Here is a 46,377-nt window from a genome sequence, read left to right as displayed (position 1 = left end):
AAAATGGTGCGTTACGCCTTCGCTAACGTACTGGACTGACACAGCTAAAATTGTGCAATAGATTTTACGGTTAGAATGGGCGCACGCCGTGCGCCCCTACAATTCTAATTCACCATTTTAGGTGGGTCAGCCCACTACTGGACTGACACAGCTAAAATTGTGGAATAGATTTGACGTTTAAACCGGGCGCAAGCCTTGCGCCCCTACAATTCTAATCCACCAAATAAGGTGTGTCACGCCACTACAAATGTGGATGATTGGAGCATTTATCAACAGCCGTAACCCATCAAATCTGTGAAAAACGGTGCGTTACGCTTCGCTAACGCACCCTACAAATTTGAGTGATTGGATCATTTATCAACAGTCTTCTTCGGCTTCCGGTTCACAAATCGGGACTGAATCCTCATCCGTGGGTTTAGGTGAGGGTTGACTAGGTTCTTTTGTTTCCGATTTGGAGTTTTCGGGATTGGACGGTTCTGATGACGGTGGGTTTTCCTGATTCGTATCCTCTTGATTTCTACGCTGAGTGGCTTTGCGAACTAATTTATTTAACTCTTGACGCCAATAGCGTTGTTCTGGAAAATCGCTGTCTGCGGCATAAATGATCACATCAACATAGCGCCCTTCATTATAGGCTTGCTGAATTCTATCAAATTTAGCTTTCGCTTCTGACCATTCTTGTTGCATGGTCTCAATTTGCTGTTGAGCATCCTCAAACGCCTGACTATCGGGAACAACGGATTGAGCTAATGCGATCGCTCTGTCTAAATTACCTTTTTGATACTCTTCTGTTGCTTTTGTCAATATCTCTGCCCCATTATCTTTGGGCTGATCAGGGGATTTTTTCGGCGTTGGGGTTGGGGTTGGTTCTGGGCTAGGACTGGGTTTTGACTCCACTGGAGTGGGACTGGGTTGAGTTTCTTTGGGGGTAGGACTTTCAGGTTGTTCCGCAATAGTATCAACAGAGGAACAATCGATATACTGATCAAAAACCCACCCTTGTCGCGGTGAACGAATTTCTACCCAATTCCCTTGCTTGGTTCCCGTTAAGGTTAACTTGGTACCTTTATTAACTGTGCCAACAACCGTGGCGTTGGGGTTTGATCGCACGTTCAAGCCTTGAGCCGTTACTGTACAAGTCCCTCGTGCCATTCCACCGGACAACCCCTGACGAATGCCATACGCCATCCCTGCGGCTGCCATAGCCACAGCTAAACCCACACCAATGATTAATGGGGCGCGGTTCGGTTCAGATGTAGGTTCGGGTTCAGGAGGGGGCGGCGGAGTAGGAGGAGTCGGTCTTCGAGGGGGTGCGGCTGGGGAAACTGCCAGGGTGCCTTGTTGGGAGAGGGGAGTCGATTGGGGTGTTGGTTGAGACGGCGAAACAGGTTGACCGTGAGTAGAGGAGGCAGCGATGAGCGATCGCACGGCTTGTAACGCTTCTCCAGCTGACTGGTAACGATCTTTGAAATGGTAACGCACCATGCGGGTCAAAACATGTTTTAGCCCTGGACTCACAGGGGCAAGATGCTGCCAGATTAGTTCACCTGTATTTAAATCTTCCTGCAATTCAGCAGGCATACGACCCGTAATTGCCTGGATAGCAATAATGCCTAAAGCGTAAATATCGCTAGTGGGACGCGGTTGACCCAAAGCCTGTTCACTGGACATATAACCCGGAGTTCCCACAGCAACCGTATTACTCATCTGCCCTTGAGGATTTGCCAGTTGAGTCCGGATTTGCTTGACCGCCCCAAAGTCTAATAAAACCAGCTTCTTATCTAAATTACGTCGAATTAAGTTATCCGGCTTAATATCCCGGTGAATGACACCGTGATTATGAACAAAGTCTAAAACCTCTAAGAGTTCTTGTAGCAGGTCAACCACTCGCGTCTGCTCCCAAGGTTGACCTGATATTAACTCTTGGCTCAGGGGATGCCCTTCAATATACTCCTGAACCAGATAAAATTCCTGGTCTTCTTCAAAGTAGGCAAGCAGACGCGGGATCTGGTCGTGATTGCCCAGCACCTCTAGGGTTTCCGCTTCGCTGTTGAATAGGCGTCGGGCGGTTTCTAAGAAATTGGGGTCACGATTTGCAGGTTGAAGGTGTTTGACCACACAAATCGGGTTACCGGGACGCCGGGTATCTTGTGCCAGGTAGGTGCGACCAAATCCTCCTGCACCGAGGACTTGGTTGACTTGGTAACGACCATCCAGTAGCTTGCCTAACATAAGTAGTGATGCGCCTCAACGTTCACATGTTAATAGTTACATACAGCGACGGGATATGTGTGCCAGGATTGTGCCAATTTTCAGAGGAGGCAGGTGGCAGGTGGCAGGTGGCAGAAGGCAGGAGGCAGAAGGCAGAAGGCAGAAGGCAGCAACAGTAGTGGCTTGGCAAGGTTAAAACAGTGGTCAAGTATTTTCTCACACCCTTATGAGAGTAGCAATCCAGAAAAATTTTACCCACAACTTTAAGCTTGCCAGCCCAGTAGGGTGGGCATTGCCCACCAGCCTTAATGAGCGTGACATTCATTCTAACCGTTGTAGCAACAGCTATATATCTATGCATTGAATACATAATCCTTACTCTCCGATGAGTTAAAGATTCTTATCATGAAACAGTAGCCGCCTAGATATGGGGGATAGCCGCGAATTAATATGAACACTGTCGATTATCTCCGGATTAGCCTAATTGACCGCTGTAACTTCCGCTGTCACTACTGTATGCCGGAAGGGTCAGAACTTGACTATATCCTGCAACAGGAACTCCTCACCCATGAGGAACTGCTGAGGCTATTGAAAGAAGTTTTTATCCCGGTAGGGTTTAAAAAGTTTCGCCTGACAGGTGGGGAACCGCTACTGCGTCCAGGGGTAGTGGACTTGGTCAGAGAAATTGCCGCCCTGGATCAAACTGAAGATTTAGCGATGACGACGAATGCCTTTTTACTCGCAGGCATGGCACAAGACTTGTATGATGCGGGATTACGGCGGATTAATATTAGCTTGGATTCTCTCAATCCTGACACCTTTGACCAAATTATCGGGAATCGGGGGCGATCGCGCTGGCAACAAACCTGGGATGGAATTCAGGCGGCACATCGGGTGGGGTTTGATCCCTTGAAGTTGAATATCGTCGTGATTCCAGGGGTGAATGATGCAGAAGTGCTGGATTTAGCTGCCCTTACCCTGGATCGCCAGTGGCACATTCGCTTTATTGAATTTATGCCGATTGGCAATCCTGAATTATTCAATAATCGCGCCTGGATTCCTTCTGAGGAACTCCGCCAGCAAATCCGCGATCGCTGGGGGTTAGTTGAGTCGAATGTGCGCGGGAATGGACCGGCTGATGTATTCCAGATTCCCCATGCCTTGGGGACTCTCGGCTTTATCAGTCAGATGTCCGAATGTTTTTGCGATCGCTGTAACCGGATGCGCCTCTCCGCCGATGGCTGGTTGCGTCCCTGTTTACTCAATGAAACGGGTCAGATTGACTTAAAAAGCGCTCTCCGTAGCGGCGTTGATCTTGCCGAATTAAGAGCGCGAGTGCAGCAGTTACTCGCGATTAAACCAGATATCAACTTTAAACAGCGAGAGTCTGGTACTGATGGTTACTACACTCGCACCATGTCCCAAATTGGTGGATAGTCATTTGTCATTCGTCCTTTGTCCTTTGTTTTTTCCAAATACTCAATAGGACAAAAGTTGTTTGACTCTAAGCAGTGATTCAATGACGAATAACCTATAACCAATGACTAATGACCAATCTACGCTTTCCGTGAATAGAACTCAACCACCAGCAGTTCGTTGATTTGCAGGGCAACCCACTCACGCTCAATCACGCCATTGACCTTTCCGGTGAGTGTTTTCTTATCAAACTCTAAATGGCTGGGTAGATTGGCTAATCCGGGGTATTCCAGATTTTGTTCCACCAAACGCCGAGAGCGATCCTGATCTTTAACCCCAATCACATCACCGGGACGGCACTGGTAACTAGCGATATTTACTTCTCGACCATTGACCATCACATGACCATGATTTACCAGTTGACGCGCACCCGGAATCGTACCTGCCATGCCTAACCGAAACACGGTGTTATCCAATCGCATTTCTAGCAGTTCTAGCAAGGCTTGACCCGTGGAACCCGTTGCCCGACGTGCTTTGCGAACATAGCGAAGCAATTGCTTTTCGGTGACTCCGTAGTTGTAGCGGAGTTTCTGTTTTTCTTCTAGCCGAATCGCATATTCTGACCGCTTCCGGCGAGCTTGACCATGTTGACCGGGCGGATATGAACGACGGGCGGATTTGCGAGTCAAACCGGGCAGATCGCCTAGACGACGGACAACCCGCAGACGCGGACCTCGATATCGCGACATATAACTTCCTTGTGTACCTGACTAATTTTTTACCCAAATACTTTATAGTACAACTGACATAAGACGAATGACAAATGACGCATGACAAAGGACAAAGGACTATCCCCATACTCGATGCCTTACAAGCCTGTGCTGGACGCCCCCACGCGCCATTCTATGCCCCGGGTCACAAACGGGGAAAGGGTCTATCGGATCGACTGGCAAACCTCTGGGGAAAATCAGTCTTTGAGCATGATCTCCCCGAATTACCAGATTTTGATAACTTATTTGCTCCTTCCGGAGGGATTCAGGAAGCGCAGGAGTTAGCGGCGGCGGCATTTGGTGCGGATAAAACCTGGTTTCTGGTGAATGGCTCAACCTGTGGCGTAATCGCGGCAATTGTAGCCACTTGCGGTATGGGAGATAAGATCATTTTGCCTCGCAATAGTCATCAATCCGCGATCGCCGGTTTGGTTCTTTCCGGTGCAAGTCCGATTTTTATTACTCCAGACTATGACCCATCTGGTGATTTGGCGCACAGTATTACTCCAGACGCCGTTAGCCAAGCCCTCAAGCAACATCCGGATGCTAAGGCAGTGATGCTACTGTATCCGACCTATCATGGCGTGTGTGGGGATATTCAGGCGATCGCCCAACGGGTACATGACTATAATATTCCGTTACTGGTTGATGAAGCCCACGGAGCGCACCTTCGGTTTCATCCTGATTTGCCTGCCAGCGCCATGTCAGCGGGGGCGGATTTAAGCATACAGTCCACCCATAAAGTTTTGGCAGCGATGACCCAAGCCTCAATGCTGCACATTCAAGGTCATCGCCTTGATCCGGAACGATTGAGTCAAGCCTTACAACTTGTCCAATCCACCAGTCCCAGCGCCCTCCTCTTAGCCTCTCTGGACGCCGCCCGACAACAAATGATGTTGTATGGGGAAATGCTGATTAGCCGCACTCTAGGACTGGCTGAGGCGGCGAGAGAACAGATTCAGCACATTCGGGGAGTATCAGTGTTAAATGCGACAAACACTCCCGGCTGTTTGATTCTAGATCCCACTCGGCTGACGGTGAATGTGACAGGATTAGGATTAACTGGGTTTGCAGCCGATGACATTTTCTGTGATCAGTTGGGTGTCATTCCTGAGTTGCCAACATTCCAACATCTAACGTTTATCCTGAGTTTAGGAAACACGGCAGAGGATATTCAGCAGCTAGTCCAAGCCTTTGCCCATTTGAACCAGCCCGATTCTCGTCCTGATACTTTCCCTAGGCAGAATTTATGCCAACCGGAGATGACGCCAGGGTTAATCCAGGAACCGTCAATGTCCCCTCGTGACGCCTTTTTTGCCTCGAAAGCACAATTACCTTTAGACCAAAGCGTCGGTCATATTAGTGCTGAATGGGTTTGTCCCTATCCGCCGGGGATTCCCGTTTTAATGCCGGGAGAAGCGATCGCATCGACTACGGTGGAATACCTGCGACAAGTTCAGCAGTTTGGCGGCTATATTACTGGGTGTAGCGATCCTGGCTTAGATTGTGTCAACGTTGTCAAAAGTAAGGACTAATGACCTAAGGACGAACAGAATGTCTTCTCCCCTGTGGCACTATACCACTCCCGGTATTCCCGATGATTTATTTGAGCGCTTGCCCGGTATTCCCCTCAGTAAGCGAGAAGTACGGTTACTGATTATTTCCGCATTGCGCCTAGAACCCCATTCTTTGCTCTGGGATATCGGTGCCGGGACAGGTACGATTGCTGTAGAAACCGGATTACTCTCGCCTCACGGTAAAATTGTGGCGGTAGAACGGGATGATGAGGTAGCGAACCTGATTCAACGCAACTGCGATCGCTTCGGTGTAGAGAATGTTGAAGTTATCGAAGGATCGGCACCAGAATGTCTCCCGAATCTACCAGGAAAACCCCATAGAGCCTGTATTGAGGGAGGACGCCCGATTAAAGAAATTCTGAAGGAAGTCTGGCATTACTTAGAACCCCAAGGTCGCATTGTTGCCACAGCGACTAATTTAGAGAGTCTTTATACCCTATCCGAAGGATTGGCTGAATTACAAGCCCGTAACATTGAGGTGGTGCAATCCTCAATCAATCGCTTGGAAACCCGAGGCACTCATCAAATATTCGCAGCGGTTAATCCCATGTTTATTCTCAGTGGGGAGAAGATTGACTAACGGCGAATGCTACCAGATTGTTAACCTTTATGTAATAGTTTCATCCAGACAGTTAATTCGGACTGTCTTGTGTCAACCAAAGTTCTATGCCCTGGTCTCGGATTTTTAGTGGAATTGTAGCGATTACCCTAGCGATGGGGATGATTGTGGCTGGAGGATGGTATTTTACCCTCGGTCTCTGTGTCATCGTCTATTTGGGTCAATTGGAATATTTTCAACTGGTTCAGGCAAAAGGAATTGCGCCTGCGGCGAAAACGACGTTAGTTGTGAGTCAACTTTTATTGGTGACAGCCGCCCTTAACTCTAACTTGACAGATGCCGCCTTTCCCATCGCCGGAACCCTGATTTGTTTTTATCTGCTCTTTCAACCCAAAATGGCAACGATTGCGGATATCGCGGCTTCGATTTTGGGATTACTCTATGGCGGTTATCTGCCTAGCTACTGGATACGATTGCGTGTTGGCTTAGATGGAGGGGTTTCATTGCCCTCGAATGCTACCGCTAGCCTCAATAGTTTCTCATTTCACGGTTCTTGGCTTCAGCCTTGGACTAACTTAACGGTTCTGTCTCAAGGCTTAACCGTGACTCTACTGGCGTTTGCCTGTATTTGGGCAGCCGATATTGGGGCGTATAGTTTTGGCAAGTTTTTTGGTCGCACTCCCTTGTCCAATATTAGTCCGAAAAAGACAGTAGAAGGGGCAATTTTTGGAATTTGCGGGAGTGGGGCGGTAGCGATGCTGGGGGCTTGGTATCTGCAATGGTCAACCTGGCAACTGAGTGGATTTGTTTTTGGTACCTTAATTGGGGTGGCTAGCCTGTTGGGAGACTTAACCGAGTCCATGATGAAACGAGATGCTGGTGTCAAAGATTCAGGACAATTAATTCCGGGTCACGGGGGTATTTTAGACCGCACCGATAGCTACGTTTTTACTGCTCCCTTAGTGTACTATTTCATTACCCTGTTGCTGCCTCTTTTACCCCCTTTTGGTTAGGGGTTGTTGAATAAGTGCTGTGGTGAGGGTAGGGAACAGGGAACAGGGAACAGGACACAGCGTCCCCCCAGTAATTTGACCCTTGGGCGGGTTTTGTTGATACGTTATCAGCTAAGGAGCTGACCCTAGTAACTCGTACCCGCCCCAATACCAGAAAATGAATTAATTCGGCAATCAGTTATCCTCGGAAACTTGATCAAGTTGGCTGAGAGTATAATGGGCAATTGCTAAACTTAAGCGCACCTGCTCAATGGGGGATAATTGAGACCATGCGACTGAGCCAACAGTGCCAAAGTCTTGATCGCCCCGCATGGCGTAAGCCCATGGACGGGCAAACACAAATAAATCATCTTCACTCCAGTTCGGCAATAATGGTTTAACACATAAAACCAGCTGATCGGCAAGGGATATATCCATGGATAACGCCTGTTGAGCTTGGGTGGCGATCGCGTCCAACCAAGACACCGGAACGCCAGAAAATCGCTCAGCTAGCGATCGCTTTAGAGCCGAACCCGAGGAATCTTCAAACTCTATGGATCTCCAGCACTGGTGCAAGCGATCAAATAGGGTTTGTGATCCTGAGGTAATTTCTGCCTCTGTTTGACAAGCATCCAGAGAAAATCCCGCTTCCAGATCTGCCAAATAGTCTTGGGCTTCAGGGTCAGCGGGATTCCAGGGATAACAATCGTCGTCGGGTTGCCAGAGTGCTTCTAGGAGTTCTCCTTGGGCTTGACTCAAAGCATCCTGATAATTTTGGTATGGTTTATGTTGACTGGTCATAATACCCCTTATGTGAGCTTCGGTGTAGATGAAAATTGATAGGAATAGCTACATCAGCACTCTAGAAGGTTCCGTAATCGTTTCAAAAATAAAGGTTGATGCCAAGAATTGGCAAAACTCTAGAACCGTTGAATTGACCTGTGTGCCTCTCGACTCGAGTGCCTCGGATTCTAAGATTTGTTAAGTTTTCGGATTAAATGTTTTCAATAATAAACTCCAGGGTTTGACTGTGAGTACTGCCAAATTTTAGCTGGCTACCCGACTCCAATGGCACTTCCTGATGGTGGATTTTCTTCCACCCATCTGCTCGTAAAATATGAGTGCCGTTGCGAGAAAAATCACGCAGGAAGTAAGTCGGGATTTGTCCGGGATGAGTGAAGGTATCGCGACAGATAATTTCTGCATGTTTATAGCTCACCCACATTTCTTCATCCAAAACCAAATCATTCTCCTGCCCGCGCCCCACCCGCATCAGCGCACCGCGAATTCGCCAAACTTTACCCATCGAGTTTAAGGAGCGTAAGCAAGCGGTGGGCGTTTGTTCGCCATTCCAGTTGCTCGGCATCGGCGGCAGCTCAGTAATCCCTTCGTCTAAGGGAGCAATTAACTGTCCTTGAAACTCCGGATGCATATATAGCACAGGCAACGTCCAAGCGGGTTGGTTGAACTTGTACAGCGTGAGTAATTGTTGTCTGGCAACGGCAACAGCTTGATCAATGGGCATCCGAGTCGCTAGGGCTTGGGCAAGACTTTGGATAAAACTCAAGGCTTCGTGATCCGCGATTGAGTCGCGCATACCTAAAACGGCAGGGACACCATGTTGAATTAACACCTCCGCTAAACTACTCCGGGGGATGGTTTGCCCTTCTACCTGATCCGGTTGAGCGCCCCAGCAGGTATTGAATACCGCTAACGTGACCTGATTCCGAACCAAGACTTGAGCCAATTCCGTACCGTTAATTGGCGCATCCGGACTGAGAAATAATAAACCCCCATCGGGAGCGGGTTCACCATGACCCGCATAAAAAAGGATATTGTAACCTCCCGTGTCTAAGGCGGCAATTAAGTCAGCAGGTGTTGGCTGTAACAACTTTTCCACGAAGCAAGGGACGGCTGTGGGGTTGAACTTTTGACCAGAGTAGAAAACATTTTCCAGAACGGCTGCCTCTTGTTCAAGCTGTAAGCGAGCCGCTGAGTGATCACCTCCGGAACGGTGGACATCTTGTCCAAATACGAGCAAGATATTCAGGGCTTGATCATGGCGGATCAGCGGTTTGAGAGAGTCAACATTACTCGTCGTGCGGCTAAACAGCAGTTGAGTAGACAGAGAAATCGCGGGTTTGCCTGCCATTTCTTGCATAATTTCCCAGGGAAGGGGAATCAAGTCAGGATGTCGAATTTCCAAGCGCACGCGCAGGGATTTATTTTGCCCTCGCGCAATCCCCCGACTTTCAGCCAATGTGGTTTGAATGGAACCCGCAAACAGCCAATTCCACAAGTCTATGCCTAACTGCTGCATCAGCCGTCCCCCGTAGCTAGTCGTCTGTGGTGTAGCGTTTTCGCTTTGGGGCGATAGGGTTGGTGTTGGTGTCGGTGTCAAATCATGAGGCAGGGGCAATAAGGGGGGCAAATTCCCGGTGGAAAACATTTGTTGCCACGCCAACCAAGTCTGAGTCAAACTGGGAGACCACATCGAGTCATGATGAACATAACCCCCCGGATAAGGAGCTTCAATCACCCACACAGCAAAGTTATCTGCCCCAGCCGTTGACAGACGTGCGATCGCTAAACTGAGGCAAGGAGTTTCGATATCAGACATTCAACGCCCAGATATAGAGCAACATGATCAGTTTTCAATAAGTTATAGACCAAATTGGAATTAATCCGACTCGACTTTTGTCCCCTGTCCTCTACGATCCCTATTCTAGGTCTTAGGGTCAGTTCAAACTCAGACAACACAGGAGAGTCGCCAGGAGTTGGGGATTAGCCGAGTTGATCCTTATACAATATGGTACACGGATCACGATGTTGAACACCCACGCGCTTTCAGCCGTGGCTCTGTCAATAGTCTGGTCTAATCGTTGCTCTGATGACTCTGCCTGGGACGTCGCCAAGTAGGATTTTGGAGTAGGGTGTAGGGGAGCGGGATTGACAGATAGCTCGCGATCGCGCCCTGAACTTTGCCGCCACCAATGCCTTTCAAGCTGCCTCCACCTTTGCCGAAGCCGAATTGTATGAATCTCAAAGAATTTATCATTTATCTGGGTCAAAATCCTTCGTTCTCTGATTCCGATTCTAACCTTTTCTGCTGAATCTGAAACCGTTTAAGCCGAGCTTCTAAATCAGCATAAATACCTTTGACTTCTTCTAGATCGCTAGGGAGTAAATGGTTAGACAAAACTTGGAATACCTGTTCTAAATCTACATCGTAATTGAGTAAAAGTAAGAGAATATCATTTTCATAAATACTCACTCGGTCGAACTTACCTTGTCGATAAAGAGAAGGCAACGCATAAAACTTGAGAATAACTAACCCTTCCACATCGACACAACGAATCCGGAGATCGCCAAACTGTCTAACTGTGGCAAATTGCTGACTAATCTGAGCAAACAGTTGATTCTGCGTTAATAAAATATCGACAATTAACTGCTGAAACCTTCCTCTAATAAAATCTTTGTTTTCTTCAGCAATAGCAACCTCAGGTAACGCTTCTAACTCAGAACGGGAGAGAATTAAATCAATATCTTGGGTGTTTCGTCCCTCCACATAACTTAATAATGCTACTCCCCCAACTAACAAATAGTTTATGTTTCGCTCAAACAAAGTATTGAATAAGTTGTCGATTATCTGATCAAAGTTCTCTAAATTAGACATTGGTTGATGCCAGTTTTTTAGGTCGAATAAAATTCCATTTCTGACGATTTCGCTGATTGCTACTGTCATAATATACAAGCATTTTACATTTTATACTATCATGATTAGGACTTACAATTGGGAGCCTGTTAGGGAAAGTCCGTAGGGGTACAATATGTTGTGCAACATGTTCCCTACAAATATGTCGTGTTCCTAGGGAGAACTCAGGGAAGGCGTTAAAGCCTCAGATTCAGGCGGCGTTGCACATATACCCTTTTGTTCTAATGTGGGGTTGAAATTTAATTCAAAATTTGAGCGAATATTGACAACTTTGATCCAACCCCTCTCTCCTGGCTGCACCTGAGGATAAATGTTGCTGCGCCGTTTGGCGTCCGCTAGGCTAGGGGATGCTGGGGTAGAGTCGGCAGACTGTTTAATACCTGTCTGTATCGATTGCGTCTCGGCGTTTTCCGTCTCCGTCGAACACACTCTCAATTTGAGCCAATCCTCTTCCCCGGAATCGGACGATTGACGCAGCACCTGCAAGACAGTCCCTCTGGGAACTAACCGAATAGGTGAGAGATTTTCCTCAGGTGGCTTGAGTCGGAGTAGCAGCGGCATCTCTTGTCCTTCAGAATTAGTAATGGTTGAGCGAGTCACTCGCATCAGCGCCAAGTTCTCCAAAGATGAAACCGTTTCCGGCGTTGGCGTTGGACTAGCTGTTGGCGATGGCGTCACCGATACGGATACGGGGGCATCAGAATTAGCACTCTGCCTAACCAATGCTGGAAGCCAACGCCGGGGCAATAATACGTAAGCCAGTCCTGCACCCACGACCAAAAGAAAAACAATGGCTAACATCAATCCCCAAGGACGCCGTTTGGGTCGGCTCAGTTGTTGAGTTTTCATTGTGGACGGCACAATCGCGGTTGCTGTTGGCGTGTCCGAGGGCGTTTGCGATGGTGTCAGTCCGGGTAAAGATTCTAGCTGAGGCGGGGCAAGTTCTGTCGGTGCTGTTTCTGCTGATGCCATTACCTGACAGTAGACCAGCGCCAGGGTAACATTATCGTGACCATTTTGCCGATTGGCAATTTCGATGAGATGTTCAGCGACAGTTTGGACATCACGCTGTTTGTCTAAAATAGGCAGAATTTCGGTTTGCCAGTATTGTTCCACGCGGTCATGATCACTGAGACCATCGGAACAGAGAAGAAATACACTATCTTCGTCGAGGATAAATCGCTGGGTGGTGGGGTGTAATGTGGTAGACGATGCCATCCCCAACGCCTGGATTAATGAGCCAGAGGTCGGCTGTTGCACAGCAAAACGGTAAAAGGTGTAACCCAATCGCACTTCACGGGAGGCTAGATCATCATCTTGGGTAATTTGATGACACCCGTGGCGCGTCACCCAGTAAACCCGACTGTCTCCGACATGGGTGATATAGATTTCATGGGCGCTGGTTTGAGCCATGACTAGGGTTGTACCCATCCGCTGGCGTTCAGCCCGATGTTCGCTATCATTCTGCTGGCTAATAGCGTCATTCGCGGCACAGGCAGCTTGTTCGAGTTGTAGGGTTATCGTCGTGGGGTTCCAGTGGTCACGATCAAAATTGAGGCGTTCCACTTGCTCTCGCAAAACCTTGATCGCTAACCCGGAAGCAACTTCACCCCCTTCATGTCCACCAATCCCGTCACAGACGATGGCTAAGGCATTGTCCTCAGTTGAGTGAGTCCAGAGTTGTCCAATGGGGGGATAACAAGCATCTTCATTGTGGCGACGCACCGGACCTGCATCCGTACTGGTAAAAATCTGATAATGACGCGATTGCCCTTGCCCACAGTCTTTGATTCCCTGATCAAGCAGTCCCACCAGTTGTTCGGCGTTGCGAATTTTTCCTTGGGTCAATTGATTACAGAGTTGCCCGCAAAATGTTTTGATTACCGAGGATGTGTCTGGTATAAGTTGTGACCAGCACTGACCCAGTTGTTTAAGCGTCGCGGGTTCAGCTATTTGGAGTTGCAGTAGATGCAGAATAGAGCCTTCTGGACGCAGCCAATCGAGATTGACTAAACTGGTTGCCACTCCTTCACGGCTTAAGGGTTGCCACAAGTTGGCGATTTGCCACAACCAGTTGAGTTGACGTATTGCCGATGCCTCTTTCCAGACGTTTCTCAGGGGAGGAAAGAGTTGTGCTTGAAGTTCAGCCACATCAGTTTCCTGAATCGGCGCATCTTCCAATAGCCAGATGTCTGAACCGTGGCGTCCTTCACCCCCTGTCAGTCGCCCGAAAACTTGGGGAATATGTAAGCGATAGGGAGACAGTCTCAAATAGGGCAACAACTCCTCCGGAATGTCTTGAGGGGTATCCGGTGGCGTTGCTGGTTTCGTATCCAGGACAATCCGTTCCTGAACCAACACATAGCGGTTAGCGATTATCGATTCGGGCTGATATGCCTCTATCCCCGATCCCAATACCCACAAATACCGTCTTTGCAAGGGCGTGCGACAGTTTTGACAGAAGGTATTGACAGGGGGATTGGCAGCCTGACAGCGGTAGTTAGGGCAGTGAAGGGTTGCTGCAGGATTGTCCATGGAAACACTCTTGGCTATATCTAGCTAGTGGTAATTTGGTGATTATGGGAGACGTCGTACTGCTGCGATCGCAATGCATATCCAGTATGGGATCACTGAAAGCCAGCCTACTGATTACAAATTCTAGCGTCTGATTTGAGCAGCCGTTCATTCATTTGAGGTACGAATGGTTTCAATAGACTCTGACTCTTGATTGAGTTGGCGATTCGTCAACTCAAGGCTACTGAGCCGGAACAGACGGGGCCACAGCCATAAAAAGTAAAACCACCACACCAAAATCGGTGTAGTCACGAGCAGAGTTATCCAAGGCGTTTTGGCTAAAACCCAACTCCCCGCGATTATGACAGCTCCCGTCAGCAGAATCGACCACGGCTGACACCACCACGGTTTATAATTCCAAGGATTCAAAGGATCTTTGACAGACAACAGTTGCCTCTGGGGAAAACAGTAACTTTATTTATAATACTTTTTTTCGGCACAGTACCAACAGACATGCCCAAGCCAGATTATACCACCTCCGATGATCACTCCTTTGAGGAGCTGAACTCCCCTGCAACTGTTGAAATTAAACAGCTTATGGAGCAAATTGAGAACTCCCATGACCTGTTGTACAAAATGATCAACTTGGAAATGTGGGCATTAGCCGAAACGATGGATGAGTTTATTCCAGGGTTTTGGAGTCGTTTTTTGGAAAATCGCCGTTTAACCCTCAAACAATTCCTACAAAACAATTCTCACTCTAGAAAGAGGTAAATCACCCCATAGATTTTCTAGGATCAAACTAGACAGGCAAAGTACAAGGAGCTTTTTATGAATAAGCCAGAACGCCCAGATACCCATGATACGCTCAATCCCGGTGATAAAGTCTCGCCAGAGGAGCAAACCCTGGAACAAAAATCTGAGAAAGTCGCGGTTGACGCTCCTGATGTTACTGGTGATCACATTGAAGTCCCCACCTACTTTACCGTGAAAGACGAAAACGGCGAAGAAAAAGCCTTACACCATGTTGAGGACGCTGAAGAAATTTCCGATGTGATTCGCCAAGCACGCACCGATGAACAAGGCAATCGCACTTGGCGTTAGAGTGGGACTTAGGAGTCCTGCGACACAACCTGCGGCAATCCCATGCTATAGTTCATTACCCGACACTCCAGGTTGTAACTAATTTCACCCTTTTGCAGGAGCGATCGCATGTAATGCTCTAAATCTGAGCCGATGCGGCGAAGATTGTATTCGGTTAAATCTTCTCCGCTATAGGCTTCTACGAAATCATCAAACTTACGATAGATTTTTTGCAGGGCATCTTCACTCCAATTGAATTCGTTATCCGGGTCAACGTCTAGGGTTAAAACGTTGTTACTCTCCACTAATTCACTATTTTGCACCTCGGCAGCGTAGATGCGAATGTGACGAGTTGTCGATTTAAGCAGCATGGAAACCCTCCTAGTCTGGGCTATATTTTACCTTAATAATTGTAAATCTTTGTAAATACACTGCCCCCATTATTCCTTAAAGCCAGAATATTGGCGTAATATGCCCCATTGGTGTCAACCTGAAGGGGTGACAAGCTCGCTGATAAGATAGGCAGGGTGTGGGGTGTGGGGTGTGGGGGGGAGCGAGCAATTTTGGCTCACTAGGTATTATCTTGTGTCCTAGAGCGCTGGACGGTAAATTATAACAGTCAGTCTTAGCGACATAATCCATAGCTTAACCCAATATGCACGATTCGATGGATGATATCGCCAAACAAGCTCACCAAGGCAGTGTGGCGGCGATAATTCAAATTCTGAATCAACAGTTAGCCGATGATCGCGTCAGAACCCGAGCGGTTTTTGCTGATGGCGTGTTGCACCTGTTGTGTGAAGCACCTGTCGCCGAACCCCTGGAGCGCTCTGTTCTCGTCAACCACATCCAAAAAATCCTGGAAGATATTGCGCCGCGTAACATTCGCCGGGTAAACATCAACAGTCGTATTGTGCAGGAGCAACAACTGCTATGGTTAGAAGAAATCAGCCGTAATCCAGACCATCTTTTATGGTCTCAAGAAATCGTGCTGAGTAAGCCTAACCTGCTTCAGCAATGGATCAAGGCATCCAAATCTCCTAAAGCTGAACCAAAGAAGAAAACTCAGCTTCCCCAGGTATCCTCCCGCAAACTTAAGGAAAACCCTCGTTTCCAGCGCCGTTTTGTCGGTGGTATTAGCGTGCTTGTGCTCCTACTTTTAGCAGGTTGGTTGGTTTACGATCGCTTAATTCCCACGTTAAACGCTAGCACCACTCCTCAAGAACCAACCTCTCCCCCCACACCTGTCTCACCTTCAACAACCACACCCTCAACAACCGCAACACCTTCAGATCCCTTTACCGAAGCGGTTCGGATCGCCATTGAAGCTGATGCTGAGGGGAAAACGGCGAATACAGCCGCTCAGTGGTTAGATATCGCGGCGAGGTGGGAGAAAGCATCAACTCTGATGAGTAGCGTTAACCCGGATCATCCCCGTTATGAAACCGCTAGAGATCGGGTTATCCTTTATCGCCAAAACAGTCAACTGGCTCAACAGCAGGCAAAACAGAGACAATCTCAGTAGGGGTTTGGTGACCAAACCCCTACTCTGTTGGTATATCGTTCGTCAAAACGGGAATACTAAGTACGACCATCTATATTTGACTCAGTTGTACTCGCAGCAACTGTTGCAAAAATCCATCCTTTGACGGATGTCTGGAGACTAATCCGAAAATTAATCCCTAAGCCTTGTAGCACTTGGGGAAAGCAGGTGAAACGTCGGATATGTCTTCACTAAAACTGTTGTCGCCGTTCTCACCTAGGAGCATAGAGGTTTAACTCATGCATTATCCGCGTTTATCCAGTCCATTGGGACAACAGATTATTTCAATGATCATTGCTAGTCCCAATCCACAAAGATTATTGGCGAGTATTGCCCAGGTATTAGGTGAGGCGTTTCAGGTCGATTGTTGCTTAATTACAGCGTTTTCCCCAGAAACCGCAATCCCCCAATTGGGATTATGGCATGCCGAGGGCGGCTCACAGCTACAACCTCAACCGCAAAACCTAAGGCAATACCTCTGGTTGACTGGAACGGGAGAACCTTTGGCAATTCGGGATATTCAGGAGTCTGATCCGGAGTTGGTAGATCAAGGGTGTTGGGATTGGCTACCTGCTAGGGCGGTGTTGAGGCTTTATACCTGGTGTCAATCCAGGGTCAATGGGATGATCGTGTTAGGGCGATCGCAGCCTTATGATTGGACCATACAGGAAAAACAACGGTTAAGTGAGGTGGCTGAATCTGTAGCCGTTGCCATCGCTCACGTTCAGCTTAAACAGCAGGTCGATCAGTCTAAACGATACCAGATGCTGCTTTCCCCATTGAGTCAGTTTATCCAGAGCGATCGCAATCTCGATGAAACAATGGCACAAGTGGTTGCCAGTACCACTCAAGCACTTCAGGCAGATCGGGGTTGGCTACTGGTGTTGAATGATAATAACGATTTACAACAACCGCATCAAAATGTCAAGGCAAAGCCATCCATTGAAGTTAAAGTTGTCGCTGAATGGTGTACTCCTAGGCTGGATCAATCAGTTCAGCTAAACTCCCAACGATTACTCAATCAATCCTTCGGGTTATCCGAGTCTTACTTATGCCAAACGGCTTGGAAACAAACACCTGAACCGCTGGCGATCGCAGATTGGGCAAATACTCCAATCGGAACTCCAGAAATCTCCCTATTTGAACAGGCGATTAGCCATGGGGTGTTAATGGTTCCGCTGTGTCACGCCTTTAGCAATGGTTCTCAACACCTGAAACGGTTAGGATTTTTGGTTGTCCAACAGGATCAGCCGCGTTTATGGCAAGCGGATGACATTGAGTGGATCAGATGGGTAGCAACGCAACTGAGTGAGTTGATTGACCAGCATCAAAACCAACAGCCAGAACCCTCCCGCCTTCACCATCACTCGGTTCAGCCGTCTCCCTGTTTAACCGTTCCCGCCCAGTTACATCAAAGCATCCGCCAGCAGGTGGATCAGCTTCAGGAATTAAATCAGCTTAAAGAAGAATTCATTAGTACCATGAATCATGAGCTGAGAACACCGTTAACGGCGATGAGTCTGGCAATTCGCATGTTGCGCCAACCCAAACTCCCCGCCAAGCGTCGGCAAAAATATTTGGACATTTTAGAGCAACAGTGTAATCAAGAAATCGATCTGATCAACGATTTACTCAGTTTACAGCAACTCGAATCCAATCCCGCGTATATCCAGAAGCGATCTATTAACGTAATCCTGCTGATCCAGACATTAGCCCAGGATTTTGAGGAGAAATGGGCATCGAAGTCATTGACATTGAACCTAGATTGCTCCTTAAAATCACTGATGATTCACTCTGATCCAGAGAGTTTACATCGTATCCTGTTGGAATTGTTAACCAATGCGGGTAAATATGCCCACCCCGATACAACCGTTTCTCTCAAGGTAGAGTATCACGTTCATGCTGCGATCAATCGGTTGGTGTTAACCTTAACCAACATCGGTGACGGTATATTACCCACTGATATTAACTATATTTTTGAGAAATTTCGGCGCGGTCAAGGGATTACCAAACAAGCGGTTCCTGGAACGGGATTAGGACTAGCGTTAGTGAAGTGTTTAGTCAATCATCTCAATGGCGCAATTGAGGTGGCGAGTCAGCCGTTAGACAATTCACATCAGGCGATGGTTTCCTTTACCGTAACTCTACCCGATGAAGTGAATCAGCAGTATTGAGAGGGAGCATGTCAGGGACAGCACAAAATGTTCAAGTAGAGACGTTGCATGCAACGTCTCTACAACTATCAATTATGGTTGACCAATTGTTTAATTGAGGAGGAAATATGGTAGAGCAAGTTTTAGAGGAACGTTACGCTATCAAGCAACAGCTTGGTAAAAATGCCGGACGACGAACCTTACTGGCGCAAGACTTACAAACCCAGGAGTTAGTTGCCATCAAACTCCTCAGCTTTGGTGTCGATTTTCAATGGGACGATCTCAAACTGTTTCAGCGAGAAGCCGAAACTTTACAGTCACTCTCCCATTCGGCAATTCCGGCTTACTTAGACCATTTTGAATTCCAGACACCTAAAACTAAAGGGTTTGCCCTGGTACCAATGGGTAAAGGATTTGCGTTGGTGCAAAGCTACATACCAGCTCAATCCTTGGAACAATGCTTAAAAGCTGGACGAAGGTTTAGCGAAGAAGACGTCAAGCAACTAGCTCAAGTACTGCTGGAAATTTTGCGCTATTTGCATGAGCAACAGCCGCCAGTAATTCACCGGGATATCAAGCCCAGTAATATTTTATTGACCAACCGCTCCGGCAACAGTGTGGGTCAGATTTATTTAGTTGATTTTGGCTCAGTACAGACCTTAGCTGCCAAAAAAGGCAGTACGATCACTGTAGTTGGCACCTATGGATATATGCCACCTGAACAATTTGGCGGACGCACTGTTCCAGCTTCTGATCTGTACAGTTTGGGGGCAACATTAATTTATTTAGTAACAGGTAAGCATCCAGCGGAGTTGCCGCAAGATAATTTGCGAATTCAGTTTGAGTCAGGGGTCAATCTGAGTTCAGAGTTGATTGATTGGCTCAAGTGGATGACACAGCCGAGTCTCAATCGCCGTCTGGCTTCTGCTGTCGAGGCGCTGACAGCTTTAGAACATCCTGATCAGAGAACTGATATTTCTGTGGTGAAACAAAAACCGTTTGGCAGTAGAATTCAACTGGAAAAATCAGGAGAAAATACAGATGTTTTTATTCCTCCCCCCAAGAGATTGACGAGTAGAATTCCAAACACCATAATTATGCCCAATAATTATTCTATTTATTTGTCTTATTTGACTTTAATACTAGCAATCTCGTTGTTCTTATATTTTTGTGTATTCAAGAATATGCCCCTCAATGTGTTTGTGCAAACTATTTGGTTTCCTGTCGTTATGTTTCTATTCATAATACATTCAATATTTTATAGTTTTGTACTATGCCAAAAAATTTTCAGAGTCATTCGAGTGCATCTGGAGCAACAAAAGATTTACTGGACTTACGAGTGGTTTTGGCTAAAACTTCAGACTGATCCAATTTTGAAAAAGGATATAAAACGACTGATCTATAACCCGGGTTATTTTCAGACGAATAAGCCAGGACGCAAAAGTTATACAGCGTTCATTCCACCTAAGATTACAATTGTGGCACAAGAGAAACATGAATTTCCTGTCTATCACCTCAGTGATCCAGAAATGGAGTGGTTAGCACACGAACTCAGTGAATGGTTGGGTATGCCAATTACTAAAGGCTAAAATTCGCCAGAGACTGCCAAACCCTTCACCAACGCCGCTCCTGGCGCTCCCTGCCTGATTGGGACACAACAAAGTTTAAGTTGACACCAATGGACATATCGTGCGCCTACAGGGTTTGTGCGTCAATCGGAAGTTAGCTAACGCCGCCTATTCCGCCATAAAACCTTAAAGTATTAAGGAGGAGAGCTATAGTGTCTCACTCCTGTTCCCTCATTCCTACAATGCGAAAACCAGAATGCTGACCAAGGCTACGCCCAAGCCACCCCGTTGGCAACGACGAAAGTATTCCCCCCTCGCCCGCCAGATTGACATTTTTCGGTCGGCGGCGAAGTTTATGTTCTATTTATGGTGGGACAAAACCATTGCCAATGATACGCCCAATCACCGCAACCGCCGCGCCCAGTGGCTGGTGGGGGCGTTGCTGGATTTAGGTCCTACATTTATTAAAATTGGGCAAGCCCTCTCAACTCGGGCTGATTTACTGCCCTTAGAGTACATCGAGGCATTAGCGCATTTACAGGATCGGGTGCCGGCATTTAGTGGCGCCGAAGCGATCGCGGTGATTGAAGTCGAACTGGGTCAATCTATTCATGCATTATATCGGGAGTTTGACCCCTTTCCTCTAGCCGCAGCAAGCTTGGGTCAAGTTCACAAAGCACGGCTGCATACCGGAGAAGATGTGGTGGTGAAGGTGCAGCGTCCAGGGATTGAGCGACTGTTTAATTTAGATTTTAAAATCATACACGAATTAGTGCGATTTGCTAATCGGTATTTGCCTTGGGTAAGGAAGTATAAACTTGAGGCAATTTATCGCGAATTTTTTGATTTACTCTATCAAGAAGTAGACTATATCCAAGAAGGGAAAAATGCTGATCGGTTTCGGGAAAACTTTACTAATTATCCGGGAATTATGGTGCCGACGGTTTATTGGCGTTACACGACGAAGAAGGTACTCACGTTAGAATATTTACCCGGTATCAAGATTGACGATCGCCAAAGCCTAGAAGCCTGTGAAATCAACACCAATGAGATAATTCAACGGGGAATTTGTTGTTATCTGAAACAGTTATTGGAAGACGGCTTTTTTCAGACAGACCCGCATCCGGGAAATATGGCAGTTGATCAGGACGGCAGTATTATTTTCTATGATTTTGGCACGATGGCGGAGGTTAAATCCATTGCCAGAGACCAAATGATTAAGACCTTTTTTGCTGTTCTGCGAAAAGATACTGATGAGGTAGTGAATACCTTAACCTATATGGGGTTACTCGAACGACAACCGGATATGACCCCAGTTAAACGCTTAGTCGGGTTTATTTTAGAACGGTTTCGGGAAAAGCCCATCGATGTGCGGGAATTTGAGGCATTGGGAAATGAGTTGTATGTGATGTTTGAGCAACAACCCTTTCGTTTACCCGCGCAAATGACATTTATTTTAAAATCGTTAACCACGTTGGATGGGATTGCCCGGGCTTTAAATCCAGATTATAACTTATTAGCCGCCAGTCAACCCTTTGTCAAAAATTTAACCGTTTCCAAAGGGCGGGGAGATGTGGTGAAAGAACTGGCAAGGCAAGCCAGAGATTTTATTAAATATCGGTTAAATAAGCCGAGTTCTACAGAATTGTTAATTCGCCGCTTAGAAGCCCGAATCGAGCAAGGAGAACTACAAGTCAGGGTGCGTTCCCTGGAGAGCGATCGCGCTTTAAAACGGATTCATTTGGCGATTAAGAGTTTAATTTATGCCTGTTTGACTGGGTTTGCATTATTGGCGGGAACGGTATTATTATTAGTGCCGCATACAGGGTGGGCAATTGCCGCATTTACGTTGTCGGGATTTTGGTTTGTCATTTTGTTGTATTCGTTGGTTCAGTTGGCGGTGAAGGAAAAATTAGAGAAAATGACCCGTCGGTAGGGGTGATATTATGTTCAAGTTTCACACTGTAATGTATAAATACCACTAAGCGTGTAATTGTCCTGTTAACATAACATGTTATCACAAACGATTATCGCTGCGATCGCAGCCGATTCCCAGGGCTGCACAGTACAGCTTATGGGTGATTACCACTATCGCCCGTGGGGGAATGCCCCCGCGAATGAGAGTCAGGATGGCTTGATCCATCTCTTCATCATCTCTCTTATAAGTAGTCGGACAAAAGAAAACGGCACTGTACTAAGTTTTGTAAACAAGCCTCAAACCCTTACAAAGGACGAATGACAAATGACGAATCACGAAGCCCTGAATTAAAATACGATAAAGTAAAATAAACTTTTTTCTAAAAAAACAAATGGTTAAGCTGTTTTTGCGGTTTTGGCGGTGGCTAGTGCGTCTGATTCAGCCAATCTTACCACCCTGCCTTAAACGGAGAAGACATCAACGAATGAAACTTCAACGTCTCAGTGATGCAGACTATCAGCAGCTATTTGAGCAACTGCTAACTGGAGTGAGTCAGGGATGGAACCCAGAACAGGTATCGCAGCATTTGGGACATCGGATCAAGGATTGCTATTTTAGGGGGTGGCTGCTGGAGTATGGGCAGCAGTTGCGGCAATTGCCAGAGGCGGATCATCGGTTAGCTTTGCAGTTACTACAGTTGAGTCGATTGGGGTGTGGGGAATTGGGGGAAATTGCCGCAGATATTGGCAGGGATTTATTGGCGAAACCTACGGGGAAAAAGGAGGAAGACGAGGGGAAAAGCGAAAATACAGAAACTGATGAAGCAGACGTATGGTTGAATCGAGGGAATCAGCAAGTTGCAGGTAAGGATTTTATCAGCGCTATCACATCCTTTGATAAAGCCACTGAAATCCAACCCGATAACCCCAAAGCTTGGTACAACCAGGGGAAGGCATTGGTGAAGTTAGGGGAAAATGAGAAAGCGCTGGCATATTTTGATAAAGCTATTGAAATCCAACCCGATAATCACGAAGCTTGGCAACATCGGGGGAATGTATTGGCAAAATTAGGGGAAAATGAAAAAGCGCTGGTATCTTTTGAGCAAGCCATTGAAATCCAACCCAATGACCACAAATATTGGTACAATCGGGGGAATGTATTGGCGAAATTAGAGGAATATGAACAGGCGATCGCAAATTATGACCAAGCGATTCAAATCAAACCCGACTTTTACCAAGCTTGGACGAATCGGGGTAATGCGCTGTCAGATTTAGGAGAAAAGGAAGAGGCGATCGCGAATTATCAGCAAGCGATTCAAATAAAATCTGACTTTCATGACGCTTGGAACAATCGGGGAGTGGCGCTAGCCGAGTTAAGGGAATATGAACAGGCGATCGCGAATTATCAGCAAGCGATTCAAATCAAATCTGACTTCCACGACGCTTGGCATAACCGGGGTGTGGCGCTGTTTCGGTTAGGAGAGTATGAACAGGCGATCGCATCGTTTGACCAAGCGATTCAAATTAAACCCGATTTGCACGCCTCTTGGATAAACCGAGGAATTGTCCTTGGAAATTCCTGGAACTATAACCCCGAAGCGGCGGCTGTTGTACCGTTACAATGTCCCCATGTCTCCCCAATCGTGTCTAATCCCATTGAGACTCAATGCGGTTATCAAGGGGAATTGTTATCGTATCAGCAAGGCTTAAACTATTGTCCCCAAAACACTCACCCCGAAGGTTGGGGACGATTACATCAAGCAATAGGAAATGCCCACTATCAGGAGGGAAAGTATCAGCAAAATTACCAAGACTATTGGCAGAAAGCCGTCACTGAATATCACCAAGCCTTGATTACCCTTACCCCAGACACCTATCCTGAATGGCATTTAGAGGTTCTACAAAACCTAATTCGTATCTTATGGGGTTTAAACCAAGACACAGCCGCCCAGGAATGGCAGAACCGGGGATTAACCGTATTTCAGACTCTATTAACTAAAAAATCCCCGTTCCAGAAAGGAAAACTTATGGCTAAGTTTATCCGTTTTTCAAAAGATGCGGGTAGATGTTTGAATCCTAGGACATCGGTCAAGAAACCGGGTTTCTTTGGGTGAAAGGTTGATAGGAGAGTTATCATCCTCACGAGAAACCAGGTTTCTAGGAATACTTGACCGACGCTATAGCAATCCTCAATAGGTTGCGGTACAATCAAAAAAGAGAAAAAAGCTTTGAAACTCTTTCCCATTGCCCATTCCCTATTCCCCATTCCCGAAAATCATCAAATTTTTGGACACGACTCAAATAGGATTGCTATATAGAGACGTTATTGGTGTCATTGCCATTGAAACAGGGGCGGGTTTAGTTACTGATGGGTGAAGTCAAAAAGGATAGTAGTAAAACCCGCCCCTACATACTACTCGGTTCGGGCAGGTTTAGTTGAATCTGGGTAAACCGTTACTCACCTGAAACGATACTTGCGAAACCCACCCCTACAGACGAACCCTGACCCATTCTTTCTAGTTTGACTGATGGAGAACCTCACTAGCTGATATTCCCTCACCCTGAGACCCAAAATACCACAGGGCGGCAGCAGCTTCCGCTTGTGTGACTGGCTTTTGCGGTTGAAAGAGAGTGGTATACCCAAAAACGCGACGGATAATCGATTGTTCCCCATTCTGAAAATCTGCCAAAACTGCCCGCAACGCCTTCGGGTCAATCTTACCTGCATCTTGGAATCCCCAGGTTTGCTGTACGGCATCTAGAGAGGCTTGTGGTAACCCCTGACGAATATCTAACGGGACTTTCCATAAAACAAGACTTTCCCGTGTTAGGGGTGCATCGGGGCGGAAAAGCACATCGGTAGAATTACCACTCAAAGGACTAGGAATTAACCCCGCTTCAGCTAATCCCTGAATTGCCCCAAAATCTGGGTCAGTTGGTGGTACATCTTGGAACGTGGGTTGAGTGGTTTCTGAGGCTAAACGGATTTGTTTTCCGGGACTGTTCTCATAAATCCGATTATTCGTTTCAATCAGCCAACGGGCATACTGACGGCGGGTGATGATTTTGTTGGCGGCAAATTGTGTACCACTATCCTCTGATTTATGGTTAGCGCTAGAAGCGTCAGGCGTGAGAACACCTAAGGCGGCTAAGTCTTCCACATACTGACGCAATCCGGGTGGAACGTTATCGAAATCAGTGAAGTTCTGCTCTTTGCCAGATGCTGAATCAACGGATTCAGTATTCTCTATTGCTGTCTCTGAAGCTTCTGAAGCATCTGACGGTGCTGCTGCTGTCTCGGTACTGCTGCGGAGGTACTGAATCTCAAATTCTGTAATAGTTGGATCTGTGTCTGTCTCAGTTGGCGTTTCTTCTGTATCGTTAATGGCAGTATCTGTAGGAATAGAAACCTTAACGTTTAAATCATTCCGACGCACAATAAAGGAATTCATCCCGTCCTGATTCGGTGCAGAAATAACCTGCCAACTGCCGGATTCAAATGCTCTGCGGTAAAATGCTTGAATATCATTACTAGGGTCAGTGGATGACCAGATAGTACGTTGACCTTGGGCATCTGAACGAGTTAAGGGTTCAACGTTTTGTAATTGAGCATCGGGATAGCGGGGAATTACGGTAGGGAAATCCTCTGGTAATTGCGCCGAAGATGTTTGTTCATTCGTTTGACTCCCCAAAACTGAGGCATTATCCTCCAGTTTGGGATCTACGGCTAAGGAACGTTCTAAAGATTGACCTGTGGGACTATTGGCGCAGGCGGTCAATACACCCACGAGGCAAGCAACGAAACCCGTAAATAGAATAGGACGTTTATTTAGCAGCACAGGGAACAGAACCAATAGATGTCTCTCTTCTCACGCTAGCGCAAAAGTTTATTCTTATGTTATTTGTCTTTTCTGGATTTCCCTCCCATCTCACAGTAGATTCCCCTTCCGTCCCCCTTTTTAGATCCCCCTCTTACCTTATAGATCCCTCTTCCGTCCCCCTTATAGATCTCCCTTCCGTCCCCCTTATAGATCCCCCTTCCGTCCCCCTTATAGATCCCCCTTCCGTCCCCCTTCAAAAGGGGGAGACCAGAGGATGCTTCGCTTTTTGTTCCATGGGGGGAAGCCAAAGGATGCTTCGCCTTTTTTTCCATGGAGGAAGCCATTAGTCGGTTTTAACCGACTTAAGCTATGAGCCAAGAACTTGAGTTCTTGGCTGGTTATTATTAATGATGCAATTACAAAAATGGCAGCTAGCCTCGTAATTGGCGACGGCGTAAAGCCATACCCGCAAAGGTTAAACCAATCCCGGCAATCCCAGCCAGACCAGAGGGTTCAGGGACTGACTCAAGGTTTCCTTTGAGCGCCACACCATCATTGCCACACTCTAAGAATAAATGACTGACGAAACTGCCTCCGTTTCTAGGAAGCAAAGCGCGGTCAAATCTAAAGCCATAGGTGTGAGAGTCATAGGCTTCAAAGTGACTAAAATCGAGTCCAGCATTACTCAGTTCCGTCTCATCCAATCGATCAATATCGCCTAAAAATCTACCGGATTGGATCACATTTAGGATTGGGGTATTATTTTTCTTTGGCTGCTGGGCAACGGTGCTGCCATAGAGATACTCGTACACATCGGCTTTGCTGGCTAAGTCAGTGCCTTGGGTATTGATTTTGTCAAACTTTTTGTGGTTATAGTACTGCTTCAAGCTGCCATACCCATGGTTTTCTTTAGCGACGCTAGTTGCCGTGACATTTTGATAAACCCCAGTTCGGTTTACTGGAGAATCATTGGTTCCAGCAAAGCGAATTCCAAAGAGATCGCCGTCATTCATCGCCGTGGTGAAATCTTTTCCAGAGAAATTAAAAAACAAATCGCCAAATCCCACATTATTGTCAGCCGCTCGTGCGTCTTCATTTCCGGCTAAAGGTGTGCCACCAGTTAGAGCGACAAAAATACTATCGGCTGTTTCTTTCATGGCTAATCCTTTAATGTCATACTTAGCACCACCAGAACCATCACCGAAGGCATCAATTCCATAGTTCCAGTCGTTGTGCAATTGTCCAGCGTTGGCTGGCTGACCCAGCATAGAAATTAAGCTAAATGCGACCGCCGCACTTCCGATAAATTTAGAAACTTTGTTAGTGTTCATGGCGTCAATTCTCATGGATTAGAATGTTTACATTTACAATGTAAGCGCATTTAAATAAACTTGTTGTTAATTTAGCGACTTTTTGTGTGATGTTTTATTGAAATAAATAATTTGAGAGATGAAAAAAAACAACAAAAATCAGGATTTTTTATGTAAAAAAATAGATAATAATCCGGAGTTATTTAAGATTCAAATAAACTCTGAATCCCAGTTAAACTAGTGAATGCCTTTGGAGAAAGACAGCAGGAGAGTCTCCCTGATCGCCGTTGACGGGGTTGAGGAACGCGATCGCCTGGTGAACACAACCCGAATCAGTACCCCGATCGTTCAAAGAGCTAGAGAGCGTGTTATCTTGACTGAAAGGCAAAGGTTTTGTGGCGCAAGCAAGAAAAGTGACAGCCAGCGATTCTCAGTGCCAACGTGTATGACACAAAACGGTAAAAAATCAGTCTGCCAAGGGAGGGACTTCAACACCTGTGGACAAACCGAATCAGTCAACAGTAGCAAAACAATCGACCCAACCTATATCGCCAAGATCCAAGTTCTGGCAACAAGTCCGGGAAAATATCCAAATTATGGCGATCGCACTCGCCCTAGCGCTGTTGATTCGAGTCTTTATTGCCGAACCGCGCTACATTCCCTCAAACTCGATGATACCGACATTGAGCATCGGCGATCGCGTGGTCGTAGAAAAAATTTCCTACCACTTCAAACCCCCAGTCAGCGGGGACATCATTGTTTTTGATCCACCGCCTCAACTGCAAATGCAGGGGTTTACCAAAGACCAAGCCTTTATTAAACGGATCATTGCCACACCGGGTCAAATCGTCCAAATTCAAGATGGCAAAGTCTATATTAATGGAGAACCACTAAACGAAGTTTACATTGCCGAACCCCCCAACTATCAGATGGCACCCGTGCGCGTTCCGGAAGGTCAGTTATTTGTCATGGGAGATAATCGCAACAACAGCAACGACTCTCACGTTTGGGGATTCTTGCCTCAACCTAATATTATTGGTCACGCTTGTTTCCGCTTCTGGCCCCCCAGCCGATTCGGTTTAGTTTGATGTCTGTATAGCGCTACGCGCTAGGCTTTCTTGCAATAGGCAATGGGCTTTCTTTGAAGAAAAACACTTACCTTACAAGGGATTGAGCGATTTTACATAATTGGTAGAGTGTTGAGTTTATTTTTACCAACCAACTTAATCCCGAAAACCGTCTCGACGAAAACCTATTTTTATTGCATAACATGAAAAAACTATTTTTCATCGCCCTACTTCCTCCTCAAACCATTCAAGACTCGATTATGGAGATCAAGCAACATTGTGCTGATGTTTATCAGAGTAAAGCTGCCCTCAAATCTCCCCCCCATATTACACTGCAATCCCCTTTTAAATGGGAAGTCGAGGCTGTACCTATTCTCGAAGAATCCCTGAAAAGTTTTGCTCAAACCCAAAAACCCGTCCCCATCAGCCTCAAAGGGTTTGGCGCATTTAAACCTCGCGTTATTTACGTCAATGTTCTGAAAACACCAGAACTGATCGCGATTCAAAAGGATTTAATGGCATATCTAGAAGAATCTCTAGGTATCGTTGATGAGCGTTCTAAAAATCGCCCATTTTCTCCTCATGTCACCATTGCTTTTCGGGATTTGAAACGGCAGAATTTCCGCAAGGCGTGGATTGAATTTGAGAACCAACCGTTAGACTTTGAGTTTATGGCATCCCATCTTACGTTGTTACTTCACGATGGTCGGCGATGGAATGTGAATGTAGAGTTTCCTTTTGTAACTGGGTAAAAATTTGGTATTTAGAACTGTAGGGGCGCACCGACGTGCGCCCGAAAAACCTGTAATATCATGTCCGGTAGTATTGGAGTTGTTTGCTCTTGTTCGTAGTCCGGGACATCAAGCAGTTTAAGGCACTAAAGTGCCTACTACATACATACAAACAAACTAAGGATTCAGATAACGAGACGCCATTTGCATCGCATCAGCAATATCCACATCGCCGTCACCATCTGTATCGAGGAATGAGTTCAACACCGGATTCGAGCCTTCAGGATTTTGGTTATTTGTTCCCGTTTTGAGTAAATTCAGCACCAAGGGAACCAACATGGGTAACAGGGATTGAATGGTAGCAGCATTGAGTCCCGTTCGTTGCTCGGCTTCCTCGACTAACTGTTGAATTTGCGGTGTACTAAAGAGTAAGTTGACCGCTTGATTGTTAGCACCTGTACCACTGAATTGGTTAATAAAGGATTGTGTCTCCTGTTCTCCTTCCGCTTCTCGCTTTTGTTGCAACGCAGGACGGGCATATTTGCCAACGATAGATAAAACGGATTGAATCGTGGAGGGGTCAGCCTCGGCACTTTGGCTGAGGTTTTGCACGGTACTGAGAATGCCAGCTAATTGACCAGAACTGGCTTCCTGAGAGGGGTTATTAATCGCACCGAGAATTTGATTGAATAGACTCATTGTTTTTTGGGCTGTAAAGAATATCTCTAATGATCAGCATTATCCATTAAGTATAGTTCGTTGCTCTTGGCTCACCACAGGGTAACGTGGTTTCTATTACCCGTCCTGTCAGTTCTCATTGACACTCTCCGCCCATCGCTAAACTATAGTTATCACCACCTTTGCCTTCTCTGCCCTGGAGCCTTCTGCAACCATTATGCCCCTACCCCGCCTACTGACGCTCATTATCGGTCTCAGTATCATTCTGGTGCTAATCCTGTGGCTGATTGACTCGATTAATCGACTCTATTGGTCGTTAAATTCGCCTCTACTGGCAAATTTGCTGGTTTTATTGCTAATTGTCCTACTTATCCTGTTAATTGCCACGTTTGTTTATTACGTTTGGACATTCAGCCGCCCCAAATCCTCTCGCCGACGCCGCCCGACGCCAAAGGTGCCGCAGGAGAAATCAGAAGCGGCTTCTGAAACGCTAAAAGCGGTGCGACAGCAGGTGCAGAACATTCAAGATGAAGTAGCCCAGCAAGCCCTGTTGAGTCGATCGCGTGAGATTGAAGCGACGTTAGCCCGTGGGGAATTGTTGGTTGTCATTTTTGGTACGGGTTCATCGGGGAAAACTTCGCTAATTAATGCTCTCATTGGGCAGATGGTGGGTCAAGTGGGCGCACCGATGGGAACCACAGATCAGGGACAGACGTATACGTTAACGTTGAAGGGAATAGAACGGCAGATTTTGATTACCGATACACCCGGTATTTTAGAGGCGGGGGTGGTGGGTACCCAACGGGAACAACTGGCGCGACAACTTGCCACGGAAGCCGATTTATTATTGTTTGTGGTGGATAATGACTTGCGACAGTCGGAATATGAACCGTTACGTCGTCTCGCGGATATTGGCAAGCGATCGCTGTTGGTTCTCAATAAAGTGGATCTCTATACCGATACGGATAAAGAAACGATTCTAGCCCGGTTACGCTATCAGGTACGCGGCTTTATTGCCGCATCGGATGTGGTAGCCATTGCTGCCAATCCCCAACCTGTACGATTAGAAAATGGCGAATATTTCCAACCTGAACCCGATATCATCCCCTTAATCCGCCGTCTGGCGGCGGTGCTACGCGATGAAGGGCAAGACTTGATTGCGGATAATATTTTACTCCAGTCTCAGCGTTTAGGCGAAGACGCCCGTCGTCTGATTGATCAGCAACGGCGGCGACAGGCGGAGAAAGTGGTGGAACGGTTTCAGTGGATTGGCGCTGGGGTGATTGCGGTTACACCGTTACCTGTAGTCGATTTATTAGCAACGGCGGCGGTTAACGCTCAAATGGTGGTGGAAATTGGTCGAATTTATGGCTGTGATTTGAATATGGAACGGGGGCGAGAATTAGCGCTGTCTCTGGGGAAAACTTTAGCCAGTTTGGGAATTGTTCAAGGGGCGATGCAACTTCTATCAAGGGCGCTACAATTTCACATCGCTACCTATTTAGTGGGCAAAGCGATTCAAGGGGTAACGGCGGCGTATTTAATCCGAATTGCTGGGAAGAGTTTTATTGAATACTTCCGTCATGACCAAGACTGGGGCGATGGGGGAATGACAGAAGTGGTGCAGCAGCAATTTCAGCTAAACCGTAAGGATGAATTTATGAAAGTATTTATTCAGGACGCGATCGCACGGGTGGTTATGCCCCTGAGAGATGCCTCAGATGTGAACGATTCAAAAGACTCTCACCAGGACGACTGGGGATAAGTAGGGGCTGCTGAATAAGTCTTGGGGAGATGGGGTGAGAGGGTGAGGGGGGTGAGGGAGAGATGAAGGAAACAGTAGTGCTTTTCGTCTCCCTATAAGTGCAAGCTTTTCACCCATCCACGAGGGATGGATTGCACTTCTAGTCGGCTTTAAACCTCCTCTAACTCTTGATAGATAAGGGTTTCCGGTTTGTGCAGCAAGCCCTAAGTAGATGTACACAATTAACGTGAACGGTGGAGAATTCGCGCAAGCGAGAAGCAAGCTACGTCCTTTGTAAGGGTTTGAGGCTTGTTTACCAAACAAGCGTAGGCGTGCTGTTTTCTTTTGTCCGACTACTTATTAAATTGGTCATTGGTCATTTGTTATTCGTCATAGAACCGGAAATGGGGAAAAGAGAATTCAGAATTCATCACTTGAAAACCCTGTGGTAACTGACTCACCGGGGCGGGAACCATTTCTCCGCGAAAGTCCAAAAGCTGAACCAACAGAAGATACGCCAGTGCCAGAATTATGGAAATGGCTCCAGTAATAATTGCCACAATTTTTGAACGATTCATTGATAAAGGGTGATGGGTAATTATAAATTGCTGATTAGGAAAAACAGAAAACCAAAAATAGAAAGCCGAGAGCAAAAAATCTTTTGATTCATACCATCTGGTGGCTAATCTAAGAGACTATACCGTCGCTATTTTAGTTCAATTGTTCCACTAAATGTTTTATCCTACAGCATAAGAGTTGGTCAAGTCGGACTGTTGCGACAAGGCAATAATTCGATCCCACCAACACCTATCGTTTTATGGTTGCCCCATCCGTTCGGAGGTTATGATGGCTCAGGACTACTCCGGTCAAAATCTGCAAGGTCGCTCGTTTCGAGGTAGAACTGACTTGGCGGGTGCTAATTTCAGCCACACTGACATCCGAGGCGCAGATTTTAGCCATGCTATCTTGACTGGGGCTAATTTTAGCTATTGCCAAGCGGGATTGCAACAACACTGGGCAATGATTCTATTGCTGGTGGCTTTATTTCTTTCCACCCTATCCGGTTTTGTTTCCGCCTTGGCGGGTGTGATCACGGGCGCGGCGCTGATTAGTCAGAACCTGATCGAAATCTTAGCCGGTGCGTTTATTCTCATCGCTTTGGGGGTTTTTGTCAGCCTGACCATCCGTCAAGGGCTGATTATGGCGTTAGGGGTTTGGGTCGTAGCGATTGTGGTGGCGGCAATGGTGGCAGTTTTAACCGGAGCCACAGCGGTAGCGGTAACCTTAGTCGCTGGCAGTGCTGGAGCGGTTGCCGCTGCTATGGCGATGGCAGTTGTCGCCGCCGGAGCCGCCGCTGGAGCTGTCGCCACTGCTAGTGCTGTCGCCGTCGTCGCCGCCGGAGCTGGTGTTGTCGCCGCCGCCGGTTCTGTGGTTGTCGTCACGGCTGGAGCATCGGTAGCAGCAGCAACGAGCGCTGCAACGGTGGCGGTGATTGTAGCAGTCGGTGTGGCTGGACTTTCGGCTTATGTAAGCTGGCGAGCCTTAATCGGGGATAAAAACTACGCCTTCATTCGTCGGGTGGCGGTTGCCTTTGCCACGATTGGGGGGACAAATTTTCAGGGTGCCGATTTAACGGAAGCGGATTTCACCCAAGCACTGCTCAAAAGCACCAATTTTAGACAAGCAAAGGTGACACGCACTTGTTGGTTTCAAGCCAAAAAACTGGAACTGTCCCGTATGGGAACAACCTATCTAGATCACCCCAAAATCCGGCGATTAGTGGTGACGGGTGAAGGACAAGAGGAAAATTTTGACAATCTGCCCTTGCCCGAAATCAATCTGCGGGGGGCGAATTTAGTGGCGGCGAGTTTCGTCAATAGCGATCTCAGCTACGCCAATTTGCAGTCAGCTAACTTAAAAGGGGCGACGTTAAAAAACACCCTTTTAGATGGCACTGATCTAATTGGGGCTTGTCTGGTGGGCGCTTATATTGAAGAATGGAAGATCACAAGGAAAACCAAATTTGATCGGGTGCAGCGTCAGTATATCGTTCGACGATTGGGTCTGAAAAAACGACCGAAACGCTAATCCCCATCCGGAAACGGTTCGGGAAACTTTCCCACTTGAGCAAAAGATAAACTTACAATCAAACTGGGCAATGCCATCGTGTTCTGCCGATCTTGACAAAAAGCAGCGGGAAGCCTACCTCCTGTCAGAGGGAGGGAAAGCCACTTGCCGCCTTGTTTAGAGTTCATCGTTAATCATGGGTTAGCCATGAACCCTGAACCTGAAATTTCCCTGATTTGGCGGGGAATGAGTTTAACCAGATCTAAGATAGATGTGCGTCACCAGGAGGTTCTATGAGTAAAAGACGCGAGATTTTCGCCCCCCACAGCCGTTCAAGGCGTAGACAACGAAGACGACAAATCGCTCTAGTCGCTGGAGTCGGACTCGCAGGTCTAATTTGGGGAGGAACGCTGATAGGTGGAAAGTATACCAGGGGTCTGGGTCAATTGACCATCCGGCTGCCATTTGTGCAGCATAATTCCTTTAACCCAGGAAAACAGAGCGACACGGCGGTTTTGCGACTCGCGTCCTTACCCGCGAACCAGCGCCAAGCCAAACTTGAGGCGATCGCCCAAGGAAAAGATTCCATTGATAAATCGCGGGCGCGTTATCTTTTGGCAGCGGATTTAATCGCCCAAGACAAGGGCAAAGAAGCGCTGCGCTGGTTAGAGGGATTGGAGTTGGACTATCCTGTACTCGGTGGCTATATCGCGGTGAAACGCGCCCAAGCTTACGAACAGATTGGGGAGAAAACTAAAGCCCTCACGGAATGGCAAACCCTGCTGCAACACTACGCGGAGCAGCCGGTTGCAGCGTATGCGCTTCATGCTCTTTTCTCTGAGGATTCCCCCTATCAGGACACCGAGATCCAGTCATTATCAGCCAATCCGGATTGGTGGGAGAAAATCCAGCAGCTTTATGAACCCCCGGTTGGTGATCCCCAATACTGGGAGAAAGCTGTCGCTAACTATCCCTCTCATCCACTGATTCTGGAGTTAGCACAGCAACGTCTCCAGGACGATCCTAATCAACCGGAGTTGATGCTGCTATTGGCTCACTATGCCTTTGATACCCCAGAGATTACCCCAGAGATTACTCTAATCCTAGACCAATTGGTAGGAAACTACGGTAGGGCAGTGAACTCTGAGGGTAAACCTCTGATTCAACCCGAGGATTGGCAGGTGATCGCAGTGGGCTACTGGCGAGATCGCAAATATGGACAAGCTAGCGCCGCTTATGCCCAAGCGCCCGAAACATCCAATAATGCCTATTTAGTCGCCAGAGCGCTAAAATTTGCCCAGCAGTACGCGGACGCTAAGCGGGCATACAAACAGATGGTGCGTGATTTTCCCGACGCCGAGGAAACACCCGCCGCCCTGATTGAACTGGCGCAACTGCAACCGGATATTGAGGCAGTTCCCTATCTAGACGAAGTTGTGGAACGCTTCCCGGAACGCGCCGGGGAAGCCCTTTTGGTCAAAGCGGAAACTCTGGAACGCCTGGGAAGTGATCAAGCCGCCGAGGACGCCCGAAAACAATTGATTGATGACTATGGTGAATCTGACGCCGCCGCCGCCTACCGCTGGCAAGTGGCGCGATCGCACGCTGAATCTGGCAATGTCGAGGCAGCGTGGGAATGGGCAAAACCGATTACCACGGAAAATCCCCATCGCTTCATCGCACGTCAAGCCGGCTTTTGGGTGGGCAAATGGGCAAGGGAATTGGGACACCGACAGGATGCCCAAACCGCATTTGAGCAGGTGATTACCAACCACCCTCAGTCCTACTATGCATGGCGTTCGGCTGTGCAGCTAGGTTGGGATGTGGGCGACTTTAAAACCGTCCGTCAACTTGATCCGAAACTGGTTCTGCCGAAAACCCGACCTCTGTTACCCGTAGGTTCAGCCGCCCTCAAGGAACTGTATTTACTCGGTCAAGACCAAGAGGCTTGGATGCTGTGGAAAGCTGAATTCCAAAACCGCCTAGAACCCACCGTTGCTGAACAGTTTACTGATGGTCTGGTACAGTTGGCAATGGGAGATTACCTGAGTGGCATTTCCACCCTTGCCAGCCTAGAAGATCCGGAGAACCCGAAAGAACAAGCGCAGTACCAAGACTTACGGGAAAAATTAACCTACTGGCAAGCGCTCTATCCCTTTCCGTTCTCAGACAAAATTGCCACCTATTCCCAAAAGCGGGAACTCAATCCTCTATTGGTGACTGCCCTGATTCGCCAAGAATCTCGCTTTGAACCCGATATTCGTTCCGGCGCTGGTGCTGTTGGTTTAATGCAAATGATGCCCAGTACCGGGGAGTGGGCGGCAGAAAATATTGATGTGGAGGATTATTCTCTGGAAAATCCCGACGATAACATCAAACTGGGAACCTGGTTTCTACGACAAGTTCACCAGTCTTATAACGACAACTCCTTACTCGCGATCGCCAGTTACAACGCGGGTCAAGGAAATTTATCAAAATGGCTGCAACGAGAAAGTGCTGGTGATCCAGATGAGTTTGTCGAATCCATTCCCTTTGATGAAACCAGAGATTATGTCAAGCAGGTGTTTGGTAACTATTGGAATTATTTACGGCTGTATGATCCTAAAGTTGCCCAGCAAGTTGCTCAACATTCTCAGAGTCAGTCCACGGCAATGCGTCGGTAAAGGCGTGGGGGAGAGCTGACAGGTGTAGGTTTTTTATTTTAGGGTTGGGACAAGACAAGGAGGACAAGGAAGGAAAGAAGACAAGGGGGGAAAACCGTACAGAATTCGGTTCGGTCAACCTCACTTCTAAAAGCCGAAACGCCCGATTTTTCGTTCTCACTCTTCCTTGTCTACTGGTCTACCTGTCTTCCTTGGCTATTACCCAATTTGGCAGGGGATGATTTTGTCATCTATGAATCAGGAAATCCAGATGCGCCAGAGGGATTTAGCGTGTCGGTACTTAAGTCTGGTGAAAGCGAATTCCGGACAAGACGTTATGAATTTGCCGATAGCTTTGATGCCAATCACTTGGTTTTCGGCACAGCCTTCAATCTGGATGACTTTGGCTTAGAAGCAGGGGAGCCATGGCACGTCTGGAAGCAGGGGAAGAAAACATTCAATTAATGCCTACGCCGTGTACCAGAAACAGCAATATACTGATACAGTTATAACGATAGAACTGTCAATTATGTAATTCAATTAACAGCGAATGGATTCGACTGCTGATTTGCCCGGGGCATTGACGACCCTTGACCAGAGTCCAGTTGTCGCGACTTCTGAGCTAAGGAAAGTCTATCGCACTGGCTTTTGGCTGAATCAAAAAATTGAATCACTGAAAAATTGTTCTCTCTCCGTTGATCCGGGAGAGACATTTGGCTTGCTTGGTCCGAATGGAGCAGGTAAAACGACGCTATTGAAAATTTTACTGGGGATTGTCCGTCCCACCTCTGGACGGGGTTGGTTGATGGGAAAACCCATTGGCGATCGCCGGGTGAAGCAGCGAATTGGGTATTTGCCGGAAAATCCCTATTTCTACGACTATCTGACAGGTTGGGAATTCTTGCAACTGACCGCTGGATTGTTTCAAATCTCCAAAAGTCGTCAACGTCAACGCATTCCCCAATTGCTGGAATTAGTTGGATTATCGAAGGCGGCGGCGAAAAAGAAGCAGTTACGACAGTATTCTAAGGGAATGCTACAGCGCATCGGTATGGCACAAGCCCTGATCAACGACCCCGATGTGGTGTTTCTGGATGAGCCGATGTCGGGACTCGATCCCATGGGACGCTATCAGATCCGAGAAATTATTCTCTCACTCAAGCAGCAAGGAAAAACCATTTTCTTCAATAGCCACGTTTTATCCGATGTGGAGAAGATATGCGATCGCATTGCGATTCTGGCACAGGGAGAGTTAATTTGTGTTGGCACACTGGATGAACTGTTGGGTGTAGCGACTCATTACCAAGTTCGTGGGAAAGGCGGTAACATCGACATTCTTCAACGCTGGGTTAAGGAACTGGCATTCGAGGACGATCGCTGGTACGGTGAACTCAAAGGTGAACCCCAAGAATTTATTGCCAGTCTGCGCCTGATGGGAGCGCAATTAATCGAGATTACCCTAGCACGTTCCTCTCTGGAGGAATTTTTCATGCAGCAGTTACAGCAGAGGGGGATTGAATCGAGTCATTAGTAGGGGGAGCTGTGTAGAGACGTGCCATGGCACGTCTGGGAGCTGGGGGAGCCAAGGACGAATAACAAATGACAAATGACGAATGACGAATGACAACTAGACAGTGATCCCAGATTTGTTTTAAACTCATAGATTATTTGCTCATCTTTCGCAAGCGGCTGGAGACCCTCGCTTTTTGCGACGGGAGGAAAGCCGCGCCTCCGGTTACCGTTTACAGTTTTTACAGGGAATGTGATAGAATGTGAGGCATGACTCAACGCGCCTACCGATACCGCTTTTACCCAACGCCGGAACAAGAACAACTCTTGCGCCGCACGTTGGGTTGTGTTCGGTTGGTCTACAACTTGGCGTTGCACACCCGAACTGAAGGCTGGTATGAAAGGCAAGAGCGGATTGACTACAAACAGACATCCGCTATGCTGACAGATTGGAAAAAGCAAGAAGACTTGCAATTTCTTAATGAAGTGAGCTGTGTACCATTGCAGCAGGGATTGAGGAACTTGCAAAAAGCGTTTACCAATTTCTGGGCAGGTCGTGCTAAATACCCCAACTTCTTAAAGTTGCGGAATGGTGGTAGTGCTGAGTTTACTCGTTCTGCCTTTAAGTGGAAGGATGGGCAATTGTGGTTGGCAAAATGTTGTGAACCTCTGTCAATTCGCTGGAGTCGTACCCTTCCAGAAAACTGTGAACCCTCTACGGTTACAGTAAGGTTGGATGCTTCTGGGCGATGGTTTATCTCTCTGTTGGTTGAGGATCATACTGTCAAACTGCTATCTCAACTTGATAAAGCGATTGGGATTGATGCAGGTATTACCTCCTTGATTGCAACCAGCGATGGGGAAAAGATTGTTAATCCGAAGCATTTTAAGCGACTGAGACACAAGTTGAGGCAAGCTCAAAAAGCGTTGTCTCGCAAGGTTAAAGGCTCGAACAATAGGGAGAAAGCTCGGCAGCAGGTTGCCCAAATCCACGCCCAAATTACCGACGCTCGCCAAGATTTCCTTCACAAGCTGACGACTCGACTGGTACGCGAAAATCAAACGATTGTTGTCGAAGATTTGGCGGTGAAGAACATGATGAAAAACCATAAGTTGGCTCAAACGATTGCTGATGCAAGCTGGAGTGAACTGGTTCGTCAGTTGGAATACAAGTGCCAGTGGTACGGTCGGACACTGGTTAAGATTGACCGATGGTTTCCCAGTTCTAAGCGCTGTGGACACTGTGGTCACATTGTTGATAAATTGCCGCTTGATGTCAGGGAATGGGATTGTCCAGAGTGTGGAACCCACCATGACCGAGACATTAATGCCGCAAATAATATTCTCGCCGCAGGGCTTGCGGTGATAGTCTGTGGAGCGAACATAAGACCTGATGGGCATAAGTCCAAGGGGCAGTTGCGAAAAACCTCTCTCGCTAGTCGAAGGGGAAAGAAGCAGAAACCTAAATCGTGAGGTTTAGGAATCCCTCGTCTCCGGCGAGGGAGGATGTCAATTAAAGATCTACCATAGGTCTGGTGAACCTATTGTCAGGATATACAAAACTCTTAGAAAAACCGTTAATCATTTAGTGAGGGTATCTGGTGCGTTACCAAAGTATCTCTAAAAAAGAAGTCAAACAAAAAACCGTTACCCGTCGCACGGGTGCTTACGCCCTGATGGATAGTCTGAAGCGTCATGGGGTTGACCATATTTTTGGCTATCCCGGTGGTGCAATCTTGCCAATCTACGATGAACTGTATCAGTGGGAAGAACGCGGGGAAATGCAGCATTTCTTGGTTCGCCATGAACAGGGTGCGGCTCATGCGGCGGATGGATATGCCCGGGCGACAGGGAAAGTGGGTGTCTGTTTTGCGACATCAGGTCCTGGGGCGACAAACTTAGTTACAGGGATTGCTACCGCCCACATGGATTCGATTCCCTTGGTGGTGGTTACCGGACAGGTGACACGGGCGGCGATTGGTTCGGATGCGTTCCAGGAAACGGATATTTTTGGCATTACGCTGCCGATTGTCAAACATTCTTATGTGGTGCGTGATCCTCGTGATATGGCGTGGATTGTTGCTGAAGCCTTCCACATTGCCAATACTGGTCGTCCAGGTCCGGTTTTAATTGATGTACCCAAGGATGTGGGACTAGAAGAATTTGACTATACGCCCGTTGACCCAGGTATGGTTAAGTTGACAGGGTATCGTCCTACAGTTAAGGGAAATCCCCGACAAATTAATCAGGCGTTGCATCTGATCCGTCAGTCGCAGCAACCGTTGCTCTATGTCGGCGGTGGTGCGATTACAGCGAATGCCCATGATCAAGTCAAGCAATTGGCAGAAACGTTCCAAATTCCGGTCACGACAACGCTGATGGGGAAAGGGGCGTTTGATGAATCTCATCCGTTGTCGGTGGGAATGTTGGGAATGCATGGCACGGCTTATGCTAATTTTGCTGTGAGTGAATGTGATTTACTGATTGCCGTTGGTGCGCGGTTTGACGATCGCGTTACCGGGAAGCTGGATCAGTTTGCTTGCCATGCTAAGGTGATTCATATCGATATTGACCCAGCGGAAGTGGGCAAAAACCGCGCCCCCCAAGTGCCAATTGTCGGCGATGTGCAGCAGGTGCTGGCTAAGTTATTACGGCGCTACGAGGAACAGGAAATTCCGGCTGATCCGAACCAAACTCAGGCATGGCTGAAGCGGATTCAGCGTTGGCGTCAAGAGTATCCCTTAGAAGCGCCCCAGTATCCCGATACGATTTCGCCGCAAGCGGTGATTGTGGAGTTGGATCGGCAAGCCCCAGATGCTTATTACACCACGGATGTAGGTCAGCATCAGATGTGGGCAGCGCAATTTCTGAAGACCGGACCGCGCCGTTGGATTTCCAGTGCTGGTTTAGGCACAATGGGGTACGGGGTTCCTGCGGCTATGGGCGTGAAGGTTGCCCTACCGGATCAGCAAGTGGTTTGTGTGGCGGGTGATGCTTCGGTACAAATGAATATTCAGGAGCTAGGGACGCTTGCACAGTATGGCATTAATGTCAAGACTGTGATCATTAACAATGGCTGGCAAGGCATGGTGCGCCAGTGGCAAGAGGCGTTTTTTGGACAGCGGTATTCGTCCTCGAATATGGAAATAGGAATGCCGGATTTTGTGATTCTGTGCCAAGCTTATGGGGTCAAGGGCATGGTGGTGAAACATCGCGATGAACTTAAGGACGTGATCGCCGAAATGTTAGCGTATGATGGTCCGGTGTTGTTGGATGTCCGCGTCACCAAGAATGAGAATTGTTATCCGATGGTTGCACCGGGTAAGAGTAATGCCCAAATGATCGGATTGCCAGAACGCCGTCAGCAAGAACAGGTGGCTGAGGTGGTTGATTGCAGTAACTGTGGGACTCAGAATCCCACCACGAATCATTTCTGCCCAGTTTGTGGGACGAAGCTGTAATCAGTTACTGGGAAATTGGATAGTTCAAAAGCCCCTTGCGGTAGTGGGGGGCTTTTTTGATGATGTTTTCTCTAGTTTTGGAATTGGGTAGCGAGCAAAATGGTCTTAGACCCAATTAATCAATTGTCAATTATCAATTATTAATTGTCCATTGATAATCTAAATAATTCAGTAATCTTATCCTTATAAGGAATGCCTCCCAAGATAACTTGGAAGGCTATGTCGTTCATTACCGAAAGGAATCTCAACTCCTCTATATCAGCATAATCCCTGTATGTGACAGGCTGGTAACAAATCTATGACAAGTTTGCGACGCACCACATTTTCCCTATTCCCTATTCCCTATTCCCTATTCCCGATCCCCACCACAAGACTTATTCAGCAGCCCCTAAGTAGAACTTACGAAGCTGCTCCAGTATTTTCAGACTCCTCAAATTCAATACTCCTCAAATTCAATAGAATCAAGTAGGCTAATACTGATTGGAGAGACTATCTGAGTCATTTCCGAAGAATTTGAGAATGCATCATTCTCAATATGGGGATAGTCGCACTGGGGAGAAGACTGATTGGTTGGTTTCAGTTTACTGTCTTGCCTATCCTCAGGTTGCCCTACGATAGCAGGATGGGAAGTAATCCAGCTATCGTTCACCTGTTGGATATGGCGCAGTTCATGTTCACTGGCGGTAAACAACCAATGTCCATCCGAATGAAAAGCGAACACACTGGCTAGATGACAGTGACAGGATTCGTAATACTTGGGGCAACGTTCAGATGCAGAACATTGACTCTCGAAAAAGGGACAGTGTATGGTAGAACAAACATTAATTGTGGTTTGTTTATCGGTAGAGCGTTTCATAGATTCAACCCCGCATGATCTTTGGCTGAAGCCAAACTCTCCAGCTCTCGAAATGTAATCTCGTATACTTCAATGATATTTTCTACCTTAGGCAATTGAACACCGCCAATATTCAAAAATAGACACCGATCGCTCCTAAACTAGAGTTATGATATCCAGTTATTGATGTAGAGGCTTCTATGCATCTGCAACCTTGCCCACTCATTACTCACCTCACGGCTGTCCTCAGCCTTCTACTCCTTAGCGCCTGTAACGGGAGTAACACGAATCCAGACAACTTCAGTGGTTTAACGGTTAAATTCCTCGCAGGTAGCGCCTTGGGAGACTTCTGTAACCAAGCGGCGGAACAATTCAATCAACAACAACCCCAACTTGATAACGGCACCGCCATCCGCCTCACCTGTGAACCGATGGGGAGTGGTGATATCGTCACCCGCCTGGTTTCTCAAGCCGAACAACTCAAAAATGGCACCCTAGACGCCGAGTCTGCGGAATTGCCCACCTTGGTTTCTGTGGATGGCGAGATTTACCAAAGCCAGCTAATCTACCGGATGAATCAGCTATTTCCTGGACAAAACTACATCCCGGAAATTACCGACTCCCCCCTGCTGGCAAATAGTCCCATGGTCTTTATGGCACAGGAGGATGTCGCCACAGGATTGAAGAACACAGCTAATCCGTTCAAAGCCCTAGTCACGGCTGAAACCCATCAAGATATCGACCCCGCTAGTCCCCCCTTAGCCGTTCACTACGTCCATACCGCCCCCACCCGTTCTAATTCAGGCTTACAAACCTTAGTCGCCCAATATGCATCAGTTTCGGGGAAGCGTCCGCAAGAGTTAACGGTGGAAGATGTTAAGACGTATGAATCGCAAGTCCAGCAAATCCAAAGCAAAATTACTCGGTATGGCGTTTCCACCGATTCACTCGCCGAAGCCATGGTGCAAAATGGACCCTTTTGGGCGTCTGTGGGTTCAGTCTATGAGTCTTCGGTGATTGCGGCAAATGCTAACCCCCAACCCAATCAACCCCGTTACCAAGCCGTTTATCCTAACGCCACCTTTACCTCAAATATGCGGGCGATTATCCCCAATGCGCCTTGGGTGAGTGAGGAGGAAAAAGTCGCCGCCGAGAAGGTTGTTACTTATTTACAATCGCCTGAAGCCCAACAAATTGCCACGGAACTCGGTTTGCGCCCAGGAACCCCAGGTGTCGCTTTAGGACCGAAGTTTATCCCAGAGTTTGGCGTTAACCCCCAAGCGAAATACGATTCCTATCGCCCCCCGCAACCTGAAGTTGTTGAAGCAATGTTAACCTCCTGGCAAGAGGTGGCAAAGAAACCCTCCCAAGTGGTTGTGGTGGTGGATACGTCGGGTTCAATGAGGGGTAATAAGTTACCTGCTGTCCAACAGACATTGCAGAACTACATTAAAAGTTTAGGGTCTAAAGATAAAATTGCCCTAATTGATTTTGATGATGAAATTCGTGAACCTGTTTTAGTCGAAGGAACTGATGCTGGACAGAATCGCGGTTTGCAGTTTATTAGTGGTCTCGAAGCGGGTGGAGGGACTAAACTTTATGATGCGGCACTTTATGCCCGTAACTGGTTGCAAGACAATCCGCGTCCGGATGCGATTAATGCGGTGCTGATTCTCACCGATGGGGAAGATTCGGGTTCTCAGATTAATCTAAATCAACTGGAACAAGAATTGCAAAAAAGTGGGTTTAATAGTGATGAGCGAATTGCCTTTTTTACCATTGGTTATGGCAGGGAAGGTGATTTTGATCCGGAGGCGCTGAAGGCAATTGCTGACCTGAATGCAGGCTATTACCGTAAAGGAGATCCAGAAACGATTGCGACGGTTATGGATGATTTACAGGTTGAATTCTAATTGGTCATTTGTCAAGTCGTTCTCGGCTTTAATACAGACGCGCCGAGTTAAGTTAGGGGTTTTCTCCTGAATGTTATTGGTAAAACCTGTCCCGACAAACGTAAGTAAAGGGCGGGTTTTGTAGCCAACCTAGGGAAAACAATCAACATTAGTCCCTAAACCCGCCCCTACCAACAGATTCCCTTGACAGAAGCCTACATACTCAAAACTCAAACCTTATGAAACTGGCAAATCCACTTAACTACCCTTTAGCTGTACTCGCTGGCGGAATTGTTCTTGTTGTCGGCGTTCGCCTGGTGAACTTACCCAGTGTGGTCATGTTACCATTTGCCGCCGTTATTGCTACAGGCGGTGCGATCGCACTCAAATCCAAAGAACCAGAAACGTTGAATCTAGACAACCCGGAACTGGCGCGGGAACTGCAATTGGTCAAACAACAAGCCCAGACATTAGCAGGGAAAGCAGAGATATTACGATCAGAAGCCACTAAACTCTTAAGCGATGGCTTAGAAGTCGAGTTACTCGCCGCCGTTCAGTATGCGTGCGATCGCGCCTCTGAATTGCCTGCTAAAGTTGACCAGTTGTCTCGACGCTTTCAGGGGGCTGATTCCCTATTATCCGTCAGTGATTTACAACAGCAACTCGAACAGGTCAATCACAAACAAACCCAAGCCAGTGGTGTTGCTAAAGATCAACTGAACAAACTCACCGAAAGCTTGCAGCGTAATCTCCAGTTAGCGCGTCAGGGACAAGATGCGCGTCAAGCCCAAGTTACCAGTCTTTCTACTATGATTGCTGATGCCGCTGGGGTGTTGCAGCAACTCCAAAATAAACTCAGAACGGCTGATTTAAATGACTCCGAACAAGCCAGGGAACTCCGTTCCTTGAGTGAAGAACTTCACAGTTTAGAAGAGAGTTTCGATCTATTGGTAACCCAATAATCTAAGTACACCAGTCCAGTAGACATATTTGACATAATACTCAAACCATGCATTTCTTAGAAAACCGATACAGTAGCCCGATTGATCGGGTAAATCGCCACCTTAGCGACCAAAATTCTCCCGACAGAATAAGGGCGGGTTTTGTTGATCAGGTATTGGTGACCAGCTTACCTGAGAGGCTAAACCCGCCCCTACAATTGATTGGTGATAGACGTGGTATGAAAACAAAGGTTTGACTTTTGACTTTTTACTGCCGCGTAGCGGTACTAGCAATTCCTTCTCCCTAGAACAATGGCAACCCAAACTCGTCAATCTCAAAACCCAACCCGGCTGTTAACCTCCATTGGCATTATCCTGGTATCTTTAGGTTTAACTTATGCCCCCTTACCTGGATTCAACCAGACTGTTATCGTGGTTAGTGGAACTGAACTAGCTGAACCTTTGCAAACCCTAGAACCCAGATTTGAAGAAGAAAATCCGGGAATCGAGTTAGAACTCAAGTTTCAAGGTTCCCAGGATATGGTCAATAACTACATTGATAACCAGAACGACTTCCAGCCTACGGTACTCATTCCCGCCAGTAATGAGATTGTACAGGAATTAGGCGATCGCACACAGGCGCAACAGAATGGTGAACCGTTCTACAATACGCCTCAACCCATTGCCAAAACGATCCTTGTGGGTGTGGCTTGGACTCAACGTGGCACTATTCTGTTTCCCAACGGGCGTTTCCAATGGCAACGGGTTGAACAAGCCATGGAAGCCGGAAACTGGGGAGACATTGGCGGGAATAACGATTGGGGTAGTTTTGATTTTGTAATTACCGATCCTACCCGTTCTAATAGTGGTCAGGTAACGTTAGGACTATGGGCGCAGTCTAAATTAGGCAGACGCCCACTCAGCAACGCTGGATTAAACAATCCTGAAATTAATTCCTTATTTAGTTTAATTAAGCGTTCCGTCTATCAGCCGCCCCGTTCAACTGACATATTACTACAAGAATTTATCAGTCGGGGTCCGAATGATGCAGATGTGGCGACTGTGTATGAAAGTATTGCCCTTTATCGTTGGCAGCAATCAGCCGCAAATCAAGGCAAACCCTACCAAATTTATTACCTTGATCCCACGATTGAAACCGTGTCCACCGCAGCAATTGTGCGGCGCAATGTGAGTGAACGTCAGGCAAAAGCTGCCCAACAATTTTTAGAGTTTCTAATTCAACCGCCCCAACAGGAAGTGTTCGTGCAGTACGGTTTCCGTCCGGTTAATAATACAGTCGATTTACAAACCGTTCCCAATAGTCCTTGGTCTCAGACTATTCCTGGTGCTGAGATCAATCCACCAGGACGTGTGATTCCACCCCCGGATAAGCAAGTGTTAACGGAAATTCAACGGTTGTGGGAGAGGGCAAATTGAGACAAGGTAGAAGGCAACTTAATTTCAAGAATTAACTGAACTGACTAGCGATCAAAGTTTAGATCCCCCTAAATTCCCCTTGCTAAGGGGGACTTTGAATAATTTCTGCTTTCCCCCTGTTTCGGGAATTTCTGCTTCCCCCCTGTTTAAGGGGGGTTAGGGGGGATCTCTGATTACGTCAGAATTTCAGCCTTAAATTGACACTGATGAGCAGCGAGGAACCC

At 47.3% G+C, this 46,377-nt stretch carries 38 protein-coding genes; 23 read left to right on the top strand and 15 right to left on the bottom strand.

Annotated elements, in window-relative coordinates:
* Window positions 1-357 precede the first annotated feature (357 nt).
* Window positions 358-2,232, bottom strand: coding sequence for a protein kinase domain-containing protein (locus tag RIE73_RS18240; RefSeq protein ID WP_446402528.1), 1,875 nt, complete (start codon window positions 2,230-2,232; stop codon window positions 358-360).
* A gap of 429 nt (window positions 2,233-2,661) precedes the next feature.
* Here RIE73_RS18240 and moaA point away from each other — a divergent pair, with 429 nt between their 5' ends.
* Complete coding sequence (moaA, locus tag RIE73_RS18235) at window positions 2,662-3,648, top strand: GTP 3',8-cyclase MoaA (RefSeq protein WP_446402527.1); 987 nt, start codon at window positions 2,662-2,664, stop codon at window positions 3,646-3,648.
* Between the two features lie 119 nt (window positions 3,649-3,767).
* Here the strand turns inward: moaA and rpsD are convergent, their stop codons facing one another.
* Complete coding sequence (gene rpsD / locus RIE73_RS18230) at window positions 3,768-4,376, bottom strand: 30S ribosomal protein S4 (RefSeq protein ID WP_446402526.1); 609 nt, start codon at window positions 4,374-4,376, stop codon at window positions 3,768-3,770.
* A 74-nt stretch (window positions 4,377-4,450) separates the two neighbouring features.
* On the opposite strand from rpsD, the gene RIE73_RS18225 reads away from it, so the two are divergent.
* From RIE73_RS18225 to RIE73_RS18215, 3 genes are all read left to right on the top strand, one after another.
* Window positions 4,451-5,932 (top strand): aminotransferase class I/II-fold pyridoxal phosphate-dependent enzyme, encoded by a 1,482-nt coding sequence (locus RIE73_RS18225; protein ID WP_446402525.1) that lies wholly within the window; start codon window positions 4,451-4,453, stop codon window positions 5,930-5,932.
* 19 nt (window positions 5,933-5,951) lie between these two features.
* Window positions 5,952-6,554 (top strand): precorrin-6Y C5,15-methyltransferase subunit CbiT, encoded by a 603-nt coding sequence (cbiT, locus tag RIE73_RS18220; RefSeq protein WP_446402524.1) that lies wholly within the window; start codon window positions 5,952-5,954, stop codon window positions 6,552-6,554.
* Window positions 6,555-6,640: 86 nt separating this feature from the next.
* Window positions 6,641-7,546: a phosphatidate cytidylyltransferase gene (locus tag RIE73_RS18215; RefSeq protein WP_446402523.1), complete on the top strand. Its 906-nt coding sequence runs from the start codon at window positions 6,641-6,643 to the stop codon at window positions 7,544-7,546.
* 174 nt (window positions 7,547-7,720) lie between these two features.
* Here RIE73_RS18215 and RIE73_RS18210 read toward each other — a convergent pair whose 3' ends face one another.
* The 5 genes from RIE73_RS18210 to RIE73_RS18190 all read right to left on the bottom strand — a co-directional run bounded on the left by RIE73_RS18210 (window position 7,721) and on the right by RIE73_RS18190 (window position 14,201).
* Window positions 7,721-8,326: a hypothetical protein gene (locus RIE73_RS18210; RefSeq protein WP_446402522.1), complete on the bottom strand. Its 606-nt coding sequence runs from the start codon at window positions 8,324-8,326 to the stop codon at window positions 7,721-7,723.
* A 193-nt stretch (window positions 8,327-8,519) separates the two neighbouring features.
* Entirely contained in the window at window positions 8,520-10,145 is a 1,626-nt protein-coding gene (locus RIE73_RS18205) for a CHAT domain-containing protein (RefSeq protein ID WP_446402521.1), read from the bottom strand.
* A 447-nt stretch (window positions 10,146-10,592) separates the two neighbouring features.
* Window positions 10,593-11,270 carry a hypothetical protein gene (locus tag RIE73_RS18200; RefSeq protein ID WP_446402520.1) on the bottom strand — a complete coding sequence of 226 codons (678 nt, stop codon included), beginning with the start codon at window positions 11,268-11,270 and terminating at the stop codon, window positions 10,593-10,595.
* A gap of 123 nt (window positions 11,271-11,393) precedes the next feature.
* Entirely contained in the window at window positions 11,394-13,775 is a 2,382-nt protein-coding gene (locus tag RIE73_RS18195; protein WP_446402519.1) for a protein phosphatase 2C domain-containing protein, read from the bottom strand.
* A gap of 147 nt (window positions 13,776-13,922) precedes the next feature.
* Entirely contained in the window at window positions 13,923-14,201 is a 279-nt protein-coding gene (locus tag RIE73_RS18190) for a DUF6737 family protein (protein ID WP_446402518.1), read from the bottom strand.
* A 66-nt stretch (window positions 14,202-14,267) separates the two neighbouring features.
* Here RIE73_RS18190 and RIE73_RS18185 point away from each other — a divergent pair, with 66 nt between their 5' ends.
* Both RIE73_RS18185 and RIE73_RS18180 read left to right on the top strand, forming a co-directional pair.
* On the top strand, window positions 14,268-14,528 hold the full coding sequence (locus RIE73_RS18185) for a hypothetical protein (protein WP_446402517.1): 261 nt from the start codon (window positions 14,268-14,270) through the stop codon (window positions 14,526-14,528).
* Between the two features lie 57 nt (window positions 14,529-14,585).
* A complete protein-coding gene (locus RIE73_RS18180) occupies window positions 14,586-14,858 on the top strand; it encodes a hypothetical protein (RefSeq protein WP_446402516.1) in 273 nt (90 codons plus the stop codon).
* Window positions 14,859-14,866: 8 nt separating this feature from the next.
* On the opposite strand, the gene ndhM is transcribed toward RIE73_RS18180, so the two are convergent.
* Window positions 14,867-15,208, bottom strand: coding sequence for an NAD(P)H-quinone oxidoreductase subunit M (gene ndhM / locus RIE73_RS18175; RefSeq protein ID WP_446402515.1), 342 nt, complete (start codon window positions 15,206-15,208; stop codon window positions 14,867-14,869).
* A 284-nt stretch (window positions 15,209-15,492) separates the two neighbouring features.
* On the opposite strand from ndhM, the gene RIE73_RS18170 reads away from it, so the two are divergent.
* The 4 genes from RIE73_RS18170 (at window position 15,493) to RIE73_RS18155 (ending at window position 22,037) form a co-directional block, all read left to right on the top strand.
* Window positions 15,493-16,362, top strand: coding sequence for a hypothetical protein (locus RIE73_RS18170; protein ID WP_446402514.1), 870 nt, complete (start codon window positions 15,493-15,495; stop codon window positions 16,360-16,362).
* Between the two features lie 257 nt (window positions 16,363-16,619).
* Window positions 16,620-18,554 (top strand): GAF domain-containing sensor histidine kinase, encoded by a 1,935-nt coding sequence (locus RIE73_RS18165; RefSeq protein ID WP_446402513.1) that lies wholly within the window; start codon window positions 16,620-16,622, stop codon window positions 18,552-18,554.
* 107 nt (window positions 18,555-18,661) lie between these two features.
* The gene (locus tag RIE73_RS18160; RefSeq protein WP_446402512.1) at window positions 18,662-20,122 is read left to right on the top strand and encodes a serine/threonine protein kinase; all 1,461 of its coding nucleotides are present in this window, start codon (window positions 18,662-18,664) and stop codon (window positions 20,120-20,122) included.
* A gap of 235 nt (window positions 20,123-20,357) precedes the next feature.
* The gene (locus RIE73_RS18155; RefSeq protein ID WP_446402511.1) at window positions 20,358-22,037 is read left to right on the top strand and encodes an ABC1 kinase family protein; all 1,680 of its coding nucleotides are present in this window, start codon (window positions 20,358-20,360) and stop codon (window positions 22,035-22,037) included.
* An 81-nt stretch (window positions 22,038-22,118) separates the two neighbouring features.
* On the opposite strand, the gene RIE73_RS18150 is transcribed toward RIE73_RS18155, so the two are convergent.
* Entirely contained in the window at window positions 22,119-22,244 is a 126-nt protein-coding gene (locus tag RIE73_RS18150; protein ID WP_446402510.1) for a hypothetical protein, read from the bottom strand.
* Between the two features lie 259 nt (window positions 22,245-22,503).
* Between RIE73_RS18150 and RIE73_RS18145 the strand changes: the two genes are divergently transcribed.
* Complete coding sequence (locus RIE73_RS18145; RefSeq protein ID WP_446402509.1) at window positions 22,504-24,132, top strand: tetratricopeptide repeat protein; 1,629 nt, start codon at window positions 22,504-22,506, stop codon at window positions 24,130-24,132.
* Window positions 24,133-24,534: 402 nt separating this feature from the next.
* Here RIE73_RS18145 and RIE73_RS18140 read toward each other — a convergent pair whose 3' ends face one another.
* Both RIE73_RS18140 and RIE73_RS18135 read right to left on the bottom strand, forming a co-directional pair.
* Window positions 24,535-25,857: an S-layer homology domain-containing protein gene (locus RIE73_RS18140; protein ID WP_446402508.1), complete on the bottom strand. Its 1,323-nt coding sequence runs from the start codon at window positions 25,855-25,857 to the stop codon at window positions 24,535-24,537.
* Between the two features lie 413 nt (window positions 25,858-26,270).
* On the bottom strand, window positions 26,271-27,170 hold the full coding sequence (locus RIE73_RS18135) for a PEP-CTERM sorting domain-containing protein (RefSeq protein ID WP_446402507.1): 900 nt from the start codon (window positions 27,168-27,170) through the stop codon (window positions 26,271-26,273).
* 476 nt (window positions 27,171-27,646) lie between these two features.
* On the opposite strand from RIE73_RS18135, the gene lepB reads away from it, so the two are divergent.
* Together lepB and RIE73_RS18125 are read left to right on the top strand one after the other, a co-directional pair.
* Window positions 27,647-28,237: a signal peptidase I gene (gene lepB, locus RIE73_RS18130; RefSeq protein WP_446402506.1), complete on the top strand. Its 591-nt coding sequence runs from the start codon at window positions 27,647-27,649 to the stop codon at window positions 28,235-28,237.
* A gap of 182 nt (window positions 28,238-28,419) precedes the next feature.
* The gene (locus RIE73_RS18125) at window positions 28,420-28,968 is read left to right on the top strand and encodes a 2'-5' RNA ligase family protein (protein ID WP_446402505.1); all 549 of its coding nucleotides are present in this window, start codon (window positions 28,420-28,422) and stop codon (window positions 28,966-28,968) included.
* 156 nt (window positions 28,969-29,124) lie between these two features.
* On the opposite strand, the gene RIE73_RS18120 is transcribed toward RIE73_RS18125, so the two are convergent.
* Window positions 29,125-29,646 (bottom strand): hypothetical protein, encoded by a 522-nt coding sequence (locus RIE73_RS18120; RefSeq protein WP_446402504.1) that lies wholly within the window; start codon window positions 29,644-29,646, stop codon window positions 29,125-29,127.
* 196 nt (window positions 29,647-29,842) lie between these two features.
* Here RIE73_RS18120 and RIE73_RS18115 point away from each other — a divergent pair, with 196 nt between their 5' ends.
* Window positions 29,843-31,390: a YcjF family protein gene (locus tag RIE73_RS18115; protein WP_446402503.1), complete on the top strand. Its 1,548-nt coding sequence runs from the start codon at window positions 29,843-29,845 to the stop codon at window positions 31,388-31,390.
* Between the two features lie 362 nt (window positions 31,391-31,752).
* On the opposite strand, the gene RIE73_RS18110 is transcribed toward RIE73_RS18115, so the two are convergent.
* Complete coding sequence (locus tag RIE73_RS18110; RefSeq protein ID WP_446402502.1) at window positions 31,753-31,947, bottom strand: hypothetical protein; 195 nt, start codon at window positions 31,945-31,947, stop codon at window positions 31,753-31,755.
* A gap of 265 nt (window positions 31,948-32,212) precedes the next feature.
* Here RIE73_RS18110 and RIE73_RS18105 point away from each other — a divergent pair, with 265 nt between their 5' ends.
* The gene (locus RIE73_RS18105) at window positions 32,213-33,457 is read left to right on the top strand and encodes a pentapeptide repeat-containing protein (RefSeq protein ID WP_446402501.1); all 1,245 of its coding nucleotides are present in this window, start codon (window positions 32,213-32,215) and stop codon (window positions 33,455-33,457) included.
* Here the strand turns inward: RIE73_RS18105 and RIE73_RS18100 are convergent.
* A complete protein-coding gene (locus tag RIE73_RS18100) occupies window positions 33,454-33,624 on the bottom strand; it encodes a hypothetical protein (protein ID WP_446402500.1) in 171 nt (56 codons plus the stop codon). The two genes, RIE73_RS18105 and RIE73_RS18100, sit on opposite strands and share 4 nt — an antisense overlap.
* Window positions 33,625-33,729: 105 nt before the next feature.
* Between RIE73_RS18100 and RIE73_RS18095 the strand changes: the two genes are divergently transcribed.
* The 5 genes from RIE73_RS18095 to ilvB all read left to right on the top strand — a co-directional run bounded on the left by RIE73_RS18095 (window position 33,730) and on the right by ilvB (window position 41,048).
* Window positions 33,730-36,099 (top strand): transglycosylase SLT domain-containing protein, encoded by a 2,370-nt coding sequence (locus tag RIE73_RS18095; protein ID WP_446402499.1) that lies wholly within the window; start codon window positions 33,730-33,732, stop codon window positions 36,097-36,099.
* Between the two features lie 207 nt (window positions 36,100-36,306).
* A complete protein-coding gene (locus tag RIE73_RS18090) occupies window positions 36,307-36,543 on the top strand; it encodes a hypothetical protein (RefSeq protein ID WP_446402498.1) in 237 nt (78 codons plus the stop codon).
* Window positions 36,544-36,628: 85 nt separating this feature from the next.
* Entirely contained in the window at window positions 36,629-37,609 is a 981-nt protein-coding gene (locus RIE73_RS18085; RefSeq protein ID WP_446402497.1) for an ABC transporter ATP-binding protein, read from the top strand.
* A 248-nt stretch (window positions 37,610-37,857) separates the two neighbouring features.
* On the top strand, window positions 37,858-39,060 hold the full coding sequence (locus tag RIE73_RS18080) for an RNA-guided endonuclease InsQ/TnpB family protein (protein WP_446402496.1): 1,203 nt from the start codon (window positions 37,858-37,860) through the stop codon (window positions 39,058-39,060).
* A 128-nt stretch (window positions 39,061-39,188) separates the two neighbouring features.
* Window positions 39,189-41,048: a biosynthetic-type acetolactate synthase large subunit gene (ilvB, locus tag RIE73_RS18075; RefSeq protein WP_446402495.1), complete on the top strand. Its 1,860-nt coding sequence runs from the start codon at window positions 39,189-39,191 to the stop codon at window positions 41,046-41,048.
* Between the two features lie 436 nt (window positions 41,049-41,484).
* Here the strand turns inward: ilvB and RIE73_RS18070 are convergent, their stop codons facing one another.
* The gene (locus RIE73_RS18070) at window positions 41,485-41,904 is read right to left on the bottom strand and encodes a hypothetical protein (RefSeq protein WP_446402494.1); all 420 of its coding nucleotides are present in this window, start codon (window positions 41,902-41,904) and stop codon (window positions 41,485-41,487) included.
* A 179-nt stretch (window positions 41,905-42,083) separates the two neighbouring features.
* Here RIE73_RS18070 and RIE73_RS18065 point away from each other — a divergent pair, with 179 nt between their 5' ends.
* The 3 genes from RIE73_RS18065 (at window position 42,084) to RIE73_RS18055 (ending at window position 46,153) form a co-directional block, all read left to right on the top strand.
* Window positions 42,084-43,796, top strand: coding sequence for an extracellular solute-binding protein (locus tag RIE73_RS18065; protein WP_446402493.1), 1,713 nt, complete (start codon window positions 42,084-42,086; stop codon window positions 43,794-43,796).
* Window positions 43,797-44,014: 218 nt separating this feature from the next.
* Window positions 44,015-44,737: a hypothetical protein gene (locus tag RIE73_RS18060; protein WP_446402492.1), complete on the top strand. Its 723-nt coding sequence runs from the start codon at window positions 44,015-44,017 to the stop codon at window positions 44,735-44,737.
* 291 nt (window positions 44,738-45,028) lie between these two features.
* Window positions 45,029-46,153, top strand: a complete 1,125-nt coding sequence (locus RIE73_RS18055; RefSeq protein ID WP_446402491.1) for a substrate-binding domain-containing protein — start codon at window positions 45,029-45,031, stop codon at window positions 46,151-46,153.
* Window positions 46,154-46,377 lie beyond the last annotated feature (224 nt).

Origin of the sequence: Coleofasciculus sp. C1-SOL-03, from assembly GCF_040220555.1 — a bacterium.
In the GTDB taxonomy this organism is placed as follows: Bacteria; Cyanobacteriota; Cyanobacteriia; order Cyanobacteriales; family Coleofasciculaceae; genus Coleofasciculus.
Note: the sequence above shows the minus strand (reverse complement) of the source record. Positions and strands in the feature narration are given on the sequence as shown.

Bases quoted from the DNA above. Each gene is read 5' to 3' on its own strand.
- RIE73_RS18240 (WP_446402528.1), bottom strand. From the start codon at position 2,232: ATGTTAGGCAAGCTACTGGATGGTCGTTACCAAGTCAACCAAGTCCTC.
- moaA (WP_446402527.1), top strand. From the start codon at position 2,662: ATGAACACTGTCGATTATCTCCGGATTAGCCTAATTGACCGCTGTAAC.
- rpsD (WP_446402526.1), bottom strand. From the start codon at position 4,376: ATGTCGCGATATCGAGGTCCGCGTCTGCGGGTTGTCCGTCGTCTAGGC.
- RIE73_RS18225 (WP_446402525.1), top strand. From the start codon at position 4,451: ATGACGCATGACAAAGGACAAAGGACTATCCCCATACTCGATGCCTTA.
- cbiT (WP_446402524.1), top strand. From the start codon at position 5,952: ATGTCTTCTCCCCTGTGGCACTATACCACTCCCGGTATTCCCGATGAT.
- RIE73_RS18215 (WP_446402523.1), top strand. From the start codon at position 6,641: ATGCCCTGGTCTCGGATTTTTAGTGGAATTGTAGCGATTACCCTAGCG.
- RIE73_RS18210 (WP_446402522.1), bottom strand. From the start codon at position 8,326: ATGACCAGTCAACATAAACCATACCAAAATTATCAGGATGCTTTGAGT.
- RIE73_RS18205 (WP_446402521.1), bottom strand. From the start codon at position 10,145: ATGTCTGATATCGAAACTCCTTGCCTCAGTTTAGCGATCGCACGTCTG.
- RIE73_RS18200 (WP_446402520.1), bottom strand. From the start codon at position 11,270: ATGACAGTAGCAATCAGCGAAATCGTCAGAAATGGAATTTTATTCGAC.
- RIE73_RS18195 (WP_446402519.1), bottom strand. From the start codon at position 13,775: ATGGACAATCCTGCAGCAACCCTTCACTGCCCTAACTACCGCTGTCAG.
- RIE73_RS18185 (WP_446402517.1), top strand. From the start codon at position 14,268: ATGCCCAAGCCAGATTATACCACCTCCGATGATCACTCCTTTGAGGAG.
- RIE73_RS18180 (WP_446402516.1), top strand. From the start codon at position 14,586: ATGAATAAGCCAGAACGCCCAGATACCCATGATACGCTCAATCCCGGT.
- ndhM (WP_446402515.1), bottom strand. From the start codon at position 15,208: ATGCTGCTTAAATCGACAACTCGTCACATTCGCATCTACGCTGCCGAG.
- RIE73_RS18170 (WP_446402514.1), top strand. From the start codon at position 15,493: ATGCACGATTCGATGGATGATATCGCCAAACAAGCTCACCAAGGCAGT.
- RIE73_RS18165 (WP_446402513.1), top strand. From the start codon at position 16,620: ATGCATTATCCGCGTTTATCCAGTCCATTGGGACAACAGATTATTTCA.
- RIE73_RS18160 (WP_446402512.1), top strand. From the start codon at position 18,662: ATGGTAGAGCAAGTTTTAGAGGAACGTTACGCTATCAAGCAACAGCTT.
- RIE73_RS18155 (WP_446402511.1), top strand. From the start codon at position 20,358: ATGCTGACCAAGGCTACGCCCAAGCCACCCCGTTGGCAACGACGAAAG.
- RIE73_RS18150 (WP_446402510.1), bottom strand. From the start codon at position 22,244: ATGGATCAAGCCATCCTGACTCTCATTCGCGGGGGCATTCCCCCACGG.
- RIE73_RS18145 (WP_446402509.1), top strand. From the start codon at position 22,504: ATGAAACTTCAACGTCTCAGTGATGCAGACTATCAGCAGCTATTTGAG.
- RIE73_RS18135 (WP_446402507.1), bottom strand. From the start codon at position 27,170: ATGAACACTAACAAAGTTTCTAAATTTATCGGAAGTGCGGCGGTCGCA.
- RIE73_RS18125 (WP_446402505.1), top strand. From the start codon at position 28,420: ATGAAAAAACTATTTTTCATCGCCCTACTTCCTCCTCAAACCATTCAA.
- RIE73_RS18120 (WP_446402504.1), bottom strand. From the start codon at position 29,646: ATGAGTCTATTCAATCAAATTCTCGGTGCGATTAATAACCCCTCTCAG.
- RIE73_RS18115 (WP_446402503.1), top strand. From the start codon at position 29,843: ATGCCCCTACCCCGCCTACTGACGCTCATTATCGGTCTCAGTATCATT.
- RIE73_RS18110 (WP_446402502.1), bottom strand. From the start codon at position 31,947: ATGAATCGTTCAAAAATTGTGGCAATTATTACTGGAGCCATTTCCATA.
- RIE73_RS18105 (WP_446402501.1), top strand. From the start codon at position 32,213: ATGATGGCTCAGGACTACTCCGGTCAAAATCTGCAAGGTCGCTCGTTT.
- RIE73_RS18100 (WP_446402500.1), bottom strand. From the start codon at position 33,624: ATGAACTCTAAACAAGGCGGCAAGTGGCTTTCCCTCCCTCTGACAGGA.
- RIE73_RS18095 (WP_446402499.1), top strand. From the start codon at position 33,730: ATGAGTAAAAGACGCGAGATTTTCGCCCCCCACAGCCGTTCAAGGCGT.
- RIE73_RS18085 (WP_446402497.1), top strand. From the start codon at position 36,629: ATGGATTCGACTGCTGATTTGCCCGGGGCATTGACGACCCTTGACCAG.
- RIE73_RS18080 (WP_446402496.1), top strand. From the start codon at position 37,858: ATGACTCAACGCGCCTACCGATACCGCTTTTACCCAACGCCGGAACAA.
- RIE73_RS18070 (WP_446402494.1), bottom strand. From the start codon at position 41,904: ATGAAACGCTCTACCGATAAACAAACCACAATTAATGTTTGTTCTACC.
- RIE73_RS18065 (WP_446402493.1), top strand. From the start codon at position 42,084: ATGCATCTGCAACCTTGCCCACTCATTACTCACCTCACGGCTGTCCTC.
- RIE73_RS18060 (WP_446402492.1), top strand. From the start codon at position 44,015: ATGAAACTGGCAAATCCACTTAACTACCCTTTAGCTGTACTCGCTGGC.
- RIE73_RS18055 (WP_446402491.1), top strand. From the start codon at position 45,029: ATGGCAACCCAAACTCGTCAATCTCAAAACCCAACCCGGCTGTTAACC.